Consider the following 54,556-nt stretch of genomic DNA (forward strand, 5'->3'; position numbering starts at 1 on the left):
GGAGGCGGCCGGCCGCGCCAGGTCCGCCAGCACCACGGCCAGCCCGCCCAGCGTCAGTGCCATCGCCGTCGCATCTCCCGCCCGGGGCATGGCCCTGGCGAGGGCCAGGGCGGCCACGCCGGCGGCCAGCAGCAGGGGGCCGTACACCCAGTCCGCAGGCCCCGGGGAGCCGAGCATTCCCAGGCCGGCTCCGCACAGGAGCGCAGGGGCCGCCCGGTCCCAGGCCGGGAGCCGGTCCGCGGTACGGCGCAGCCCCCAGAAGGCGAGGGCGAGGCCCCCGATGAGGGCGCCGGGCAGGGCCTGGGTGCCGTGGGGGAAGCCGAGGAGCAGCCCGGGGCTCCGCAGGTACGCCGCGGGGTCCAGCAAGACGTAGATGAGCTTCGCCCCCAGCAGGCTGCCCAGGGCAAGGTTGAACACCAGCTCCCGGCCCGTCTGCCCGGCGGCCAGGTAGGCCGCCAGCGCGCCGGCCGACCAGAAGAGCGCCCGGGTGGGCAGTACCGCCGGACCCAGGCTCAGGGCCTCCGGCAGCAGGCTGCCGGGTCCGGGCAGGCCTGCTGTCCGGGGAGGGCCGGCCTGCGCCTCGGACAGGTACCCCTGCATCGCACGCAGGGTGAGCGGCCCGGCCACCCGCGCGGTCACCGCGCCCTCCGGGCTGATGAAGAGGCTGGTGGGCAGCGACGCCACCTGGTACCGGTCGCTTGCCGCCCCCGTCGGGTCCAGCGCCACCGGGAACGTGTAACCGTGCTCTCTCAGGTACGCCAGCGCGGCTTCCGGGCTGCGCTCCTGCGCGGTCACGTTCACTGTCAGGATGGCCGCTCCGTCGGGCAGCGACTCGGCGAGCCGCTGGATCTCGGGCATCTCCGCCCGGCATGGGCCGCACCAGGAGGCCCAGAAGTTGAGGAAGACGGCGCGGCCGCGCAGGTCGGCCAGGCTGACCGGCCGGCCCGACGGATCGGCGAGCGCGAGCGCAGGGGCGGCATGGCCGACGTAGGGGTGCTCGGGTCCGACCGGGGTGCTGCCCTGCGGCCGGAAGGCGCCGCCCAGCAGCACCGCGGCCCAGATCAGCAGCACGGCGGCACCGGCCGCTCTCTGCATACGGGTCACCTCCGGGTCCCCCGCCGGGGATCTTCACCCCTTACGACGGACCGGCTACAGATTCAGGTATGTGCACGATATTTGAGGAGAGCCCTCGTGAATATAAAACTGGTTCCTTGAAATCATTGAAGGTAACCGTTGACAGGATGTCGGCGCCCGGATATCATCAAAGTCAAGGAAGGTCCTTAAATATCTTAAGGGGTCTCCTCAACCTTGCGGGTGAGGCGACCCCGGAGAGGTGAGGTGAAGGGGTTTGCAGACGTGGCGGATTCCCAGCAGGTGCCCTGTGTGCAGCGGAGAGCTGACCGTGACCCGGCTGCACTGCAGGCACTGTGACACCACGCTGGAGGGGCGGTTCGAGACCACGCGGTTCGCCCGGCTCACGCCGGAGCAGCTGGACTTCGTGGCGGTTTTCCTGAAGAGCCGCGGCAACATCAAGGAGGTGGAGCGCGAGCTTTCCATCTCGTACCCGACGGTGCGGGCCCGGCTGGACTCGGTGCTGGCCGCCCTGGGATTCCAGGTCGACCGCAGCGCGGCCGAGGAGGAGAACCGGATCAAGCAGGCCCGCCGCAAGGAGCTGCTCGACCGGCTGAACCGCGGCGAGATTACCGCTGAGGAAGCGGTGGCCGCCCTGAAGAGCCTGTAGGGGGTGGCTGAGGTGGACGAGGAACGGCAGTTGATTCTGCAGATGCTGGCCGACGGCAAGATCAGCGTGGCCGAGGCGGACATGCTGCTCAAGGCCCTGGCGGAGGCCGAGGCGGCCGCGGCGGCGCCCCCGCCTCCCCGGCAGGAGCCGCGCCCCCGGCTCAGGGACCTGGTGAGGCAGGCCCTGCAGGAGGCCGACCGGGCCCTGGACCGTGCGGTCAAGACGGTGGAGGAGCGGGTGGCCGAGCAGGAGCAGCGCGAGCCGTACCGGCAGATCCGCACGCTGGCCGTCTGGCTGGACAGGAACGCACAGGGCCCGGCCGGCGCCGTCGACCGGGACGCCAAGCAGGCGGCTGACGAGGCTGACAGGGCCGGCAACACAGCGGCTGATGAGGTGGACGGGACCCTCAACACGGTGGCTGACGAGGTGGACAGGACCGTCAAGGCGGTGATCGATGAGGCAGACAGGGCCGTCCGGACGGTGACCGGTGCAGTGGACAGGGCCGTCAAGGCGGTGGCGGATGAGGTGGACAGCGCCGCCGGCGACGCGGACAGGGCAGTCAACGAGGCTGCGGACACGATCGACAGGACCGCCGACGACATGGCCGACATGGTCGACAGGGCCGCCAACGGGGTGACCGAAAAGGTGGACCGGGCCGTCAACCGGGTAGCTGAACGGATCGACAGGATCGCGAACCGGGTGGCGGAGCAGGTGGAGACCGCCGTGGAGCGGGCGGGAGGCAAGGTTGCCGGCAAGATCACCGTGACGCTGTTCGGCGACCCCGCCGAGAAGATGAGGAGGGTGGACTGATGTCTCAGGAAGAACGGCTCTTGATCCTGCAGATGGTGGCCGACAAGAAGATCACCGCTGCCGAGGGCGCTGAGCTGCTGCGGGCGCTGGAAGGACAGCGGGAGGAGGAGCCGCCCGCCGAGACGGCAGCGCCGCCGCGCCCGCAGCGCCGCAGCGGGCCCTCGGCCGGCCTGGGCTCCGGCCTCTCGAGCCTGATCGAGGAGGTCGTCGAGCGGGTCACCGGCGTGCTCAGCGATTTCACCGGCCAGCAGTACGAGTTTCCCACCGAGATCACCGGTGTCTTCACGGCGGATCAGGTGCCGCTGCGCATCTTCACCGGCAACGGCCACGTGGAGCTGCGGGGCTGGGATGAGCCGGGCTACAAGGCCCAGATCGTCGCGAAGGCGCGGGCCGCGACCGAGGCCGAGGCGCAGCGGCGGGCCCAGGAGGCCTACCGCGTGACCGCCACGGAGTCCGGCTTCCTCCTGGAGACCGACCGGCGTTTCGACTGGTCCGACCTCGGTGTGCACCTGACCCTGTTCCTGCCCAAGGACCGGATCTACCACCTGGAGACCCGCACGGGCAACGGCCACATCCGGGTCGAGGGGATTACGCTGACCGAGGGCAACGCCAAGAGCGGCAACGGCCGCATCACCATCCTGGGCGTCACGGCCGACCGGCTCTACCTGAAGTCCGGCAACGGTTCGGTCGACGTGGACGGCGACGTGGCGGACCTGGAGGCGACCACCGGCAACGGCTCGCTGCGCGTCATCCCGATGGGCCGCCGCTCCGAGAAGATGCAGCTGAAGACCGGAAACGGGTCGGCCTCCATCGACACGGGGCGGCTGAGCCGGGACGTGGGCTTCTTCGTGGATGCCCACACCGGCATGGGCAGCGTCTCCATCGCGCGGCCCGACCTGGTCTACGAGCTGGACGAGCGGAACATCGGCTTCAAGCACGTGATCGCCCACAGCGAGGGCTTCGACACCGCCGCTCAGAAGGTCTCCATCCGCGTGCGCACAGGGCTCGGCTCCATCTCCGTCGAATAGGCCAGGAGCGCCGTACAGTTCATGACATGACGAAAGGGTTCGCCGCGGCGTCGGGCCGCGGCGAACCCGGTTGAGGAGGGTCGACGGGGTGCGTCTGCTGATTCGCTGGGCTCTGAATGCGCTCACGCTGCTGGGGATCGCGTATGTGGCGCCGGAGCTGGGGATCCTGAAGGGCTTCTACGTCGCAGGGTTCGAGGCGGCGGCGGTGGCGGTGCTCCTGCTCTCGCTGCTCAACCTGACCGTGCGGCCGCTTCTGCGGATGCTCACCCTGCCGATCACGTGCCTCACCTTCGGCCTGTTCACCCTGGTGATCAACGCCCTGATGATGATGCTCACGGCTGAGCTGGTGGCCGGCTTCCACGTGGGCGGCTTCCGCAACGCCCTCGTGGTCTCGGTGCTCTACGCGGTCATCAGCGCGGTGCTGAACGGCCTGGTGCAGGGCGGCGAGAAGGACTGACGGCCCGGCGTTGCTCCGCTGATGTACCCTTACTCGCTCTGGGGCCAGCCCAGCGGCGCTGCCCCCATGCCCTTCCCCCAGGGGCCCATCCAGGGGGTCATCCAGGGGCCCATCATCTTGCCGTACCCGTCCTTGCCGGAGTCATCCGTGCCGAATCCGCCCATCCCGGCTCCCTTGCCCGGCCAGCCCTTGCCAGGCCAGCCCATGCCGGGGAATCCCACGCCCGGGAATCCCATGCCGGGGAATCCCATGCCGGGGAAGCCCATTCCGGGCCACATGCCCGGGAACCACTTGCCGTAGCCGCCCACGCCCGCCGTCCCGTCCCGTGCGGGCTCGCGCGCTTCCATGGCTTCCACCCACTGTACCGCCTGCGCCGGCGGCACCCCGGTGCCCACCAGTGCGCCCATCAGGGCGACCCTGCGCAGCGTCTGCTCTTTGGAGGCTCCTTCCTTCCCGAGCTCACGCAGCCCGCGTGCCACGATCGGTTCGACCGCACGCATGAACCGATAAGGCATGTTCACACACCTCCGCTCCCATCCTATGCCAGCGCAGGAGGCGGTGACATAAACCGCAGGGGCGCGGCGGGAGCCGTTTCGGTGTATGATTGGGGTGTGAAACTGCCGGGGAGGGGCACGCATGAGACTGACTGCGGCCTGGCGCACTGTCGTGCAGGTCGGATACGACCTCTTTCTGAAGCTGAACCCCCGCAAGATCGCTGCGCACGCGGTCATCCTGGACGAGTCCGGCCGGGTCCTGCTCCTCCGGTCGCGCTACGCCGGCGCGTGGCTGTTGCCCGGTGGCGGCCTCAGGCTGCGGGAGCACCTGGACGAGGGGCTCCGCCGGGAGTGCCGTGAGGAACTGGGCGTGGACGTGGTGGTGGAGGGGCTGAGCGGCATCTACTACGACGACCGCTCGGCCGCGTACGTCGCCGTCTTCCGCTGCCGCCTTCCCGGCGAACCGATCCGCCTCTCCCACGAGCACGCCGAGTACACCTGGGCCGAGCCCGACCTGCTGCCGCCCGGGCAGCGGGAGATGATCAGGGACGCGCGCCGGTTCGCCGGCACGACCGTCGTCGCGCGGCTGCCCTGAGGCGGGTCAGGCGAAGACGACGGCCAGCTCCCGGGCGGCCGCCCAGAGGTAGATCATCAGGCAGAGCCCGCCGATGACCAGGGCGGCGGCCCAGAGCATGCGCCGGCGGCGCTGCCGAAGCTCCTCCAGCTCGGCGGAGAGGCGACGCAGCTCGGCGTCCTCGGCCGCGGCGGCGTCGGTCGCCGGGACCGGCTCCGCCTCCGCATCCACAGCCTGGCTCCACTCCTCCGCGAGCTCGAGGGGCCGCAGCAGGTGCCGCGGGCTGAAGCCGGCGGCCAGGAAGTAGGCGGTGACCCCGAGGCCGGCGGCCATGAGGCCCAGCATGACGGCCGACAGCCAGATCGCCCCGTCCGGAATCGCGTCGAGGCTCTCCAGGGCGGCAGGATTTGCCTGCTCCTGCACGAAGAAGGTGAGCCCGAGGGCAATGCCGTTGTTGAGCAGGTGCATGACCATCCCCGGCAGGATCGAGCCGGAGCGCTGCACCGCCAGCGCCCACAGCATGCCCAGCAGGGCGAGGGGGACCAGCCGCACCAGGCTGAGGTGGAGCGCCCCGAAGAGCAGTCCGGTCAGGAGAACCGCGGCGGTGGGTCCCAGAGGGCGCAGCGCCCCCAGGACGTAGCCGCGGAAGGAGAGTTCCTCGCAGATGGCCGGCAGCAGCGCCCCCACCAGGAGCGCGAGCCAGGAGCTGGCATCCAGCAGGATCTGGTAGGTCTGGACCATCTCGCCCCCCAGCTGCCGCACCAGCAGCACCAGTACAGCCCCCATCAGCTGGGCGGCCAGCCAGCCCACCGTGCCCAGCAGCACCGACCGGGCCCACCCCCGCAAGGTCAGCATGCGCAGGCGCAGGAACGGCCGGATCGGGCGCCTCTCCACCCGCAGGGTGAAGAGGAGCGGCAGCGCCACGAAGATGCCGAGCTGGGAGATCACCACCCCGGTCAGGCCGAGGGTGTACTGGAGGGCTCCGCCTGCCACGATGAGCAGGACCAGCGCCGCCAGGTAGAAGCTGAGGACCCGGACCAGGGCATCCAACTGACTTGTACGCACGTTGTTCTGAGCCTCCGCCCGTTTGGATGGGTATGTGAACTCGCTGAAGGGATGGCGCAGCGCACCTGCGTCAAACCCTGTAGAACCTCCCGAGAGGTGTGTGTGGCCATTGACTCCCCGTGACGAAACCCTGGCCCTCGCCGCACAGCATGGGGATATGGAGGCCTTCGCGGCCCTTGTGGATCGGCACAAGGGCCGGGTTTACCGCACCCTTTACCAGGTGGTGGGCGATGCGAACGAGGCCCAGGACCTGGCCCAGGAGGTCTTCGTGAAGGTCTTCCGCTCCCTCTCGAGCTATCGGGGCGACGCGGCCTTCACCACCTGGCTCCACCGCATCTGCCTCAACCTGGCCTTCGACTGGCTCAGGGCCCGCAAGCGCCGGCCGCTGACGGTGCCGCTCGAGCCCCCGCCCGGTTGCGAGGAGCAGCGGCCTACCGACCTGCCCAGCAACGAGGAGGGGCCGGAGGAGCGGACCCTGCGGGAAGAGCGCCGGGAGCGCCTGCGGGAAGCGATCGGACGGCTCTCGCCGGACTACCGGGAGGTCGTGCTGCTCTATCACTTCCACCACCTCAGCTACCAGCAGATCGCAGACCGGCTCGGGATCCCGGTTCGGACCGTGGAGACACGCCTGTACCGGGCCAGGGCGAACCTGAAACGGCTGCTCACGAGCATGGAGGGAGGTGACCGCGGTGAACTGCAGCGACCTGCACCGGCTGCTGGAAGCCTACTGGGCTCGGGCGCTCGCTGAGGATGAGCGCCGCGCCTGCGAAGCGCACCTGGCCGTCTGTGACGACTGCCGGTTCCTGGCGGAGAGCCGGGACCTGCTGGCGGATCTGAACGACCCGGAGCTGGAGCGGATGGTGCTCATGGAGCCGCCGCCGCTGCCGGACGACTTCACCGCCCGGGTGATGGAGCGGGTGGCGGCAGAACAGCCGCGGCCCTTCAGCCTGCTCTGGCCCTGGCTGCGCACCAGGTGGTCGGTGCACCAGTACGCCAGCGTGGCCTATGCGCTCTGCGCCACCATACTGGTGGTTTCGCTGGGAAACGGCCTTCTCCTCTGGAGCCAGTCCACCGACCGGCTGGCGGTCTGGATGGCCAGGGGGCAGGCCTACTGGGCGGCCGCAGAGGCATACGCCGCTCCCTTCTCGCAGTGGCTGCACAGCCTGTGGTACGCGCTGGCGGCCTTCCTCTACTAGTCTGGGGGGACTGAGATGAGTTGCACCTACCACGCGGATCGTGAGGTCCGGGGCATCTGCGCCAGCTGCGGTCGGCCGATCTGCGCCGAGTGCAAGGTCGAGCTGAACGGTCAGCCCTTCTGCAAGAACTGCCTGGCTGCCCGCATGCAGCAGCCCGCGCGCGACATCAACGGCTTCGTGCGCTTCGTGCTCTCCATCGCCCCGGGCGTCGGCCACCTGTATATGGGACTCTTCAACCGGGGGATGCAGTTCTTCATGGGCACGCTCATCGGCGGCATGGTCCTCGGTATGGTCTTCCCCAGCCTGCTGGGCCTCTACATCCCCGCGGCCATCTTCTTCAGCGTTTTCGATGCCCGCGAGATCCACCTGCGCCTCAGCCAGGGGCTCGAGGTGGAGGACCGCGGCTTTGTGGATATCAGGGCCGTGCCGATACAGTGGAGCCAGCGCCAGTTGGGCATCGCCCTGATCGTCCTCGGTGCGCTGGCCCTGTGGCGGGTGCTGACCATCGACCTCCTGCAGATGCTGGGGCTCTACCACGTGCACCGGTTCATCAACGGTCTCACGCTGGGCGCCCTGGCCCTGGGCTCAGGCGTCTGGCTGCTGCTCAGGCAGCCCGGGAACCGCCGCTGAACCCGCCGCTTCCAGGGAGCTCGCTCCGTCCTGCTAACGTTGAACTCATATATTCGTATTAGGAGGCGTAGAAACGGTGGCGGAACATGGGATTGCGCTCGGCATCGACCTGGGCGGCACGTCGGTCAAGGTCGGCGTGGTCAACCGGGCCGGCGAGATCCTGAGCAGGGGCGTCCGGCCCACCGAGGTGGAGAAGGGCCCGTCCGGCGTTGCCGAAAACATCGCCCTGGCCGTGGAGGACGCCCTGCAAGCCGCGGGGATGCAGCTGAGCGGACTTGACGGCGTCGGCGTGGGCACGCCGGGGATCTGCGACGCGGCCCGGGGCGTGGTGGTCAGCTCCGGGAACCTGAACTGGAAGAACGTGCCGCTGGCGGACCTGCTGCAGCGGCGCCTCGGCGTGCCCGTGCGTCTGGAAAACGACGCCAACTGCGCCGGCCTCGGCGAGCAGTGGTGCGGCGCCGCGCGCGGCCACGACCACGTGATCCTCTACACCCTCGGCACCGGCGTGGGCGGCGCGCTGATCCTCGGCGGGCGCATCTACGGCGGCGCCACCGGCTGGGCCGGCGAACTGGGCCACATCCGCGTGGCTCCCGGCGGCCCCGCCTGCACCTGCGGCCTGCAGGGTTGCCTCGAGGCCGTGTCCTCCGCAACCGCCATGGCGCGGGAGGGCCGGGAGGCCGTGGCGGCCGGGCGTTCGCCCGCCATGGCCCGGCTGGCCGCCGAGCAGGGGGGAAGGCTGGACGCCCGGGTGGTGATCACGGCCGCGCGGGAGGGCGATCCGGCGGCGCAGCAGATCCTCCGGCAGGCAGGCGAGTACCTCGGCATCGTCTCGGCGATGTTGGTGAGCGCGCTCAACCCCGAGCTGATCGTGGTGGGCGGCGGCGCCTCCCACGCCGGCGACTTCCTGCTGGAGCCGATGCGCAGGGTGATCGCCGAACAGGCCATGCCCGGGCCGGCCAGCATCGTCCGCGTGGTGCAGGCCTCGTTGGGCAACGACGCAGGGCTGATCGGCGCGGCGACGCTGATCTGGCGCTGGGCGGTACAGAATCGGGGCAGGTCGTGAGGCCTGCCCCTTTCTGTTTGCGGTTATCCGGCCTTTCCGCGGGCGCTACGCTTCGCCGGACGGCGTACCGGGCGCTGCGCCCGGGGCGATCCAGCGCCCGCAGAACGGGCAGCGCACGCGGGCGGCGCGCGGGTAGCTCCCGAGCCCCTTGCCGCAGCAGGAGACGGCGTGGAGGGGGAGAGACTCCAGCGGCGGGAGGGACGCCTCGGCCTGCCGGCGCTGCCGCTCGCGGCGCCGTTCGTCGAGCGTCCTGATGTCCGCCTCGACCAGGTCCAGGAACTCCCGGAGGCTGAGCGCACGGAGTTCGTGCTCGGACAGGTGATGCGTCGGATGGTCGCCCACGGCCGGGTCACCTCCCGCGTGGAGCACCTCGGAAAACGCCCTCCCATTCCGAAGGTTTGGCCACCGATTGCCCGATTCCTGCCGGGAATACTAAGGTCTGTAGGAGGGAGGCCATGAGGATCATCGCAGACCTGTGCACCTTCGTGCAGCCCCGGAAGGGGGCGGATGGGGTGGCGGCGCTCGCCGCCGCGGCCATGGTGCGCAGCCTCGAGGCCGTGGCCGTGGTTGCGCGGGCGCCGGCCCGCCCCGCTTTCACGGCGGCGGTCCGGGACGTCGACCGGCGGGCGCCGGCGATTCGCGTGCTGGCCGGGGTCTCCTGCCACGTCATCACGTCCGCCGGCGACCTGAACGTCCCCAGGGAGGCCTATGCCGGCTTCGACCTCGTGGTGGCCGGGGCGCGCCCGGCCGCCCGCTTCGGTCTCCTGGCCGGCTTCCGGCGGGGCATGCCCGCAGCGGACGCGATCGTCTCGGCCGTGTACCGGCACGAGATCGACATCCTGACCGACGTGCATGCGGACCTGGACCCGGCCGAGCTGGCGCGGGCCTGCCGCGAGCGCGGGGTCGCGCTGGAACTCAGGGCCCGCGGCCCCCTGCCGCCGGCGGACTTCGTGCGGCGGGCCGCCAGCCTCGGGGCCCGGTTCGTCATCACCTCCGGCGCCCGGGTTCCGGCCGAGATGGGCGACTGTACGGCCGCTGTCCGCCTCGCCCGGGAGGCTGGCGTCGCGCCGGAGCAGGTGGTGAACGCAGAGCAGGGGGGGCTGTGGGACTGGCTGGAGGCGCAGCGGCGCCGCCGCAGGCTGGTGGCGGCCGGCGGGTGGGCCGGCTGGGCCCGGCAGGGCGGCGCCGGCGCGGTTCAGCGCCGGCGGGTGGAGGAGCGGCAGCCCAGCGACTGGGCCGACTGGTCGGAGCAGGGGGGCGAGGTGCACTGAACGCGCCCGCATGACAGGAGATGGGCCCCGCGGAGGCGAAATGCTGGGTCGGTGATAGCCCAGGGGGTGACGGGATGGATCAGCCCATTCGCCTGGTGATCGTGACCGGAATGTCCGGCGCGGGCAAGACCCAGGCCCTGAAGTTCCTCGAGGATCTGGGCTTCTTCTGCGTCGACAACCTGCCCCCGTCGCTTCTGCCCAAACTGGTGGAGCTGTTCGGCCACTCCGACGGCAAGGTGAACCGGCTCGCCCTGGGGCTCGACATACGCGGGGGCCGGTTCTTCAGCGAGATCGTGGACGCTCTGCGAGAGACCGCGCGCATCGGCGTGGCCTACCAGATCCTGTTCATGGACGCCTCCGACGAGGTCCTGGTGCGGCGTTACAAGGAGAGCCGCCGCCGCCATCCGCTCGCGCAGCAGGGCAGGCTGCTGGAGGCCATCCGCAAGGAGCGGAAGGTCCTCCAGGAGCTGCGCGGCCTGGCGAGCCGCATCATCGACACCACCAGCCTGAAGCCCTCCGACTTGCGCCGGGAGCTGCAGGAGGCGTTCGGCCAGGAGGGGGAGGCTCCAGCGTTCCACGTGAACGTGGTCTCTTTCGGGTTCAAGCACGGGGCGGTGCTGGATGCCGACCTGCTCTTCGACGTGCGCTTTCTGCCGAACCCGCACTACGTGGCCGATCTGAGGCCGCTCACCGGCGAGGACGAGGCGGTTCAGGAGTACGTGATGAAGTGGGCCCCCACGCAGGAGTTTTTCCAGCGGCTGACCGACCTGATCGGTTTCCTTCTCCCGCAGTATGTGGCGGAGGGCAAGAGCCAGCTGACGATCGCCATCGGCTGTACGGGCGGCCAGCACCGCTCGGTCTGCCTCGCCCGCAAGCTGGCGGACTGGATCCGCGACAGGGGCTACTCGGTCTCGGTGGAGCACCGCGACGTGGTGCACGGCGGTGAAGCGCGGGACAGCGGGGAGGCGCGGGACGCCGGCGACGGCGCGCAGGACGGTGAACAGCCATGATGCGCGTCCTCCGCTGGTTCGCGCCGGGGCTCAACATCAAGCGGTGGCTCCTGGTTGCCGTCATCGGCGTGGCACTGGTGGTCGTGGGCCTGTCGCTGGCGCTCCGGATCAACCTCTACGCGCTCGTGGGTCGGTGGCTGGTGGAGAACATTGCGGTCAGCGCGGCCGTGTTTAGGAAGGGGCCGGCTGTCGTCGGGGCCGTGGTCGGCGTGCTGGGGTTGGTCCTCACCTGGGTCGGCGTCAGCAGGCTGGTGCACTCCGTGCTCTCCACGCTGACGGCCCGGGAGGAGGGCGTGGCGGACGCGTTCTTCGAGCGAAGGCTGCTGCTGCGCGGCCCGCGGCTGGTCGCCGTCGGCGGCGGGACGGGCATCCCCACCCTCCTGCGGGGCATGAAGGAGTACACGGCCAACATCTCCGCCGTGGTGACGGTGGCGGACGACGGCGGATCGTCCGGCCGTCTGCGCACGGAGTTCGGCATCCTGCCGCCGGGCGACATCCGCAACTGCCTGGTGGCCCTGGCAGACACCGAGCCGCTGATGGAGCGGCTTTTCCAGTACCGGTTCACGGGCGGCGAGGGGCTCACCGGCCACCCGTTCGGCAACCTCTTCATCCTGGCGATGAGCCAGACCACCGGCGACTTCTACCACGCGGTGCGGGCCTCCAGCCAGGTGCTGGCCGTGCGCGGCCGGGTGCTGCCCTCCACGCTGGACCACGTCGTCCTGCGGGCCGAGCTGGCCGACGGCCGCATGGTCTCCGGCGAGTCGGCCATCGGCAAGGCCGGAAGCCCCATCCGGCGGGTTTTCCTGGACCCGGTGGAGGCGGGCGGGTCCGTCACCGCCCTGGGCGACGTCATCACGGCCATCGAGGAGGCCGAGGTCATCGTGCTCGGCCCCGGCAGCCTGTACACCTCCATCATCCCCAACCTGCTGGTCCCGGGCGTGGCCGACGCGATCCGCCGTTCGCGGGCCCTGAAGATCTACGTGTGCAACATCATGACCGAGCCGGGCGAGACTGACGGCTACGCCGTGTCGCATCACCTCCGGGCGCTGATCGACCACGGCGGCTATGGCATCGTCGATGTCTGCCTCGCCAACAACCGGACGGTGCCGCCCCAGGTGCGCGCCCGCTACCAGGAGCAGGGGGCCGCGGCGGTCGCCATCGACCCGGCGGCGTATAAGCTTGGCGTCCAGGTGGTGGCGCGCGACCTCCTCCGGGTGGAGGGCGACTACGTCCGCCATCATCCGGAGAAGCTGGCGCAGGCGATCGGGCAGCTCTTCCTGACCCGCCGGCCGCACCAGGAGCGCACCCCCTGGGAGTTCTTCCTGTTTCGACAGCGGCTGCGGGAGCGGTCGATTGAGGAGGGGAGAAGGTAGATGGCGGTTTATCAAGCTCCGGGGTGCTGGCCGGGCGAGGCCGAGGGGCGCATCCTGTGGGTCGGGTCACAGGAGAAGCCGGAGCGGAGAAGCAGCGCGGACCGGCCGGCCGAGATCGCCAGGCTGCGGGATGCCCTGCGCCGCGGGCTCGCCGACATCGAGGCGTGGATCGAGCGGCAGCCCACCCTGGGCGGGCGCGTGCTGCTGCAGTCCTGCCGCGACGCGCTGCAGGACCCCGCCTTCACGCAGCGGGTCACCATGCTGATCGACCAGCACGGCCTTTCTGCGCCCGCCGCACTGGACGAGGCGGCGGGGCTCGTCGCCGGGATCATGGCCCGCAGCGAGGAGCTGGCCGAACGGGCCCGGCTCCTGCCGATGGCGGCCCGCTGGCTGGCGCGCCGCCTGTCGGGCGCGGCGTATCCCCCGGGCGTGATCCTGGCGGCGCAGGAGTTCTCACCCCTGGAGCTGCTGGACCGCACGTGTCCCGCCGTGATGGCGGCCGGCGAGCCGGCGGTGGTGGGCGACGCCCCGCTGCTCTGGGGCGTTGCGGCGGCCTCCCCCGATTGGGACGGGCGCCGCGCCCGGATCAGCGGGACCCGGCTGATCATCGGAGAGGAGGCGGAGGCGGCCATGCGCTACGAGGCGGAGCGCCGGGCGGTGGTTGAGGTGGCCCGCCGCATGAAGGCGGACGGGCTGGTGCGGCTGACCGCCGGCAACGTCTCGTGCCGCATCGCGGGCGCCGGGCTCTTCGCCATCACGCCCAGCGGCATGGACTACGACCGGCTCGAGCCGGCAGACATCTGCATCCTGGACCTGGACGGCAACGTCGTCGAGGGCCACCGCCGCCCCTCCACGGAGGCGCCGCTGCACCGGATGACCTACCGGATGCGCCCCGATGTCGGCGGCATCGTGCACACGCACTCGATCTACGCCTCCGCCTTCGCCTGCACCGGCCAGGAGCTGCCCGTGATCTCCACCGAGCTGGCTGCCCTGGTGGGCGGCACGGTCCGCTGCGCGCCGTACGCCGAGAGCGGCACCGAGGCCTTCGCGGACGTCGCCGTGGCCACGCTGGGCGAGGAGGACGTCGCGGTGCTCTTCCAGAACCACGGCGTCATGGCGGTGGGGCCCACGCTGGAGCGGGCGTACGCGGTGGCCGTCGGGGTCGAGGAGGCGGCGCAGATCCTCCACATCGCCCGCCAGCTGGGCGAGCCCATCATCCTGCCCGAGGAGGAGCGACGCCGGCTGTTCCGCGCGCGGCGGACCCGCTACGGGCAGTCCGGGGAGGCCTGAGCGGTGGCAGACGAGCAGTCCTTCTCCGCGGCCGTCAAGGCGGAGCTCTCCCCTCCGGTCCCCGACCAGCCCTGCTGCCGGCGGATGGAGCTGGGCGGGCTGGTGCGGGCTATCGGGCGGGTGGAGCTGCACGGCGGCGGCAGGGTGGCACTCAGCCTCTCCACCGACTCGGCGCCCGTCTCGCGCAAGGTCATCCGGCTGCTGCGCGCCGTCTCACACGTCGAGTACAAGGTCATGGTGATGCGCCGCCGGAAGCTGCGCAAGAACCTGGTCTACCGCATCTACATCCCGCCGCAGCCCGGTGTCGGGGAGCTCCTGCAGATCGCGGGCTTCATCGACGAGCGGGGCAACCTGACGGAGTGGGCCGAGCCGCTCGAGTTGGCCAACGACCACTGCCGCAGGGCCTACCTGCGGGGCACGTTCCTGGGCAGCGGCTGGATTGCTTCGCCGGAGAAGCAGCACCACCTGGAGCTCAGCACGACGGCGACGGAAGCTGCCGACGCCCTGGGGCAGATGCTGTTCAGCTACGGCATCGCGGCGCGCCTGGCGGCCCGCCGGGATGCGCTCATCCTGTATGTGAAAGAGGCCGACCAGATCATCCGCTTCCTCGGGGTGATCGGCGCGCACCAGGCCCTCCTGCGCTACGAGGAGGTCCGGGTGCTGAAGGAGATGAAGAACCGGGTCAACCGGCAGGTGAACGCCGAAATGGCCAACGTCGCGAAGCAGGCCGACGCGGCGGCCAGGCAGGTCGAGGCCATCGAGCGGCTGCGTGCGGCGGGCGCCCTGTCCAGCCTGCCCGCGCCCCTGCGGGAGCTGGCAGCCTTGCGGCTCGCCTATCCCGACGCGAGCCTGAAGGAGCTGGGCGAACTCTGCCGGCCGCCGGTCAGCAAGTCGGGCGCAGCCCACCGGATGCGCCAGCTCATGGCGCTTTCTGACTCTCTGATGTAAACCGCAATACGTAGTCTATCCTTCTTGCGAACGACCCTCGTCATGGTACAATAGGAATGATTCACAAGCTCGATTTTGCGGCGAGTCGCCTCCATGTGACCAGCCAGCCCTATCCCCGGAAAAGCAGGTGATCAGGTGAGTTCGCAACCGCTCGCCGAAAATCTCAAGCCGCTGGACGTCTTCTCAGCCATCGCCGACGATCTGCGCCAGGTGGAGTCCGCCATCGAAGCGGCTCTGTCGACGCGCGAGACGATGCTCGCCGATGTGTCGACCCACCTCCTCAGGGCAGGGGGCAAGCGCATCCGGCCGGCGCTGGTGATCCTGGCCAGCCGGTTCCCCGGCGTCGAACTAAGCCGGGTCATCGACGTGGCGGTTGCGGTGGAGCTCATCCACATGGCCACGCTGGTGCACGACGACGTGGTGGACAACGCCACCCTGCGCCGGGGACGGCCGACGGTGAACGCCGTCTGGAACAACCAGGTGTCTGTGCTGACCGGCGACTACCTCTTTGCCAAGTCGTTCACGCTGCTGGCCGACACGGGCAACAACCGGGTCGTCCGCCTCATGTCCGAAGTGGTGCGCGAGATGAGCCAGGGCGAACTGGCGCAGATCGCGTCGTACTTCGATGTGAACCAGACCGAGGAGGATTACTTCAAGCGCATCGCCCAGAAGACGGGCTACCTGATCGCCGAGGCCTGCCGCCTGGGTGCCATCATGGCCGGCGCCAGCGAGGAGCAGGTGCGCTCGGTCTACGAATACGGCATGGGCGTTGGGCTGAGCTTCCAGATCGCCGACGACCTCCTGGACTACTTCGGCGACGAGGGCACGGTGGGCAAGCCGGTCTGCGGTGACCTGAAGATCGGCATCCTGACGCTGCCGGTGATCCACGCCCTGCGCCACTCGCCCGAACGGGACAAGCTGCGGGAGATCATCGCCACGCGGGCGATCGGGGATGCGGAGGTCGAGCGGGTGAAGCAGATCCTGGAGGCCGCGGGCTCCTTCGAGTATGCCCGCCGGAAGGCGCGGGAGCACATCGAAGCGGCCGTGCGCGCTCTGGACGGGGTGCCCACCCTCACCACCCGGCCCGCGCTCAAGACCCTCGCCGACTTCGTCGTCAACCGGAAGTTCTGAGTTCCGGTTGCCATCCTGATGGTCAGGAGGCTGTGGAATGCGACGGACCAACATTCCCGATGCTGCGATCAGGCGCCTTCCGGTCTACCTCCGGGTTGTCAGCGAGCTCGCCGAGGCGGACGTCCCCATCATCTCGTCGGCCGAGATGGCCGAACGGACGGGGCTCTCGCCGGAGCAGATCCGCAAGGACCTCGCCTACTTCGGAGCCTTCGGCACCCGTGGGGTCGGCTACGACACCGCCCTGCTCGCCCGCCGCATCGCCCGTATCCTGGGCCTGCACCGCGGGGTGAAGGCGGCGCTGGTCGGTGCGGGCCACCTGGGCCACGCGCTGGCCCGGTACTCCATCTCCCAGCACAAGGACATCCAGATCACAGCGATCTTCGACACCGACCCGGAGAAGATCGGCACCGACGTGATGGGCGTGCCGATCCAGCCCGTGTCGGAACTTGTGGAGACCTGTCGCGCGAAGGGCGTGAAGATCGGCATCGTCGCCGTCCCGGCCTCGGCCGCCCAGACGACGGCCGAGCTGCTGAAGGAGGGCGGCGTCGAGGCCATCCTGAACTTCGCCCCGGCCAAGCTGAAAGTGGAGGACGTGTTCGTCCAGAACATCGATCTGACCATCGAACTGCAGAGCCTCGCCTACTACACCTCGGCCAGCGAGGGTGACCCGGGCGACGGACAGTAGGCATGGAAGTGCGGCGTTCCCCCCGGGGGACGCCGCTGAACTTTTCCGGGGGCCTGTTCGTCCAATAGTGGGATCGACCGCCGCATGTTATCATAGAGCAAGAAGCAGGGTTCCTGCCGCGAGGGGGTGGCCGCTGTAGACTTCAACCAATTCGCCAACTACCTGGCAAGCCTCGGACTGCGCTCCCCCTGGGATTTCCTCCGTACCATCCTCGACATCTCCCTGGTCGCGTACATCTTTTACAAACTCTTCTCCCTGATCCGCGGCACCAGGGCAGTCCCGCTCATCAACGGCGTGATCACGCTGGTGGTCGCGCTCCAGGTTGCCGAGGCCCTTCGGCTTTATACCATTCAATTTATACTTGAAAACGTCTTCATCGCCGCATCCGTGGCGCTGCCGATCATCTTCCAGCCCGAACTGCGGCGCGCCCTTGAGCATCTCGGCCGGGGCCGGTTGCTCAAGGCCAGCCTGCGGTCGGACGAGGAGCAGGAGGAGGAGCTGCAGCGCACCATCGACCAGGTCGTCCGTGCGGCGGAGATCCTCGGGCGCACCAAGACAGGCGCCCTGATCGTCATTGCGCGGGGGACAGGCCTCAACGAGTACATCGATTCGGGCATCAAGCTGGACGCCGTCGTCTCCGCCGAACTGCTGGTCAACATCTTCGTCCAGAAAACCCCCCTGCACGACGGTGCGGCCATCATCCAGAACAACCGGGTGGCGGCCGCGGCGTGCTGGCTTCCCCTCGCGGAATCCACCGTGCTCTCCCACGACCTGGGCACGCGACACCGCTCCGGCGTCGGCATCACCGAGCAGACCGACTGCGTGGTGGTGATCGTCTCCGAGGAGACCGGGATCATCTCGCTGGCCGTCCAGGGCGGGCTCACCCGGAACCTCGACGCCAAGGCCCTGCGGGAGATGCTGGTCAAGCTGATGGACCGCGGCAAGAGGCCGGCCGGCGTGCGGCGGCTCTTTGACTGGGGGTCCTCATCATGATCAACCGGCTGCTCTCCCTCCTGAAGCAGGACTTCTGGTGGAAGGCCCTGGCGGTTGTGCTCGCGCTGCTGCTCTGGGTCATGGTGGTGCAGGACTACAACAAGGTGACCTCGGTGACGTTCGACGTGCCGCTCGAGGTGATCTCTCACCCCGAGTACGAGCTGTACGAGGGCCGGGAGGATCTGGAGACCCAGGTGGAGGTCCGGGTGACCGGGCCGAACCTCCTCGTGTCGTCGCTGAAGGCCACCGACCTGCACGCCTGGGTGGACTACCGCACCGTGCAGCAGCCCGGGCGGACGCAGGAGGTACGGGTGCAGGTCTCGGGGCCCGAGCGGTTCCGGGGGCAGGTCGAGTACCGGCCCAGCCCCTCCACGGTGAGCGTCACCCTGGTGGAGAACCGGACCCTCACGATACCGGTGGTGGTCACCCCCGACAGCGGGATCGTCACGGTCGGGCAGCGGGAGTTCCGCTACACCGCCGCGCCGGTGACTGAGCGGATTCCCGTGTCGGGCCGCGCCGATTACCTGGGCCTGGTGCGCACGGCCGTCGTGGCGCTGCAGGGGGCTGACCTGGAGCCGCCGCTGGAGGACGGCCGGCTCGCGCAGGCGGCCGCGCGGCTGCAGAAGCCGGTGCGCCTGGTGGATGCCGTGATGCAGCCGGTCGAGAAGATCCCGGAGCACTTCGCCGAGGTTGAGATCACCTGGGAAGAGCTGCCGCCGGGCAAGCGCGTGGCCGTGCAGCCGCAGACGACGGGCTCCGTGCCCGCCGGGTTTGAGCTGGTCGGCGTGAGCGCGGCGCCAGAGTCGGTCACGATCCGGTCGGCGAACCTGGACGGCAGCCTGCCATCGGTCTCCGTCGTGTATACCGAGCCGGTCGACTTGACCGGGCAGACGCAGAACTTCACCACGGTGGCCCGCCTGGTGGCCCCTGCAGGGACGAGCCTGGCGCAGACCTCGGTCGAGGTGACCGTCCTCATCCGGGAGGTCAACGCCGAGAAGGTCTTCGGCGCCGTTCCCATCGTGGTGCAGAACGCGCCTGAGGGGGCCGGGGTCACCCTCAGCGATCCCACCGTGGAGGTGCGGCTGACGGGGCGGTACAGCCTGGTCCACCCGCTGGACGCGAGCGCCGTGGCCGCCTACGTGGACGCGGGCGGGCTCGGGCCCGGCACGCACCGGGTGCCGGTGAAGGTGCTCTATCCGCCCGAGATCGTCGAGTCGGCCATCGACCCGGCGGTCGTCGAGGTCACCATATCGTTCGAAACCGAGTAGAAAGGGGCGGGCTGCATGCCCAGGATGTTCGGAACCGATGGTGTGCGCGGTGTGGCCAACACGCCGGACCTCTCGCCTGAGCTTGCCTTTGCCCTCGGCCGGGCCGCTGCGGCGGTGGCCAGGGAGCGGACGGGCCGCCGGCCCGTCGCGGTGGTCGGCCGCGACACCCGGCGATCCGGCCCGATGCTGGCCGCAGCGATCTCCGCCGGGGTGTGCTCGGCGGGCGGCGACGTCGTGGACCTGGGCGTGGTGACGACGCCCGGCGTCGCCTTCGTCACGACCCACCTCGGCGCAGACTTCGGCGTGATGATCTCCGCCTCGCACAATCCGGCCCCCGACAACGGCATCAAGTTCTTCTCGGCCGACGGGTTCAAGCTGCCCGACGCCGCCGAGGACGAGCTCGAGGCGCTGGTGCGGGCCTCGACCGACGCCCTGCCGCGCCCCACAGGCGCCGAGCTGGGCACCATCCGCACCAGCGAGGCTGCGGTCGAGGCCTACGTGCAGCACCTGGTCTCCACGGGCAGCCCGTTGAGCGGCATGCGGGTGGTGGTGGACTGCGGCCACGGCGCCGCCTACCGCCTGGCTCCCGAGGTGCTGCGCCGGCTCGGGGCGGAGGTGATCGCCCTCAACACCGCGCCGGACGGCATGAACATCAATGACGGCTGCGGCTCCACCCACCCCGAGGCCCTGCAGCAGGCCGTGCTGGCGCACGGGGCGCAGGCCGGCATCGCTCACGACGGCGACGCGGACCGCTGCATCGCGGTGGACGAGCGGGGCGAGCTGGTGGACGGCGACCAGATCATGGCCGTCTGCGCCCTGGACCTGAAGGCGCGCGGGCAGCTTCCCGCAGACACGCTGGTGGCCACGGTGATGTCCAACATGGGCCTCGAGCTGCTCCTCCGGGAGCACGGCGTGCGCCTGCTGCGGACGAAGGTGGGCGACAGGTACGTGTTGGAGGAGATGCAAAAGGGCGGCTACGCGCTGGGCGGCGAGCAGTCCGGCCATGTGATCTTCCGGGAGCTCTCCACCACCGGCGACGGCATCCTGACCGCCGTGCAGCTGCTCTCGGTGTGCGTGCGCGCCCGGCAGCCCCTCTCGGCGCTGGCCGGCCGGATGCAGCGCCTGCCCCAGTGGCTGGAGAACGTGCGCGTGGGCCGCAAGGAGGGCTGGGAGTCGAACCCCGCCATCCGGGCCGCCATCGCACAGGCCGAGGCCGCCCTGGAGGGCCAGGGGCGCGTGCTGGTGCGCGCCTCGGGCACCGAGCCGCTGATCCGGGTGATGCTGGAGGGCGCCGACATGGCGCAGCTGCGCAGCCTCGCCGCGGCGATCGGGGAGGTGATCCGCGCTGAGCTCCAGTAAGGGCAAACGGACGCGCAAGCTCCCGGCGGGCGCCCGCACGCAGCGGGGCGCCCGCGGCCGCGCGCGCCGCCGCGGCAACGCGGGGCGCAGCATCCTGACGAGCCCGCTCACGCCGGTTCTACTGGGGGTCGTCCTCATCCTGGCGGTCGGCTACTGGGCGAAGCAGAAGGGCGACGAGCCGGCGATGGCGCCCGGTGACACGACTGCGGGCCAGTCGGCCGGGGCCCCGGCCGGCGGCGCCGGCGAATCCGGTTCGGGCGAGGCGGGCGGTCAGCCGCTGTACGCGTCCGGCGAGACCGTCGGTGAGGAGCCCTCCGGCGAGGGCGGTCCCGGCGACGGCGGCGAGCAGGCGGACGGTGAGCCACCGGACGGCGAGGTGGTCGACGGTGAGCAGGTCGACGGTGAAGTGGTCGACGGTGAAGTGGTCGACGGTGAGCAGGTTAACGGTGAGCAGGCCCAGCAATGGGAGACCGCGGCCAGCCGGTCGGCGATCGACCGCTCCGGCGGCGCCGCCGATACGATGCTGATGACCATCTACTACCTGGATGACCAGACGGGCGGCGAGACCCTGCAGCCCGTCGAGATCAAGGTCCCGGCCACGATCACCCCGGTGGCCGAGGCGCTGCGGCACCTCCTGCACCCGCCCGTGGAGCTCGGGCTCTACGGCGAGTTCCCGCCCGGCACCACCGCCGCTCTGCCCAACCTGGCGGACGGCGTCGTCACGGTGGAGCTCTCCCCCGAGGTGGAGGCGGTCCGGGGCCAGGCCGCGACCCATGCCGTGATCGCCAGCTTGGTCTACACCCTCACCGAGATTCCCGGGGTCGACGCCGTGCAGCTGTGGGTGAACGGGCGGCCCGCCGAGCTGGACGGGTTCGTCTGGTCAGTGCCGCTCAGCCGGGCCGACTTGGAGAACTGGAACCTTTTCCGGGTCGAGCCGGTCATATCCTATAGCGGAGCGTAGGTTGAGGTCAGGGCCGGGCCTTCCAGGGGCTCGACCTTGACGGTTTTCCTACGTCATCCGTATATTGGAGGAGGACAGAAAGGGGGGAAATCGGGTCTTCTGTTGCCCCGGATCGACAACTGCATAGCGACACGGTGTACCAACAGAGCGCCAGGACTTGCGGCCTGCGGGGCCGCAAGTTGACGAGGTGGGGGATCTCGGAGTATTCGGCGGGTGACCCCCGGTTGCTCACGACCGACAACGGCTCTACAAAGGCTGGAAGCGATTCCAGAGACAAAGGGGCCAGGTGAGGCTGAGGACGGGCAGTGGCCGTCCCGAGCATCCTATTGACTTTTCGCCGTGTCAACTTGACAGCCTGCGGTCGTCCCGACCGAGCGGGCTGGGTGGACACGGCCCTTTTGTTTGCAACAGAGGAGGCAAAACACCATGTGCGGCATCGTAGGCTACATCGGAGAGCAGAACGCCCTGCCCATACTGATCGACGGACTGAAGCGGCTGGAGTACCGCGGTTATGACTCTGCCGGAGTGGCTGTAATCGCAGAGGGCGAGACCTGGGTGGAGAAGAGCGCCGGCCGGCTGAGCGAGCTGGAGGCCCGCATCGCAGGCCACCCGGCCGCGGGCCGGGTCGGCATTGGCCACACCCGCTGGGCGACCCACGGCCGTCCCTCTGACATGAACGCCCATCCGCACACCGACGCGTCGGGCCGGTTCGCCGTGGTGCACAACGGCATCATCGAGAACTACGCCCAGCTGCGGGAGGAGCTGCAGCGGCAGGGACACGTCTTCCGCTCCGAGACCGATACCGAGGTGATCCCGCACCTGATCGCCGCCCACTACGCGGGCGACATCGTCGAGGCGGTGCGGCGCGTGGTCCCGCTCCTGCGGGGGGCGTTCGCCCTGGCGGTGGTCTGCCAGCAGGAGCCCGAGAAGATCGTGGCCGTCAAGGCGGCCTCGCCGCTGGTGATCGGGCTGGGCGAGGGCGAGACCCTGCTGGCGTCGGACATCCCGGCCCTGCTGCCGTACACCCGGCAGGTGATCGTGATGGAGGAGGGCTGGCTCGCCGTGCTCACCCGGGAGGGCGTCAGCATCTCCACAGTGGAAGGGAAGCCCGTGCTGCCCCGGATCACGCACGTGGACTGGGACCCCGGCCAGGCGGAACGGGGCGGGTACGCCCACTTCATGCTGAAGGAGATCCACGAGCAGCCCCGGGCGATGCGCGACACGCTCTCCGGCCGGCTGGATCCGGCAGGGGGCCGGGTGCTGCTGCACGAGGTCGGGCTGACGCCCGACGAGGTCAAGGCCCTCAGCAAGGTGGCCATCGTGGCCTGCGGCACGGCTGCGAACGCCGGCCTGGTGGGCAAGTACCTGATTGAGCGGCTGGCGCAGATCCCCGTTGAGTGGGACCTGGCGTCGGAATACCGCTACCGGGAGCCGATGATCGACGAGCGCACGCTCTTCGTGGCGGTCTCGCAGTCCGGCGAAACCGCCGACACGCTTGCAGCGATGCGCGAAGCCCGGAGCCGCGGTGCGCGGATCTTGGCGGTGACCAACGTGGTGGGCTCCACGGTGGCCCGCGAGGCGGACTGGGTGCTCTACACCTGGGCGGGGCCCGAGATCGCCGTCGCTTCCACCAAGGCCTACACCACGCAGTTGGTGGCCCTCACCCTGCTGGCCATCTGGCTTGGGCAGCATAACGGCCGCATCGACCCGGCGGAGGCCAGGGCGCTGGTTGACGCCCTGCGCCGCCTGCCCGATCAGGCGGACCGGGTCCTGGCGCTGGAGGAGGCGGTGAAGGCGGCCGGCGAGGAGCTGGCCAGGCACAACGACGCCTTCTTCATCGGCCGGAACCTGGACTACGCCGTGGCGATGGAGGGGCAGTTGAAGCTGAAGGAGATCAGCTATATCCACGCCGAGGCGTACGCTGCGGGCGAGCTGAAACACGGCACGCTGGCGCTGATCACCGACGGAGTGCCGGTGGTGGCGCTGAACACGCAGCCGGATCTGGTGGAGAAGACGATTTCCAACATCCAGGAGACCCGGGCGCGCGGGGCCTTCGTGCTGGGCCTGGCACAGGAGGGGGACGAGGAGACGCCGCGCTACTGCGACCGGATCTTCTACCTGCCCCGCACGCACCGCTATCTGATGCCCGCACTGGCCGTGCTGCCGCTGCAGCTGCTGGCGTATTACGCGGCCACGGCCCGGGGAACCGACGTCGACAAGCCCCGGAACCTGGCCAAGTCCGTGACGGTGGAGTAGGTGCCCCTGGCAGGGGGTGTGTATCCGAGAAAAAGGCGGTGGCCCGCATCGCGGCCACCGCCTTTTTCTATCGTGCGCTGTTTCTGAGCCCCACCTATGATCAGAATAGGCGGAACATTCGGTAACGCGTGTGTAACGGCTGATTGCTAATTCTGATAAACACCCGGTTAAATTCCGACAGAACCCAGGGTGAATTCCGGTCGGCAAGTGGACAAGCGGCGTATGTGGTGTGAACACACCTTGACCTGATTGCTCGCGGTCTCCGACTTGTCCTCTGAGGAGGTGATCGGGGTGAAGAAGTGGCAGACGCCGATTCTGGTCGACTTGGAGGACGTGGCCGCTGACTGCGGCATCTGCGCCACCAGCGGAACCACCAATAACAACAATAAGATTCAGTAGATCTTCCTACCTCATATTACACGTAGCGGGAGATCTGACCTCAGCCGGGTATGCCGATTGGTCGCCTGACCTGTACTGCGACAGGCGGGTGACCGGGGGCCAGCGATGGCCCGTCTGACCGCTGGGCAATCAGGTCAAGTTTTTGCTTGTGTTATCGACCAAGATCCGAAAGGAGCGAGTCGCGATGGCAACCCCGTTCCGGCCCTCGTGGATTACGGTTCTCCAGGAGGAAGACGACGTCGTTACGGTGCTGAACGCGCAGACCGGGCACGTGATGATCACCAATCCGGTGGGGGGGCGGATCCTGGAGCTCTGCGACGGCCAGAAAGCGGTGCCCGACCTGATCCAGGAGCTGGCAGCGGAGTACCCGGATGCTCCCGCCGAAGTGGTCGACCGGGAGGTCAGGGCGTTCCTCGCGCAGGCAGCGGAGAAGGGAGTCATCGACTATGCTTGAGATGGAGTTGCCTGTGCTCCAGCCGGATCACCACAGACCCACCGTCTACTGGTACACCACCTATCGCTGCAACCTGGCGTGCAAGCACTGCAGCGTGCATTCTTCGCCCTACGTGGACACCGCCGGCGACCTCTCCCCTGAAGAGGCGCTCCGGGCGATCGACAATATCGCCCAGCTGCGTCCCGGTACGGTGATCCTCACTGGGGGTGACCCGTTCACCCGCCCCGATGCTCTGGCCATCCAGCAGAAACTCTTCGACCTGCGAATTCGCACGGGAATTGAAACGAACGCCATCCTCATCGACCGTGAGGTGGCGCGGTTTCTCCGTCGGAACGCGGACGCCGGTGCGCAGATCGCCCTCGGAATAAGTGTCGACGGGGGCAGCGCCGAGACCCACGACTTCCAGCGCGGCCCCGGAGCCTTTGCCGGGATGCTGCGCGGTGTCGAGGCCGTGGTCGCGGAAGGGCTCCCGGTCCAGTTCAGTTCAATCGTAAACCGGGTCAATATCGACACGATTCCGGACCTGTTTGTGCTGGCGCGGCAGTACAAGGCGTGGCTCCTCACCTTCGGCTTCGTCAACCCGATCGGGCGGGCGCTGGAGTACCTCGACGACCTCCAGCTGACGCCCGAACTCCTGGAGCGCGCGCTCGAGACGATCCTGGACAGCATGGACCGGTATCCGGAGGTGTACACCGTCATCAAGATCCCTCCGGCTCTGATTCCGCCCCGGTTCTACCCGCGCGTCAAGCGACACCTGGATCAGGCCTCGGGAGAGAGGTTCGACCTCTCCACCAGCTGCAACTTCCCGCTGTTCGGAATCCTTCCCGACGGATCGATCACCGTCTGCTCGGTCACCCGAACCAAACTCAAGGCGTACTTCGGCAACGTGAAGAGCGACTCGCTCGTCGACGTGTGGCGGCGCCAGCGGTTCGAGGCCATGCGACAGGCGTATCTGGAGGCCGACTGGCTCACTGGAATCTGCGGCGACTGCATCTTCAAGAAGGCCTGCAAGGGCTCGTGCCGAGCCTGGGCCTATGCCGAATACGGGGAGTTCTCAGGTCCCCACCCGCTCTGCAGGGCGCTTGAGGAGAACGGGCTCTTCCCGCAGATCTACCGCCTGTCCTACCGGGACCGCCTGCTCGCGTCCGTCCGGGCGGGAGGAGGTGCGACTTGAGCGTGAGCGCGCTCGAGGTGTACCTCTACGGCCGGGCTTCGCGCGCCGCCGAGGCACTGCAGTCGGAGCTGGTCAGGGTGGCGGCGGAGGGCGTGCACCCCGCGGCCGGGCTCACCCTGGACCCCGAACTCGCCGGGGCGTTGGTGCGGGAGCGCCTCGTTGTGCGCCTGAACGGGCGCCTGGTGCCAGGGCCCGGACTGGTCTGGATCAGCGCCGGGCTGCGGGAGGAGTTGCTGCAGGTCCTGCAGCCCGTTCAGGAGCGCTACCTCAAGATCTTGGAGGCCGGCATCCCCTTGCTGCAGGAGTCCGCTGCCGCGGACGGATCCGGACCGTGGGAGGCCCTGGAACACGTCGTCGTCGCCGGGCTGCTCATCGACATGGGCGTGCGGCGGCACCTGATCGGTCAAGGACTGGTCCGGCAACAGCCGCGCAGCTGCTGGCTGTGGGCCTTTGAGGGGACGACGCTCGGCCGGCACAAGTTCGGGGTTCGCCTCTGGCATGATCGGGAGCTGCCCTTCGGTATCGGGCAGCTGTGGTATGGGTACAGCCGCCCGCACCCGAAGTTCTCGAAGGCAGATCTGTCAGCGCTGGCAGCCGTTCTCGAAACCGGCACTGCCTGTGACGCCGAGGCGAATGTGCTCCGGCTCCGCGCCCGCGGGCTGATCCGGCGGGACGGCGAGACGCACGTCCCGGCGGTTCCGGTTCTGGTCTGCGCGGATGACCGGCGGCTGTGGGGGGAGATCGACCGCCTGGCGGCTGAAGTGGTGCGGGAGGCGATCTCTCCCGCACAGACGGCGCTGGGGGTGCTGGCCAAACACCTGCCCATGGTGCCCCGAGACTCCTTCGTGCAGGCCTCGATGCGGCTGCTCATGGAGCACGTGCTCGATGCCGCGGTCGACGGCGGCCTGCTCCGCCCGCTTCCCGTGGAGGCGCCGCCTCACTACGGGTTCTGGCTGTGGCGGGAGGATGCGTCGAGGCGGTTCACCGAGAGCCTGGGCAACTGGATGGAAGTGGGCTCCGCATGACACAGCCGCAACCGATTGCCGTCATCACCGGCGGGGCAAGCGGCATCGGCCTTGCGTCCGTGCGCCGCCTGAAGGAGGCCGGTTACTTCGCGGTCGTCCTCGACATCCAGCCGCCGCCGCCGGAGTCCGCGGATCTGTTCATCCGCTGTGACGTCGGCGATCAGGTTCAGGTCCGCTCGGCTGCGGAGGCGATCGGTGCGCTCCCGGGCCGCCTCTGCGCCCTGGTCAACTCCGCCGGCATCGGCGAGCCGGGCGGCGGTCTGGAAGAACTGGACCCAGAAGTGCTGTGGCGCGTCATCTGCGTCAATCTTCAGGGGCCTCTGCTCACGATGAAACACCTGGTTCCGCTGATGAAAGCGGGCGGCGGTGGCGCCATCGTCAACGTGAGCTCGATTGCCGGGCTCATGGGCTCGCCCGGCTACCCTGCTTACGCGGCGTCCAAGGGAGGGCTCATCGCGCTGACCATCAGCATGGCGCGGGAGCTTGCCCGGCATCAGATCCGCGTCAACGCAGTCTGCCCGGGCTCCGTTCCGTCGACAGGCTTTGTCCGCCAGCAGCTGGGCCGAGACTTCACGCCGGCGGAGCGTCTGGCGCTCCTGAAGAAGGTGCCGATGGGGCGGAGCCTACGGCCGGAGGAGGTGGCCCGGACGATCGCGTTTCTGTGTTCCAGCGACTCCGTGCCCATCACCGGGGATGTCCTGGTCATCGACGGAGGGGAACGGTTTTCCAGCTGAGGGAAGGCCGGTTGAAAGGGGCGAGAAACAGCAACATGCAGATCTCTGCGGTTGAGGCTGTGGACGTGCGGAAGACGTACGGCCAGACCGAGGCGCTGCGCGGGGTCTCGTTCACCGCCGAGGCCGGAAGGGTCACCGCGATCCTCGGCCCGAACGGCGCAGGCAAAACGACATGCCTGCGGATTCTCTCCACGTCACTGATGCCGACGGCCGGAAGTGCGCGCGTACTGGGCTGCGACCTGATCCGCGAGGTCCGCCAGATCCGTCGCCGGATCGCGGTGGTTCCCCAGGGTGCGTTTCCCGATTCCATGCTGACCGGATGGGAGCTGGTGTACGGCTACCTCGTCGCCCGCGGGATTCCGCGCAAGGTCGCCGCGGAGCGGGCGGAGCGATACCTGAGGCGGCTGGGGCTGTGGGATGTGCGGAAGCGGACGACTGACACCTACTCCGGGGGCATGCGGCGACGGGTGATGATCGGGATGGCCCTGGCGAGTGAAGCTCCGCTGATCTTCCTGGACGAGCCCTCCACGGGGCTGGATCCCGAAGCCAAGCGGGAGGTCTGGGAGCTCCTTCACGAGGTCCGGGGAGGGACCAGCCTGGTGCTCACGACCCACCTGATGGATGAGGTGGAGGCGCTGGCCGACTGGGTCGTCATCCTGTCTCAGGGCGAGATCATCGCCCAGGGCACGGTGGAGGACCTGTGTGCACAGGCACCCGGGCGGGAGAAGCTCCTCTGCCCCCGGGACATCCCGCGGGAGCAGCTGCTTCCCCTCGGGTATGTGCAGGAACAGGGAAACCGGTGGGCGCTGTTCCCGCGCGACACCACCGCGCTGCACCGGGCTGTGGACCTCGTTCGGGGTCAGGGCGCAGAGGTCAGCATCCAGCGGGCTTCGCTGGAAGACGGCTACCTCGCCGTCCTGAACCGCTGTGCGGTCCGGACGGAAGGTGCGGTCCAGGAGGGGATCTAGATGTCTCAGACGCTCGGAATCCTCTACATGCAGACCAGGGTCTCCTTCCGCAACTGGTGGTCCTACGTCGTCGTCAGCCTCATCCCGATCTCGTACTACCTGGTCTTTTCGCTGATCGGCGGCGGCAGCCTGGGGGATCACGTCCTGCTGGGCTACGTGATCTCGCTGACATCGAACATAGGCGTGGTTGCCCTTCCCCAGGCGGTGGTGCTCAACAAGCTGAGCCGGTTTGAGGAGATGATGGTCGCCTCGCCCATCTCCCCGCTGGCGTACATGCTTGGTTTCGCACTGGCGCGGCTGGTGTTCACCCTTCCCGGGATCGGCGTCGTTCTGGCGCTCCTGTTGACGACCAGCCGCGTCCAGCCCCTGCACGTGTTCCCACTGCTCGGCATGGTGGCGGTCACATGGCTGGTGGCCAGCATGATCGGCTTCACCCTGGGCACGTACATCCAGCGCGTCCAGTCGGTCGGCCCCATCTCCAACTTGGTAGGCTACGCCCTGATGCTGATCCCACCGGTCCTGTACCCTGCCTCCCTGATCGCTGACCCTTGGAGGCCCTTTGCCCTCCTGGTGCCGACCAGCAGCGCAGCCTATCTGATGCGCGGCCTGCTCGGACTGGATGCCACCCTGCCCCATGAGATCTGGATCGCCGTCGGCGTGCTGGTCTTCTACCTGACCGGCGGCGTGTGGATGGTCGCCAGGAAGTCCCGCTGGCGGGAGCGCTAGGCCATGCGTCCGTCCGCTTATCCGTGGTCAAGGGCGGTGTGGACCTCCGCCGTTGCGCTGGCCACCGCCGCGGGCTCGCTGATGCTGGGACCGCAGCCGGATGCAGGGGAGGTGCCCGGAGCGGTCACCGGCGCCATGGTGATCAGCCTCGCCACCCTGCCCCTGCTGGTGAAGGGGAGGATCCCCGAGCGCTGGCTGCCCGGCGGGCGCCTGTGGATCACCGCAGCCAAGTGGAGCCGCCTGATCCTGCTGCCCCTGCTCCTGATGGCGCTGATGGCGCCTCCCGGAACCGTGCGGGACGTGGCGGGCGTTCACCGATGGCTCCTCCCGAGCCCTGGTGCCTGGCCGTCATTGGGTCTGACCGCGCTCGGCGTGGGCCTCTGGTGCCTCATGCAGTGGCGGTTCAGACCGCCCAGGCTCTTCCGCATGCTGGGCAGGTCACGCCGGGTCAGCCTGGTGCTGACGGAGTCGGCGCAGCACATCCTGCACAACGGGGTGCCCGAGGAGTTCTACTACCGACTGCTCCTGCAGTCCTGGCTCGTACAGCACCTCCCGTGGCCGCTTCTCGGCGTCCTCGCATCGGCGCTGCTGTTTGGTCTGGTGCATCTCCTCTGGGCGGGTCCGCGACCGCGGCTGCACGCCCTGCTGGATGCTGTGCTGGTGCAGGCTCCGCTGGGGCTGATGCTCGGGTGTGCATGGCTCAGCTCGACCTGGTTGCCGGGCGTGGCCGCCTTGCACGCGGCGATCGACACCGTCGTGACCCTCGACCAGGGCGCGGCGCAGGCGCTGGCCCGGCGTGCGCGCCGGAAAGCACAGGGGCCCAAGGAGGTGCGTGTATGACAGCGACATCGGTGCCGACCCTGCTGCTCTATCCGCCGGTGACGGATCCGACCTCGGGCTATCACAGCCTGTCGTATCTCGAGGCGTATGCCCGCAAGCACGGCCACCGCGACATTCGCATCATCGATACCAACATCGAGGCACTGGACTTCCTGGCGCAGCCACACCAGGTGGAGAAGCTGATCGACCACGCCCGGTCCATCCGGGAGCAGCTGGGTGCCAGAGACCAGCTGACCGGTGAGGAGCAGATTGCGTACTTCCACAGCTGGATGGCGCAGTTCCTGGAGGCCGATGCCCCGTCCCGGGCCATGGCGGTTCTGCGGGACCCGGAGCGGTTCTACGACTACGCGCAGTATGAGCGTGCGGTCCAGCACCTGTTGTTCTGGTTCAGGTGCCTATCCCTGTACGGGTTCCCCGGCCAGTTCGAGGACGGGTTCGCGGCCGGCGGCCGGGTGTGGATCAACCCGTACGCCCTGTGTGACCTGACCGACTGGCAGGTGCTCGAGCGGATGGCCAGGCCGTTCGCCCCTTACCTGGAAGAGCGGCTCTCGCCCATCGTGAAGGGGTCGACGTATCGTTGCATCGGCATAAACGTCTCCTATACCCACCAGATGCCCTATGCCCTCTGGCTGGGCCACTGGCTGCGCGCCCAGGCACCTGATGCCTTCCTGATCATGGGCGGCACGGCGGTGTCGGATTACTGGAAGTACATGCTCGACCGCGACCGGTACTGGGACCTCTTTGCGGATGTCGACGCCACGGTCGTCGGGGAAGGGGAATCCGCCTTCGTGCACATCCTTGACTCGCTGGCTGAAGGCTGCGTACCCGGGCCGGCGCCGAACGTTCTCCTGAACCCGCGGCACGCCGCCGGGGAACCGCCGCCGGCCGCCATGCCCATCCGGTACGAGCCCCTGAATGAGCTTCCCACGCCGGAGTTCCGCAGCCTGCCCATGGCCAAGTACCTTTCGCCCGAGCCTTTCGTCTACTATTCACCCTCCCGCGGCTGCTACTGGAACAGGTGCACGTTCTGCGACTATGGCCTGAACTTCGACAGCCCCACATCCCCCTGGCGAACCAGCCCGGTCGCCCGCATCATGGAGGACCTGCGGGCGCTCTCCAGGGAGGCGAAGTTCATCTACTTCTCGGTGGACGTGCTGGCGCCGGCCACCCTCCTGGAGTTGGCCAGGCAGATTGTGAACGAGGGGTTGGACATCCGCTGGGGAGCCGAGATCCGGCTGGAGAAGTACTGGTCTCCGGAGCGTTGCGCCCTGTTGAAGCAGAGCGGCTGCGTGGCGGTCTCCGTGGGCTTTGAGTCTGGCTCCCGGCGGATTCTGGAGTTGATCGACAAGGGCACGGTGCCCGAGCAGGTGGCCGTCACCATCCGCAACTTCGCCGAGGCGGGCATCGGTGTGCAGATGATGGGCTTCACCGGATTTCCGGGGGAGACGTTCGACGAGGCGATGGAGTCCGTTCGCTTTCTCCGGGAGCATCACCGGTACTGGACACTCGCCGGACTGGGCGGGTTTGTCCTGACGCCCGGCGCGATTGTGGCCAGGCATCCTGAACGCTTCGGCATCTCCGCCGCGCGCCCGTTCGTCGGCGACGACATCGCTGCGAGCCTGTACTACGAGGAGCCGGCCCAAAGTGCGCTCAGCGAGGCGCAGCGGAACGAGCTGGAGGCGGCCAAGCGCAGTCTGACCCGAGCGCAGTTCGACCGCCCGTTCCTGGGCGGCATCGACACCCCGCACACCATGATGTACCACGACCGCTACGGAACCAGCCTCTTCGACAGGATCGCGCAGCCGTCTGCGGAGGAGCTGGCCCCGGACACCCCTCTGGTTCTGAACGGCAAGCTCGTGACCGAAGTATGCGGCTTTGCGCCCGACCGCCTCCTGCGCAGCACGAAGGAGTATGTTGCCGAAGCGATGAGGCGCGGCGTGGCCCTGACGCACCGGCAGCTCATCAGACACCTGCGCAGCAGGACCGTCGCGAAGGAGCCGCACAGGCGTCACTTCTTCCTGCGGCACGACGGAGGGTTCATGCCCCTTCCCACCCCCTTGCTCGGCTTGTTGGAAGCTGTCGATAGGTTCGGGACCCTCGGCGGGGTGAGGCGCTCTCTGGGAGAGGAGCGGTGGAGCACGTACAAGCCCCTGCTGGTCTATGCGCTGCGCCTGCACCTCGTGACCGCCGGGCGGCCGGCGGGCGAAGCGGCAACCAGCACGGCCACCGCTGAACCCACAGCAACCTCCACCGCATAGCCCGGGTCTCCGTTGAAAGCAGGAGGCATCCCGCTGCGCTGCGGGATGCCTCCTGCCTGCGATGCCAGTCTCAGTCCGCCTGCTGCGGCGGGGTCTTCTCGGGAATCAGCAGCGAGGCCGCGATCGCCGTGGCGATGGTGCCGAGCACCACCGTCAGGGAGATCCAGGTCTCCACGTGGTAGCCAAAGGGAATGGCCAGCATCTTGCCGCCGATGAAGAGGAGGACGAGGGCCAGGCCGACGCTCAGGTAGCGGAACTTGTCGAGGATGCCGGCCAAGAGGAAGTACAGCGCCCGCAGGCCCAGGATGGCGAAGATGTTCGACGTGAGCACGATGAAGAAGTCCTGGCTGATACCCATCACCGCGGGAATCGAGTCCACCGCGAAGAGCAGGTCCGTGGCCTCTACCATGACGATGGACATGCCCAGCAGGGTGAGCTGCCAGCGGCCGGATTTCCTGGTGATGATGGCGTGGCCGTCATACCCGGCATAGACGGGCAGAACGCGGGAGACCAGCTTGTAGATCCGGTTCTCCTCCAGCGACTTCGCGCCCTCGTCGTCGCTGTGCCGGAGCATCTTGAACCCGGTGACCAGCAGGAAGACGCCAAAGACCGGCAGCAGCCAGGTGAAGCGCTCCACCGCCTCGACGCCCAGGAAGATCAGGATGGAGCGCATGACGACGGCGCCGATGACGCCCCAGGCCAGCGCCCGGTGCTGCAGGCCGCCGCGGATGCCGAAGAAGCCGAAGATGGTCGCGATGACGAAAAGATTGTCGACGCTGAGCGCCTTCTCCATGGTGTAACCCGCGATATACTGCATCCACAGTTCAGTGCCATAGCGGAAGTAGACATAGCCGCTGAAGAGCAGCGCAAGTATGATCCAGGCCAGGGACGTCACCGCGGCCTCTTTCAGGCCGATTTCATGGTCGTCCTTGTGGAGCACAAAGAGGTCAAGCCAGGTCGCGAAGACGACGAACAGGAAGAACAGGGCCAACTCCAAGGCATGCACCGCAATCCGTCCCCTCTACTTAGCTTGAAGTATGTCGTAGTCAGGGTCCCCCCGGGTCCGCTGAACTACCCCTACAATAGAACAAGGGGCATGGCAGACCTCGTTCCGGGTGGAACAAGGTCTTGCCATGCCCCCAACTTACGCTGGTGGCCGGGACAGCCGGGGGTTCTTCACCCGCAATGACCGACTGCCCCACCTGAACTCGTCAGGCTGGCTACTCCCCTTGTACAGGGCCACTAGACTACTTGTAGTGTAGTATACCCGCACCCGCGGCTCCGTGTAAAGAGGTGAAGGGGAAAGCGCGTGGCCGTCGTCTTACCCAGCGAGACGGTCACACAGAAAGGGTGTGCGCAGTATGGAGTCTCGTCACGGAGAGCGCGACGTCCTCTGGGGGCTGGTGCTGGTCACGGCAGGGGCGCTGCTCTTGCTGGGAAGCCTGGATATCGTGGTCTTCCCCTGGCACGTACTCACCGGCCCGGTGGTGCTGGGAATTCCCGGGCTGATCTTCGCCCAGGTCTTCCTGGGCAACCGCGACCAGTGGTGGGCGATTATCCCCAGCGGTGTGCTTCTGACCCTGGCTTCCATCGCCTTCATCGACGGCCTGCTCCCGCGGCTGGACACCGGCTGGCTCTTCTTCCTCGGCCTGGCCATCACCTTCGGCCTGGTGTGGCGCGAGACCGGCCACGCCCAGCAGTGGGCCCGGGTGGTGGCCGTGATCTGCCTGGGCTTCGCCGGCCTCACGCTGTTCGGCTCGCTCCTGCGGTTCCTGATCCCGCTCGCCCTCCTGGGGGCCGGTATCTACCTGCTCGCCGGGCGTGGAAGGATGCAGTAGCGGGATCGGTCTATTGACAAGAGTCTGTCTTGGCGGGTATCATGTGACCGTGCGCAAGACCACGCTGAAAGGAGGTGCCGGCATGTTGCTCTACACCAACCTCGAGATTGCAACCATCGCGAGCGGCAACGCTAGTGTCGTTCCCGCCGCCGCGGGCGGGCTCGCCCATGCGCGCAACAGCCGGCACGTCCCCGCACGGTCTGCCTGAAGCCACTGCCGGGCCTGACCGCGGGGCGTTGCCCTGCGGTTTTTTGTCTTGTTCGCCAAGACGAAGGAGGCCTGGTTTCTCGTGGCACGCTATCAGAACGCTGCAGACATCCTGCCCGCCGAGCTGCTGGCCGAGGTCCAGCGCTACGCGGCCGGCGAGCAACTCTATATCCCGCGCCCGAACGAGCGGCTGCCATGGGGCGCCCGCAGCGGTGCGCGCGCGGAGCTGGCCCGGCGCAACGAGCGCATCCGGCAGCGCCGCGCCGAGGGCGCGAGCATCGAGCAGCTCATGCAGGAGTTCCACCTGAGCTACGACTCCATTCGGAAGATCATCGGCGGAAAGAACGGTTCCAGCCGTTCGCGGGGCTGATTCCCCCCGCCGGTTCGCGTACGCTGAAAATGCGGTTGGCCAACCCGCAATGACAGGACGGGAAGGGGGGTGATGGCCCTGGTCAGCGCCAAGGTCGTCATCCCCGGCGGCCGGTAGGTTGCCGGCCCCTCGGGGATGGCCGGCGAGAAGGCAGGCGTGAAGCCTGCCTTTTCGCATATCACCGGGTCGCGGAGCGGAGACTATCCCTCCGGAGGTGTCCGTGCCGTGACGATCAAACAGGGAACCTCGCAGGAGACGCAGCGCTCGCTCTACAAACGGATGGTGAGCAAGGCCGAACCCAGGCCGCCCAGGCTGCGGAACGCCGTCCGGGCGTTCGTCTCCGGGGGGCTGGTCTGCCTGCTCGGCGAGGCGATGACGGACTTCTGGGAACGAACCCTGCACATCTCGCACAAGCAGGCCGCCGACCCGACGGTGGCCACCCTCATCTTCCTGTCCGCGCTGCTGACCGGCCTGGGGTACTTCGACAAGCTGGCCCGGTTCGCCGGCGCCGGCCTCTCGGTGCCCGTGACCGGATTCGCTAACGCCATGACCGCGTCGGCCCTGGAGTTCAAGCGGGAGGGCCTCGTGTTCGGCATCGGGGGCCGCATGTTCCAGCTGGCCGGCGCCGTGATCGTCTACGGCGTCACGACCGCGTTTTTCGTTGGCATCGTCGCCGGCATCGCCCGGCTGATGCGGTGAGGGATCCACCGTGGCGAAGAAGCGCATCGGCCTGCACACCGTGCGGCTGGAGCAGCCGCCCGTGATCATCGGGGCCGCGGCGGTGGCGGGGCCCATGGAGGCCCAGGGGCCGCTCGGTCACGAGTACGACCAGACCTATCCGGACCTGACCATCGGCCAGTCCTCGTTCGAGAGGGCTGAGCGACAGATGATGATCGACGCCTGCAACCTGGCGCTGCAGCGGGCGGGCATCACGAAAAAGCCGCCCGCGGTGGACTACTTCCTGGCGGGGGACCTGCTCAACCAGATCATCACCGCCACCTTCAGCGGGCTGCAGCTGGCGGTGCCGATGTACGGGCTCTACGGCGCCTGCTCGACCTTCAGCGAGGCGCTGGCCGTCGGGGCGAAGCTGATCGACGGCGGGTACGCCGACCGCGTGCTCTGCGCCGTGTCGAGCCACAACGCCACGGTGGAGCGGCAGTACCGGTACCCGACCGAGTACGGCAGCCAGCGGAAGCCCTACGCGCAGTTCACGGTCACGGGGGCGGGAGCCGTCGTGCTGGCGGTATCGGGCGACGGGCCGCGCATCACCTACTGCACCACCGGCAAGGTCGTCGACTACGGCATCGCCGACCCGTTCAACCAGGGGGCGGCCATGGCGCCCGCCGCCGTGGAGACGATCCACGCGCACCTGACGGAGACCGGCCGCACCGTCGACTTTTACGACCTGATCGTGACCGGTGACCTGGCCCGGTTCGGGCGGGACATGGCGATCAAGCTGGCGGCGGAGCGAAACCTGACCCTGGGGAAGAACTACAACGACTGCGGGGCGATGATCTACGACCACACCCGGCAGGACGTGCACTCCGGGGGCAGCGGGTGCGCCAGTTCGGCCATCGTGACCTGCGGCCACCTGCTGAAGGAGATGGCGCGCGGCAAGCTGAAGCGGATTCTCGTCGTGGCCACCGGCGCCCTGCTCTCGCCGACCACCTTCCAGCAGGGAGAGAACATCCCGGCGATCGCACACGCAGTCGCACTGGAGGCGTAACGCGGATGATGTACTTGAAGGCCTTTCTGGTCGGCGGGCTGATCTGCCTGATCGCACAGCTGATCCTGGACAACACCAAGTTCAGCCCTGGCCACGTCCTCTCGGGTCTCACGGTGGCCGGAGGCGTGCTGGGCGGGCTGGGCCTCTACGACCGGCTGGTGGCGTTCGCCGGCGCCGGGGCCTCCGTGCCCATCTCCAGCTTCGGCAACTCGCTGGTGAAGGGCGCACTGCAGGAGGTGGAGACCCACGGGCTGGTGGGCGTGCTCACCGGGATGTTCGAGGTGACCAGCGCGGGCATCGCGGCGGCCATCGTCTTCGCCTTCCTGGCCGCCGTGACGTTCAACCCGAAGAGCTGACGGATAACCGCCTTCGGCGCGGCACCTGGATTCCCCAGCCTCTCGCCGCATAGAGTTGAGGGAAGGGAGGGGGGAACCCGGCGTGTTTGGTTTCCGGAACGACGACGGGGCGTCGATGCTCTACCGGCACGTGGCCGAATGGGCGCGGCAGGCGCGGGCCCGCATCGCCGCCATGGAGGCGGGCGGGTGGCCCGCGGGCGCGCTGGCGGAGTGGCAGGAGCGGTTCGCCCGGCTCCAGGCCGATGCCGAGGCGATGCGCACCGCTCCGGTTGCGCTGATGGCAGAGGCGTATGCGGCGCTGGACGGCCTTGCGCAGGCGCTGACCGCAGGCGAACCCGCGGCCGTGGCCGCCGGTGGCGAGCCGCAGCGCCTCTCTCCGGTTCCGCCCGGGGAGCACCGGCTGCCGCCGCTGCCTTACCCCTACGACGCGCTGGAGCCGTACATCGACGCCGAGACGATGCGCCTGCACCACGACCGGCACCACCGCGCGTACGTGGAGGGGCTGAACCGGGCGGAGCGGGCCCTCGCCGAGGCGCGCGCCTCGGGCGACTTCGGCCTGGTGAAGCACTGGGAGCGGGAGCTCGCCTTCAACGGGGCGGGCCACTATCTGCACACGCTCTTCTGGGAGTCCATGGCGCCCGCGGGCGGGGGCGGGCCGGACCGGGCGGTGCTGGCGCAGATGCAGCAGGACTTCGGGGGCTTCGACCGCTTCCGGGAGCAGTTCAGCAGGGCGGCGGAGAGCGTGGAGGGCGGGGGCTGGGCCATCTGGGTCTGGTCGCCCCGGGCAAACCGCACCGAGATCCTCACGGCGGAGAAGCACCAGAACCTGAGCCAGTGGGACGTGGTGCCCCTGCTGCCGCTGGACGTCTGGGAGCACGCCTACTACCTCAAGTACCGCAACGACCGTGCGGCCTACGTGGAGAACTGGTGGAACGTGGTCAACTGGCCTGCGGTGGCCGAGCGGCTCCGCCAGGCGAGCCGCCTGCGCTGGGAGCCGGCGTGAGGGCGGCGCAGAACGGGGGCCGTCCCCGGAGCGGGCTGCGCCTCCGGGGACGGCCCCCGCCTTGCCTTGCGCGTGTTACGGCCGTCCTCTTGTCCGCATGCGATTTCGGCTCTCCTGCCACTCCTTCAGGAGCTGCTTCGCCTGCTGCTTCGTCAGCCGGCCGTTCTTCACGGCCTCCTCGAGCCTGGCCTTCACCTCGGCCTCCGAGGCGTGCGGCGAGAGGCCGTGGCGCCGGAGCGCCCGCCACTCCTTGAGCCGGGCCGCCTCCTCGGCGGTGATCTGGCCCGAGGCCTGCGCCCGCTCGATCAGCTGGTCGATCTCGGCGTTCAGCTGCTCCATCCGGGTCCGCCGCAGCGTCCGGATGTCGTTCAGCAGCTGCTCCATACCCGGCGAGAGTTTCGGCTTCTCCTTCTCCGGCCGGGTCTCGGCGGCCAGCGCCGAGCCGCTCAGCAGCAGGAGCGTCCAGAGCGAAACCAGTACCAGTGCCACCCAACGCTTCGTCCGATTCATACCACTCAAACCTCCCCCGGATCGTCTACCGCGCGCCGCCGTCCTGAGCGGCGCCCTTGCCCGCTGTCTCCGCGAACTCGCCTTCGTTGCCGCCCGCGCGGTAGTCCCGCGCGGCCTGTTCGTGGCTCCAGGCCTCGCCCGGGCGCATCTCCTGCAGCTGCCGGCGGGTCTCCGACCCGACGCCCGGCGGCTTCCTTCCGCGCTCCGGGCCGTGATGCTTCTCCGCGTTCATCGCCACCCCCCCTTTGGGCGCTAGTCTTTCCCACGGGTGGCCCTTCGATGAACTTGTGTCCCAATGCCCTTTTCTGTATAATCACCAGGGTAAGAGAACCTCTGTGCGGGAAGGAGACGCAGCATGAACAGTTACCCCAACCTTTGGCCGTACCAGGAAGCCAGACGCATCATCGAGCGCTGGCCCGACAAACCGCGCTACATCCTGGAGACGGGCTTCGGCGCGTCCGGCCACCCGCACATGGGAACTATCGGCGAAGTGGTCCGCACCTTTTACGTGGCCAAGGCGCTGAAGGACATGGGCCGCGAGTCGGAGATCATCGTCTTCTCCGACGACATGGACGGGCTGCGCAAGATCCCGACCAACATCGATGCGCCGTGGCTCCAGGAGCACTTGGGCAAGCCGGTGACGCGCATCCCCGACCCCTACGGCACGCACCAGTCCTTCGGCCACCACATGAACGCCGAGCTGGTGGAGATGATGGCGAAGACGGGCATCGAAGCCCGCTTCCGCTCCGCGTCCGACTGCTACGCCGACGGGACCTTTGACGAGGGCATCCGCCACATGTTCCGCAACATGCAGGGCATCATGGACCTGGTGCTGCCGACGATGCGGCCGGAGAACCGCGAGGGCTGGTTCCCGTGGCTGCCCATCTGCGAGAAGTGCGGCAAGATCTACACCACCCGGGTCGAGCGGTACGACCCCGAGCAGGCCACGGTGACCTACTCCTGCACCGGGTCCTTCCGCGACGTCCACGGCTGCGGCCACCGCGGCACCCAGAGCGCCCTGGGCGGCCGGGGCAAGTTCTTCTGGAAAGCGGACTGGGCCCTGCGCTGGTACGTGTTCGGCGTCAACTTCGAGATGCACGGAAAGGACCTGATCGACTCGGCCAAGCTCTCCAGCGCCATCGTGAAGCTGCTGGGCGGGCAGCCGCCGGTCACGATGGTCTACGAGCTCTTCCTCACCGAGGAGGGGCGGAAGATCTCCAAGTCGACGGGTGCCGGGATCTCGATGGAGAACTGGGGCCGCTGGGGCACGCAGGACTCGCTGAACCTCCTGATGTTCAAGAACCCGCGGCAGCAGAAGCGGCTCGGCCCGGAGTCGGTCATCCAGTACACGGACGAGACCCTGACCATGACGCCCGACGACCCGCAGTACCCGTTCATCTACTACCACGGCGACCGCCCGGACCTGGGCGGGCTCCGCTACTCCGACATCATCAATCTGGTCAACGCCATCTCGGTTACCGACCAGGACCAGCTGTTGGAGTACCTGGGCCGCTCCTTCGGCCACGAGCGCATCAGGGCCAACGAGCCCTTCGTGCGAGAGCTGCTGGAGAAGGCGATCCACTACTACGAGGACTTCATCCTGCCCACGCGCCGCGTCCCCGAACTGACCGACGCCGAGTGGGCCATGGTCGACGAGTTCGAGGCGATGATGATGCAGGCGCCGGACGCCGACACGATCCAGACGGGCGTCTTCGACATCGCCAAGGCGCACGGCATGGCGCCAAAGAACTTCTTCAAGATCCTCTACGGTGTGCTGCTCGGGGCGGAGAGCGGCCCGCGCATCGGCGGCTTCGTCGAGCTGGTCGGCAGGGAGCGCATCCGCGAGCTCATCCGGGCCGCCCGGGAGAAGGCAAGGGCATAGTGCTGAACGCGCAGGAAGGCCGCCCGTGCGGGCGGCCTTCCCTTGCGCGTCAGGAGGTTATGAGACCTTGCTCATCTGAAGCAGCAGATCCAGCGGTCCGGCGGCCGGGAAGGTCTTCCGCTCGGCCCCGGAGACCTTCGTCAGCACGTACGCCTGGCGCTGGTTCGCGATGTGCCGGAGGAACTCCTCCAGATGGGCCCGAGAGCAGAACTTGAAGGCGAATGCATCAGCCGCAGGATGCTGAAGGCGCTTCTCCGGAACCAGGATGTAGGCCAAGTGCTCGTCCTCGAACTGCTCCAGGCAGTGTTTGCACATGAACACCCGGGCTCACCTCCACATTCCTTCAGGTAAACATTAGTACATGCCTGGCCGACTGTCCAGACTCCTCCTCCGGGACGGCGCCGGCCGAACCTACACAATGACCTACATCGGGCAACGACAGTAGTACGAAAGGATAGATTTGGTGACAAAGGTCTTAAGAAAGTATCCGTGAGGTGCTGAATGTGATAGAATGTTAGCAGCCATACTGTGCGTGTTAGGAGGGGAACGCGTTGTCTGCTGATCTCATGTCATCGCCGCAGGAGGAGACCTCCACTCGCCGTGAGATCATCAACCTGCTGCGGGTTGTTGGACCCATGACGGTCGGAGAGCTCGGTGAGCGCCTTCACATCACTCACGTGGCGGTCAGGCGGCATCTGACCTCCCTGGAGCGGGACGGGCTGGTGACCTCGGTGCAGCAGCGGCTGCCGATGGGCCGGCCGACGCGGGTCTACTCGCTGACCGAGGCGGCCGACAGCCTGTTCCCAAAGAAATACGGCGCGCTCACCCTGGAGCTGCTGGATTTCCTGAACGAGACGGACCCCTCCCTCGTGGAGACTTTCTTCGCCCATCGGGGAAAGGCGATGGTGCAGCGCTTCGCCGATGAGGTCGCCGGTGAGACGCTGGCCGAGCGGGTGGAGCGGCTGACCGCCATCCAGCAGGCCAACGGCTACCTGGCCGAGTTCGAGCCGGGCGACGGCGTCATGTTCCTGAAGGAGTACAACTGCCCGGTGCACCAGGTCTCACGCCGGTACCCGCACGCCTGCGCCCACGAGCTGGAGTTCTTCAAGGCCGTGCTGGGCACCGAGGACATCGAGCGGGTGGAGTGCATCGCCAGGGGCGGCCAGTGCTGCCGCTACCGCATTCGCCCCTGAACTGCGGCCCTGACAGGGCGCCGACCTTCCCGGAGGCCGGCGCCCTTTCGCATTGGCGGCCCGCCGGGTGCGCCGCGCACCGGCAGGGGTGCGGCGCCCGGCGGCGAATCTGTCTGTACAGCAGAAATCTTCCTGGCCCTTTCTGGCCAGGGGCCGGGCCGGGGGCAGGTGATGCGATGAAGGCCCGATCCCTCCTATTCGACCTGTGGGGCGACTATATACAGCATGTGGGGGGCGAGGCCTGGGGTTCCACCCTGGCCGCCTTCGTTGCGCCCTTCGGCGTGAGCGAGCCCGCGCTCCGGCAGGCGCTCTCGCGCATGGCCCGCCAGGGGTGGCTCGAGGTGCGGAAGGTGGGGGGGCGGACGTGTTACGCCCTGTCCCAGGCCGGCCGCCAGCGCATCGTCGAGGCCTCGCGGCGGGTGTACGACGGGCGGGACACAGACTGGGACGGCCGCTGGCGCGTGCTGGTCTACTCGATCCCCGAGGCGATGCGGCAGCGGCGCAACGACCTGCGCAGGGAACTGATCTGGACGGGGTTCGCCCACCTCTCGCACGGCGCCTGGCTCTCGCCGAACCCCCTGGAGGATTCGGTGCAGGCGCTGCTGCGCCGCTACGGCATCGAGGACTACGCCACGCTCTTCGTGGCGGAGTCCGTCGGGAACCTGGAGCCTGCCGAGCTCGTCCGGCGCTGCTGGGACCTGGAGGCGATCCAGGCCAGCTACGACCGCTTCATCGCCCGCTGGGCGCCCCGGCTTGCCTCGGCGGAGGTCAGGCTCCAGAGCGACGAGGAGCGGTTCGTCGAGGAGATCAGCCTGGTTCACGACTACCGCAAGTTCCTGTTCGTCGATCCGGGTCTGCCCCTCCAGCTGCTGCCGAGCCCCTGGCGCGGCCACGACGCCCGGAATCTGTTCCAGACCTACTACCAGACGCTCAGGCCGGGGGCGCTGCGGTATCTGGAGCGGCATTTCGAACCAACAGGGTGAGGGGGAGCGGCGTGTACAAGTTGGTGGTGCTGTACCGGAAGCCCGAGATTCCGCTGGCAGAGTTTGACCGGCGCTACGGGGAACACCTGGAACTGGTCTCCCGGGTGCCGGGGCTGAGGCGCGTCGAGGTCGCGCGGTTTGTGGAGGCGCCGTGGGGTGCGCCGGACCTGTTCCAGCTGGCCGAACTCTACTTCGACGACCGGAAGGCCCTGGATGCCGCCCTCCACTCGCCGGAGATGGCGGCCGCCGGCCAGCAGCTGCGGTCCTTCGCAAAGGGGCTGTTCACGATGTACTACGCCGAGGTCACAGCCGGCGAGGAAAGAGGAGGAGAAGAGCATGACGTATGAGAACATCCTGGTCTTCCGCGAGGGGGCCGTGGGCCGGGTTCAGCTGAACCGTCCGCAGGCGCTCAACGCCCTGAACTCGGCCCTGATGACGGAGCTGGTGGACGCCTTCCGGGAGTTTGACCGCGACCCTGAGATCCGCTGTCTGCTGCTGCACGGCAACGAGCGGGCCTTCGGTGCGGGCGCCGACATCAAGGAGATGGCGGACATGGGCGCCATCGACATGTACTCCCGCGACCACATCTCGCTCTGGGACGAGGTCGCGCGCATCAGGACGCCGATCGTGGCCGCCGTCAGCGGGTACTGCCTCGGCGGGGCGCTGGAGCTGGCGATGATCTGCGACATCATCGTGGCCTCCGAGACGGCGAAGTTCGGCCAGCCGGAGATCAACATCGGCGTGCTGCCCGGCGCCGGCGGCACCCAGCGGCTGACGCGCGCCGTGGGCAAGTCCCTGGCGATGGAGATGGTGCTGACGGGCCGCATGCTCTCCGCCGACGAGGCGAGGGCGGCGGGGCTGGTCAGCCGGGTGGTGCCGGTGGAGGCCTACCTGAGCGAGGCGCAGCGGCTGGCGGCGGAGATCGCCTCCAAGTCGCCCGTGGCCCTGCGCCTGGCCAAGGAGGCGGTGCTCCAGTCCTTCGAGAGCGGCCTGGCGGGCGGACTGGCCTACGAGCGGCGCCTCTTCGCCCTGGCCTTCGCCTCGGAGGACCAGAAGGAAGGCATGCAGGCGTTTGCCGCCAAGCGGCAGCCGGAGTGGAAGGGGAGGTAGTCCAGTGGGCGAGCCGGTGCTCTACACGGTGAGTGAGGGCGTCTGCACGATCACGCTGAACCGGCCAGAGCGGCTCAACGCCTTCAACGTGGAGCAGCACGAGGGGTTCATCGGCGCGCTGAAGGAGGCCGCCCGGGATCCCGCGGTTCGCTGCGTGGTCATCACCGGCGCCGGCCGCGGCTTCTGCGCGGGGCAGGACCTGGCGGACATCGGAAACCAGCCCATCGGCCAGATCGTCCGCCGCTACTACAACACCTGGATCGGCCTGATCCGCTCTCTGGAGAAGCCCGTGCTTGCCGCCGTGAACGGCGTGGCTGCGGGGGCGGGCGTCAGTCTGGCGCTGGCCTGCGACCTGGTGCTCATGGCCGAGAGCGCCTCGCTGGTGCAGGCGTTCGTCAACATCGGCCTGGTGCCGGACTCCGGAGCCTCCTACTTCCTCCCGCGCCTCATCGGCTACCACAAGGCGATGGAGCTGGCCCTGTTCGGCGACAAGGTGAGCGCCGCGGAGGCGCAAGCACTGGGGCTCTGCAACCGGGTCGTGCCCGACGAGGGCTTCCAGGCCGCCGTGGCCGATTGGGCAGGCCGCCTCGCCCGGGGTCCGCGCTCCATGGGCTGGATCAAGCGGCTGATCGGTCGGGGGCTCGAGCGCCCGCTCGACGAGGTGCTGGAGCTGGAGGCCCACCTCCAGGAGGCGGCGGCGGCCAGCGCCGACGCCCGGGAGGGAATCCGGGCCTTCAGCGAGCGCCGGGCCCCCAACTTCACGGGGAGGTAGCAGCCGTGCGGCGGATAGGCGTGGTCGGGGCCGGAACCATGGGCACCGGCATCGCTCAGGTGGCGGCTCAGGCGAAGTTCGACGTGCTGCTCTACGACGTTGATCCCGCGGCGCTGACGCGCGCCCTCCGGCGTGTGGAGGCCGACCTGGAGCGCCACGTGGCGCGGGGCCGGCTGACGCGGGAGGAGGCGGCCGAGGCCGTGGCCCGCATCACCACCACGACGGCCCTGGGCGACTTCGCCCGGGCGGAATTCGTCATCGAGGCCGCACCGGAGGAGCTGGAGCTCAAGCGCGGGCTGTTCGAGCGGCTGGACCGGCTCTGCCGCACCGAGGTGGTGCTCGCGACCAACACCTCGTCGCTCTCGGTTACGCAGATCGGCGCCCTGGCCGGCCGCCCGGAGCGGGTGGTGGGGATGCACTTCTTCAACCCGGTTCCCGCCATGCGCCTGGTGGAGGTGGTGGCGGGCGACGCCTCCGGCGAGGCGGCGCTGCAGGCCGCCGAGGAGCTGGCCCGGGCCCTGGGCAAGGAGCCGGTGCGGGTGAAGGACACCCCGGGGTTCATCGTCAACCGCGTCGCCAGGCCGTACTCGGGCGAGGCGCTGCGCCTCCTGGGCGAGCAGGTGGCCACCGTCGCGCAGATCGACCGGATCGCCCGGCTGGCCTGCGGCTTCCGCATGGGGCCGTTCGAGCTGATGGACCTGGTCGGGCTCGACATCAACTTCGCGGTGCACCGGTCGGTCTTCGAGCAGTACTTCGGCGAGCCCCGGTTCCGGCCGCACCCGCTGCAGGAGCGCATGGTCAAGGCCGGCCGGCTGGGCCGCAAGACCGGGGTGGGGTGGTACTGCTACGAGGACGGGACGACCGTGGGCGGTCCCGAGCCGGCGCGGTACGCGGCGGCGCCGACTCCCCGGGTGCCCGAGGTGAACAGGGTGGCCGTTCTGGGCGACCCCGACCTCGCGGACCTGACGGCCTCGGCAGGCTACCGCCTGGTGGACTGCTGCGCCGACGCCGACCTGATCGTGCTGGCCGGGCCGGAGCTGCTGGAGGGGCGGCAGCCGGACCCGCGGGTGGTGGTGCTGGTCGAGGCCTCCACCCGGTCGACCACGGAGATGGCGGGCCGCATGGTCAACCCGGCGCGCCTCGTGGGCTACGGGGGCATCCCCCGGGTGAGCCGGCGGCAGCTCGTGGAGGTGGCGCCGGGACTCCGCACGGACCCGTCCGCCACGGACCTGGCCGTCCGCTTCTTCCACTCCCTGGGCCGCGACACCGAGGTGGTGGCCGACGGCCCCGGGCTGGTGGCGGCCAGGCTCCTGGCCTGCCTCGTCAACGAGGCGGCCTTCGCGCTCCAGGAGGGCGTGGCGACGGCCGCGGGCATCGACGCCGCCATGCGCCTGGGCGTGAACTACCCGAAGGGCCCGCTGGAGTGGGCGGACGAGATCGGCCCTGACCGGGTGCTCGCGGTGCTGGAGGGGCTCCAGCAGCAGACGGGCGAGGAGCGCTACCGCGCCGCGCCCTACCTGCGGAAGCGGGTGCAGGCCGGGCTCGGGATGCGCGCATAGGCAGACGGACGCGCAAAGCGGGGGTCCCGCGCCGGCTGTGCGCCGGGGCGGGACCCCCATCGCCGCGATCGGGACCTGGCTCAGGCCCGCTTCATGATGACGCCTTCCAGGGTGTTGGCCACGGTCTCCACCTGGTCCGTGGCCTCTTCCAGCGTCTCGTAGATCTCCTTCATCGTCACGAACCGGATCGGGTCGGACGCGGCCTGGTCGTACAGCTCGGAAAGCGCCAGCCGGAGCTCGTCGTCGCCGTGGTTCTCCAGCGTGTTGATCTGCCGGATGCGCTCGCCGATGTCGAAGAGCTTGCCGCCGGCCAGCAGGTCGATGGCCGCGACCAGTTCGGTGGCCTGTGCCCGCAGGATCTGGGCGAAGGCCCGGAAGTGCTTGTCGCTGTTCTGTACACGGTAGATGCCGATGCGTGCGGCTGCCGCCTCCATCGCGTCGACGACGGAGTCGATGGCCACGCCCAGCGCCGCCAGGTCCCCCCGCTCCAGAGGGGTGGCGAAGGTCTTGTTGATCCGCTCAAAAAGGCTATGGGTGAGCTCGTCACCCTTTGACTCCAGGTCCTTGATCGCCGGCCCCAGTTCGGAAAACAGCGCGGGGTCCTCCAGCAGCCTGCCCAGCATGGCGGCTGCCTGCGCGGCGTTCTCCGTGGCCTGCCGGAGCAGCTCGTAGAACTGCTGGCTCCTGATGTTCCCAAACAGCATCATCGGCCGGTCCCCCTTCTCTGTCTGGTCGGGACGCCTCCATTATACTACCTTCCAAGCCGCTGGAAGAGCCAGAACAGCAGGGTCAGGCCCAGGCTGAGCAGGAGGCTGGTGGCCACCGGGAAGTAGAAGGTGAAGTTTCCCCGACGGACGACGATGTCTCCGGGCAGCCGCCCCAGGCCGGGCAGGAAGCGCTCGATCAGGGCCACCGCTCCGCCCACGACCAGCAGCAGCGCCCCGATGGTCATCAGCGTGCGTCCCATTCACACAGACTCCCTTCAGTGCTCGTACTGCGTATAGCGGATGTCTGCCAGGTCCCCGACGACCCGGCCCAGGATCCAGGTCTCGACGGCCAGCAGGGCCATGAGGGCCGGGAGGAAGGCGGGGCGGGCGACGAGGTAGATCAGGTAGGCTGCGAGGATGGTGACCAGGGAGATCCCCGTGTTGGCCAGCAGGGCCAGCAGGGAGTTGTAGTTGCCCTTCATCGCCTGCTGGGGGTCGGTCCAGTCGAGGTGGGGCCGCATCACGTCGATCAGCAGCCCGGTGTAGCCGGAGAGGGCGCCGGTGAGGAGGCCGCCCACCACGACCACGGCCAGGTTGCGCGGGGTGGCCAGCCCGAGCCAGGCCATGCCCGTGGCGAGCACCACGATGTTGAACAGGATGAAGAGCATGCAGTGCAGCAGCTTGGCGTGGATCTGCAGCCGGGGCGGCACGGGCAGCGAACGGCTGATCCAGAACCAGCGCCCCTCGCGGCTGATGGCCGAGGTCGGGATCGACGAGGCGGAGTTGACGAAAAGCAGGATGCCCAGCAGCACCACCGGCGTCCAGGGCGCGTTGGCGAAGCGGGAGAAGTCCAGCTCCTGGAAGGGTCCGCCGGCGCTAGCCAGCGGGATGAAGGCGAAGATGGGGATCAGCAGGGGTGCGACCACGCCGGACATCAGGAAGGAGGGGGTCCGGTTGAGCAGCCGGATCTCCCTGAGCAGGAGTGCGCCGAGCGGGGTGCGCACCTGCCCCGACTTCTGGGCGAGGTCGGACCGGCTCACCCGGCGGCCGGACGATGCGCTCTCGTCGCCCCCCAGGAGCCCGCCGAAGAAGAGCCGCTCCGCGCCGACGACGAGAAGGGCGAGGGCAGCCGCAACGGTGCCGGTGAAGAGGAGGAAGGCCGGGATGCCGAGCGCGGGGCTGCCCGCCTGCAGGGCCTGCGTTCCCCACACCGAAGTGACCGCCCAGCGGGAGAAGCCCTGCACCAGCGGCTGCTGCTGCTCGATGATCCGCTGGATGTCGGCCGCACCCACGCTACCCTGCTGGAAGCGGTTCGCGAACTGCATGACGAGCGCGAAGCCGATGCCGATCAGCGCGCCGAATACCCGGAAGAGGTCCCGGTTGCGGCGCAGGTTGGTGACGCGCATCAGCACGAGGCTGAAGAGCGCCGACAGCACGAGGGGCACCACCGGCAGCATGAGGAAGATGAGCACCGCAAACGGAATGTAGAGCGGGCCCACGTCGGCCAGCGCGCCATAGACTGCCAGTGCGGGCACCACCACCGGGGCCATGGTGAGGTACTCGCCCATGATGATCGTGGCCAGCTTCGCCAGGGCGATCTCGCCGGGCCGCAGGGGGAGCGGGATCAGGTGCTTCAGATCCTTGCTGAAGTAGAAGACGGAGATGACGTAGAACACGCCGAAGACCAGGCAGAGCAGCTGGCCCGCCGTGAGGGCGACGGTGAGCGTGAGCTCGGGCCGCCCGAACAGCTTCAGGCCCTGATACAGACCGATGTACCCCACCGTCATCATGGTCAGGAACGGGATGAAGGCAAGGACGAGCAGCGGGATCAGGAGGAGTCCCAAGCGGGACCGGGTGCCGGACATGCGCTCGATGCCGCCCCGCAGGCTCTGGATCAGCTGCACCCGCAGCAGTGGCCAAACGTTCCTCATCGCTCGGTCAGCTCCAGGAAGATGGACTCGAGGGTCTCGCCGGTCTGGCCCTGGCGGAGCTCATCCAGCGTGCCGCACGCGATGATGCGGCCCCGGTCGATGATCGCCACCCGGTCGCAGAGGCGCTCCGCCACCTCCAGCACGTGTGTGGAGAAGAAGAGCGTCCGGTTGTTCCGGGTGTGCTCCACCATCAGCTCCTTCAGGCGGTGGGAGGAGCGGGGATCGAGGCCGACCATCGGCTCGTCCAGCACCCAGACGGGCGGGTTCCGCATCAGTGCCGAGATCAGCACCAGCTTCTGCTGCATGCCGTGGGAGTAGCTCTCGATGCGGTCGAAGAGCGCGCCCGTGAGCTCGAAGGTGTCCGCGAAGCGCTCGATGCGCTCCTGCCGCTCCCGGGGGGGAATCCCGCACACGTCGGCGATGAAGTTGAGGTACTCCAGGCCCGTCAGCTTGTCGTAGACCTCGGGCGTGTCCGGCACGTAGGCGATCTGGCGCTTGGCCTCCAGCGGCCGGGCCGCCACGTCGTGGCCGCCCACCCGGACCGTGCCGGAGTCGGGCCGGTGCAGCCCCACGATCATCTTGATCGTCGTGGTCTTGCCGGCGCCGTTGGGGCCAAGGAAGCCGAAGATCTCGCCCGGGCGCACCGTCAGGCTGAGGTTGTCCACGGCGATCTTCTTACCGTAGCTCTTGGAGACGTTGATCAGCTCGATCACGGGAATAATCCCTCCCAGCGAATGGGGGCATGAGTTCCGACTTCAACGGGGACCAGCCACTTCCTGCCGGGGGCGCAGGTGCTGTCCGTCTCTAAGACCCCCGGGCGGCGGTGAATGGTTCGGCGCAGTTGGCGGGCTTCGGCGTGCACCAGGGTTGAGGAACAGCCCGAATACACGTAAAATGGCATGTTAGAGTCCTGCGCGGCAGGCGGTGGCCAGGGCCGGGTGCAGGGAAGTGGCCACGCCCGCAGAAGTATCAAGCGCTGCAGGGACGATGGGCCAGAGGGGGGATCATGGGCGTGGACGCCTTTTCTTCAGCCTTGATCGCTGCGCTGGACAAGGTGCGCCCCGCGGTGGTGCACGTCTATGCCGTCACGCCCAGGACGGGGCAGATTGCCCTGGGCACCGGGGTGATCCTTGACCACTACCACGTGATCACCACCGCCCAGGTGGTGGCCCCCGGCGACGAGATCACGGTGAAGACCGCGGACGGCAAGCGCAGGCGGGCCGAGTGCGTCGGCCTCGACCCCCTGTACTTCCTGGCGATCCTGCGCCTGGAGGAGCGGCTGCCCGTGGACCCGCCGACCTTCGCACCCGACGGGACCACGCCGGTGGGGCTGTTCGTGGTCGCCGTGGGGTACGCGCTGGGGATGGAGCACACCGCCACCCACGGGATCATCAGCAGTTCGGACCGCACGGTCTACCGCCCCAAGGGGCGGGGCCGGGGCAATGTGCCGGTGGACGGGCTGTTGCTCACCAGCGCCGCCATCCACCCGGGGAACACGGGCGGGCCGCTGGTGGACCTGGAGGGCCGCGTGGTGGGCATCAACGGCATTCCCTGGCAGGGCGGCGTGTCGCTGGCGCTTCAGGCGGCGGTGGCGGCGCGGGTGGCCAGCCAGATCATCGACCACGGTTACGCGGTACACCCGTGGCTCGGCTTCTCGGGCGAGCCGGACGTGATCGACGACATCTGGGTCGAGATGCTGAACCTGCCCGGCAACCGCGGCCTGGTGGTGCAGCACGTGCAGCCCGACGGCCCGGGGCAGCGGGCCGGCGTGGAGGAGATGGACATGGTGATGGCGGTCGACGGCCGACAGCCCGTCACCAGCAGCGGCATGATCCGCAAAGTCCTGTCCAGCCACAGGTACGGCGACCGCGTGCCGCTGACGGTGCTGCGGCAGGGCGAGCTGATCGAGCTCTACCTGCCCGTCGAGGAGGTGCCTGGCCTCCAGACCATCGGGCTCGGGGACGACGAGGAGTCGCCCCTGCGCGAGGACGACGACGATTGAAGGCGGGGCCACCGCGTCAGCAGGTGGTCCCGTTCCCCTTGTTGGGTTCGCGCCCGGGTTCACCGAGCTTCCGCAATTGTGCGGATAGCCCTTTCTGTCTAAACCCAAGTACCGATTCCCTAGCACGACCGTCACAGTTATGATGAAGCCGGGGGGATCGGCATGACGAAGGCTGCCCGTACCCTGTTGCTGGGTCACTTCGGTTCGGGAAAGACCGAGGTGGCCGTTTATTTTTCTCTTTCGCTGTGCACAGGGCCAAAGCGCCCCATGCTGCTGGACCTGGATTTCATCACGCCCTACTACCGGGCGCGGGACGTGGCCGACGAACTGCGCGCCGCGGGCGTGGAGGTCGTGCTGCCGGAGGGCGACCTGTGGCGTTCAGACCTTCCGGTGGTGACCCCGCGCGCCGCCCAGGCGCTGATGGCGTACGAGGGCCCCGTCGTGGCCGACATCGGCGGTGACGAGGGCGCGCGCGTGGTGGGCAGCCTGCACGGGCGCCTGCAGGCCGGCTCGTACGAGGCGTACATGGTGGTCAACCCGTACCGGCCGGGAACGGGGTCGCCGGAGCAGGTGGCCCGGTACGCGCGCTGGCTGGAGGAGGTCGCGCGCATCCGGTTCACCGGGCTCATCAACAACGCCAACCTGGGCCCGCTCACCCGCCCCGAGCACGTGCTCGCTGGACTGGAGCAGGTGGAGGCCGCCGCGCGCCTGCTCGAACTGCCCGTTCGCTTCACCGCGGTCCGCGCCGACCTCGCGGCCGAGTTGCCGGGGCTGGACCTGCTCCCGCTTCAGCTGCGCATGCGTCCGCCCTGGGAGAGCTCGCTTGCCGTCCTCTAGCTTGCGGTTGGATGCCGGGTGAACAACGCATGGAGAAGGGGGTATTACGGTTGCGCACGATCCTGCTGGAACTGAACAAGGACCGCTGCAAGGGATGCGAACTCTGTACGGAGGCCTGCCCGCGAGAGGTGCTGGCCATGGGTTCGCAGATCAACGCCCTGGGGTACAGGGCGGCCGAGGCCATCGCCCCGCAGAAGTGCACCGGCTGCCGGGCCTGCGCGCTGGTCTGCCCTGAGGTCGTCTTCACCATCTACCAGACCGCCTAGGAGGGGATGCCCCATGGAACCCATGATGACGATGATGAAGGGCAACGAGGCCCTGGGCGAGGCAGCCATCCGGGCGGGGTGCCGCTTCTTCTTCGGCTATCCCATCACGCCCCAGTCGGAGCTGCCGGCTTACATGGCGCGCCGCATGCCCGAAGTGGGCGGCACGTTCCTGCAGGCCGAGTCCGAGCTGGCCGCGGTGAACATGCTCCTGGGCGCGTCGGCGGCCGGAGTGCGCGCCATGACCTCCTCGTCTTCGCCCGGCTTCTCGCTGAAGCAGGAGGGCATCTCGTACATGATCGGCTCGCAGCTCCCCTGCGTGGTGGTCAACATCATGCGCGGCGGGCCCGGCCTGGGCAATATCCAGCCGTCGCAGGCCGACTACTTCCAGGTGGTGAAGGGCGGCGGGCACGGTGACTACCGGATGATCACCCTGGCGCCCTCCACGGTGCAGGAGCTGGTTGACCTGACGATGCTGGCGTTCGACCTGGCTGACGCCTACCGCAACCCGGTGGCCCTGCTGGGCGACGGCCTCCTGGGCCAGACGATGGAGCCGGTCTCCTTCCCGCCCATGCGGGAGCCCGCCGACGACAAGGACTGGGCGCTGACCGGCGCCCGGGGGCGCGCCAAGCGCGTCATCACCTCGCTGGAGCTGAACCCCGAGGGGCTCGAGGCGCTCAACTTGAAGCTGCAGGCCAAGTTCGCCGCGATGGAGGCGAAGGAGACCCGGTGGGAGGAGTACCGCTGCGATGACGCCGAGCTGGTCGTGGTGGCCTACGGCACCTCCGCCCGCATCGCCCGGGCGGCCGTCGACGCCGCCCGCAGCACCGGCCTGAAGGTGGGCCTCTATCGGCCGATCACGGTCTGGCCGTTCCCGCACGAGGGGCTCGCCCGCCTGGCCGACCGCGGCGTGCGGCAGTTCCTGGATGTCGAGATGTCCAGCGGACAGATGGTGGAGGACGTGAAGCTCGCAGTGCTGGGCCGCGCGCGCGTCGACTTCTACGGGCGCCTGGGCGGCATGGTTCCCACTCCGCGGGAGATCCTCAGCGAGATCCAGAAGCTGATGGGAGGAGAGGCGTAATGAAACTGCTCGCCGGCATGCCCCAGGCGATGTCGCCTGTCGTTACCCACTACTGTCCGGGGTGCAGCCACGGCGTGCTGCACCGGATCGTCGCCGAGCTGATCGATGAGCTGAACCTGCGGGAGCGCACCGTCGGCGTGGCGTCCGTGGGCTGCTCCGTCCTGGCGTACAACTACTTCGAGACGGATTTCGTGCAGGCGCCACACGGCCGGGCCCCGGCGGTGGCCACGGGCATCAAGCGGGCCCGCCCGGAGCTCTTCGTCTTCACCTACCAGGGCGACGGCGACATGGCCGCCATCGGCACGTCGGAGATCATCCACGCCGCGGCCCGCGGCGAGAAGATCACGGCGATCATGTACAACAACACCATCTACGGGATGACCGGCGGCCAGATGTCGCCGACCACCCTGATGGGCGCGGTGACCGCGACCACGCCGTACGGGCGGCGGGAGGAGAACGGCCAGCCCTACCGCATGGCCGAACTGCTGGCGCAGATGCCCGGCTCGGCCTACGTCGCCCGGACCCACGTGGCGGACGTGGCCAACATCGTCAAGACCAAGCGGGCGATCAAGAAGGCCTTCGAGGCGCAGCTGAACGGTCTGGGCTTCTCCATGGTCGAGGTGCTGGGCAACTGCCCCACCAACTGGGGCGTGACGCCGGCCGAGGCGAACCGGTACGTCCTGGGCGACATGGTCGCCTACTTCCCGCTGGGCGAGTTCAAGGACGTGACGAAGGAGGTGCTGGCGGGTGTACGTCCATGAGATCCTGATCGCGGGCTTCGGCGGCCAGGGCGTGCTGACCGCCGGCCAGCTGCTCGCCTACGCCGGCAACCTGGAGCGGCAGCACGTCTCCTGGGTGCCGGCCTACGGCCCGGAGCAGCGGGGCGGTACCGCCAACTGTTCCGTGGTGATCTCCGACCAGCCGGTCGCCTGCCCGATGGTCTCCGAGCCCACGGCCTGCATCGTGATGAACCAGCCCTCGCTGGAGAAGTTCGAGCGCACGGTGAAGCCGGGGGGCACCCTCGTCGTCAACACCTCGCTCTGCACCACGCCGGCGACCCGCACGGACATCACCGTCGTGCCGGTGCCCGCCACGGACCTGGCGATCCAGCTGGGCAACGCCCGGTACGCCAACATGGTTGCGTTGGGCGCGCTGCTGGCCGTGGTCCCGCTGGTGCAGGTGGAGTCGATCCTGACCGTGCTCCCCAAGGTGATGGGCGAGGACAAGGCCCGCTTCGTGCCCGTGAACCGCGAGGCGCTCGCGGCCGGCATCATGGAGGCCCGTAAGGTGCTGACGGTCTAGCTGAAACAGGGTACGGGGGCGGAGGGCTGCTCACGAGCCCACCGCCCCCCGCAGGTGGTCGGCCAGCATGGCCACGAACTCCGAGTTGGTGGGCTTGCCCCGCACGTGGTGCACGGTGGCGCCGAAGAGACGCTGCAGGTCGTTGATGTCGGCCCGCCCCCATGCGACCTCGATGGCGTGGCGGATCGAGCGCTCCACCCGGTTGGGCTGCGTGCCGTGCAGCCGCGCAATGTGCGGGTACAGCTCCTTCGTCATCCCGCACGTGCTCTTGTTGCTGCTCAGGACGTATTGCACGGCGTCCTTCAGGAAGCGGTAGCCCTGCAGGTGGGCGGGCACCCCGCTGCGGCGCAGCAGTTCCGCGATGGTCCGGGGGCTTGGCGTCGCACGCCCCGCTGACCCGCCCTGCAGGCTGGCGGGATGACCGGAGACCAGCAGGGCGCGCTCCGCCACCAGCTCCGGCGGGCAGGGGCGGAGCAGGCAGTAGGTCGCGCCGTTCTCGTAGTAGTGCTGCACCAGGCGGTCCGAGGCGCACGAGAGCAGCAGGAGCACGTTGGGACGCTGGCCGGGTTCGAGCTGGGCCAGGACGCCCAGGCCGTCCAGATGGGGAAGCACGTCATCGAGAATCAGCAGGTCCGGGCGCAAGGACCGCACCAGCTCGACGGCCTCCAGGCCGTGGCGCGCCTCGCCCACGAGGGCGAACTCCGACATGCCGTCGAACTGGTCCATGAGGCGCTGGCGCTCCT

The 54,556-nt window shown here is 68.8% G+C and carries 62 protein-coding genes (2 of these 62 only partly in view); 49 read left to right on the forward strand and 13 right to left on the reverse strand.

Annotated features, from left to right (window positions below):
* A protein-coding gene (locus J2Z79_RS18860) for a redoxin domain-containing protein (RefSeq protein ID WP_209466161.1) crosses the window boundary here: on the reverse strand, positions 1–1,095 show its 5' portion. Its footprint begins 90 nt before the window's first position; 1,095 of the gene's 1,185 nt are visible here — the first part of the coding sequence; its start codon is at positions 1,093–1,095; its stop codon lies beyond the left edge, outside the window.
* Between the two features lie 286 nt (positions 1,096–1,381).
* Between J2Z79_RS18860 and J2Z79_RS07045 the strand changes: the two genes are divergently transcribed.
* The 4 genes from J2Z79_RS07045 to J2Z79_RS07060 all read left to right on the forward strand — a co-directional run bounded on the left by J2Z79_RS07045 (position 1,382) and on the right by J2Z79_RS07060 (position 4,036).
* Positions 1,382–1,741: a DUF2089 family protein gene (locus J2Z79_RS07045; protein WP_483439824.1), complete on the forward strand. Its 360-nt coding sequence runs from the start codon at positions 1,382–1,384 to the stop codon at positions 1,739–1,741.
* Positions 1,742–1,753: 12 nt separating this feature from the next.
* Complete coding sequence (locus J2Z79_RS07050; RefSeq protein WP_209466162.1) at positions 1,754–2,551, forward strand: SHOCT-like domain-containing protein; 798 nt, start codon at positions 1,754–1,756, stop codon at positions 2,549–2,551.
* Positions 2,551–3,579 carry a DUF4097 family beta strand repeat-containing protein gene (locus J2Z79_RS07055; protein ID WP_209466163.1) on the forward strand — a complete coding sequence of 343 codons (1,029 nt, stop codon included), beginning with the start codon at positions 2,551–2,553 and terminating at the stop codon, positions 3,577–3,579. The genes J2Z79_RS07050 and J2Z79_RS07055 overlap by 1 nt, the downstream gene beginning before the upstream one ends.
* An 88-nt stretch (positions 3,580–3,667) precedes the next feature.
* Positions 3,668–4,036, forward strand: a complete 369-nt coding sequence (locus J2Z79_RS07060; RefSeq protein ID WP_209466164.1) for a phage holin family protein — start codon at positions 3,668–3,670, stop codon at positions 4,034–4,036.
* Between the two features lie 29 nt (positions 4,037–4,065).
* Here the strand turns inward: J2Z79_RS07060 and J2Z79_RS07065 are convergent, their stop codons facing one another.
* Positions 4,066–4,551 carry a hypothetical protein gene (locus J2Z79_RS07065; protein ID WP_209466165.1) on the reverse strand — a complete coding sequence of 162 codons (486 nt, stop codon included), beginning with the start codon at positions 4,549–4,551 and terminating at the stop codon, positions 4,066–4,068.
* Positions 4,552–4,672: 121 nt separating this feature from the next.
* Here J2Z79_RS07065 and J2Z79_RS07070 point away from each other — a divergent pair, with 121 nt between their 5' ends.
* Positions 4,673–5,125 (forward strand): NUDIX domain-containing protein, encoded by a 453-nt coding sequence (locus J2Z79_RS07070; protein ID WP_209466166.1) that lies wholly within the window; start codon positions 4,673–4,675, stop codon positions 5,123–5,125.
* 6 nt (positions 5,126–5,131) lie between these two features.
* Here J2Z79_RS07070 and J2Z79_RS07075 read toward each other — a convergent pair whose 3' ends face one another.
* On the reverse strand, positions 5,132–6,169 hold the full coding sequence (locus J2Z79_RS07075; RefSeq protein ID WP_209466167.1) for a CPBP family glutamic-type intramembrane protease: 1,038 nt from the start codon (positions 6,167–6,169) through the stop codon (positions 5,132–5,134).
* Between the two features lie 157 nt (positions 6,170–6,326).
* Here J2Z79_RS07075 and J2Z79_RS07080 point away from each other — a divergent pair, with 157 nt between their 5' ends.
* The 4 genes from J2Z79_RS07080 (at position 6,327) to J2Z79_RS07095 (ending at position 9,058) form a co-directional block, all read left to right on the forward strand.
* A complete protein-coding gene (locus tag J2Z79_RS07080; RefSeq protein ID WP_245302382.1) occupies positions 6,327–6,917 on the forward strand; it encodes an RNA polymerase sigma factor in 591 nt (196 codons plus the stop codon).
* Positions 6,859–7,365: an anti-sigma factor family protein gene (locus J2Z79_RS07085; RefSeq protein WP_209466169.1), complete on the forward strand. Its 507-nt coding sequence runs from the start codon at positions 6,859–6,861 to the stop codon at positions 7,363–7,365. Before J2Z79_RS07080 ends, J2Z79_RS07085 begins: the two co-directional genes overlap by 59 nt.
* Before the next feature lie 15 nt (positions 7,366–7,380).
* Complete coding sequence (locus J2Z79_RS07090) at positions 7,381–7,995, forward strand: LIM domain-containing protein (protein ID WP_209466170.1); 615 nt, start codon at positions 7,381–7,383, stop codon at positions 7,993–7,995.
* A 76-nt stretch (positions 7,996–8,071) separates the two neighbouring features.
* Positions 8,072–9,058, forward strand: coding sequence for an ROK family protein (locus J2Z79_RS07095; protein ID WP_209466171.1), 987 nt, complete (start codon positions 8,072–8,074; stop codon positions 9,056–9,058).
* Between the two features lie 45 nt (positions 9,059–9,103).
* Here the strand turns inward: J2Z79_RS07095 and J2Z79_RS07100 are convergent, their stop codons facing one another.
* The gene (locus tag J2Z79_RS07100) at positions 9,104–9,427 is read right to left on the reverse strand and encodes a hypothetical protein (RefSeq protein WP_209466172.1); all 324 of its coding nucleotides are present in this window, start codon (positions 9,425–9,427) and stop codon (positions 9,104–9,106) included.
* 86 nt (positions 9,428–9,513) lie between these two features.
* Here J2Z79_RS07100 and J2Z79_RS07105 point away from each other — a divergent pair, with 86 nt between their 5' ends.
* The 20 genes from J2Z79_RS07105 (at position 9,514) to J2Z79_RS07200 (ending at position 32,181) form a co-directional block, all read left to right on the forward strand.
* The gene (locus J2Z79_RS07105; RefSeq protein WP_209466173.1) at positions 9,514–10,329 is read left to right on the forward strand and encodes a PHP domain-containing protein; all 816 of its coding nucleotides are present in this window, start codon (positions 9,514–9,516) and stop codon (positions 10,327–10,329) included.
* A 74-nt stretch (positions 10,330–10,403) separates the two neighbouring features.
* Positions 10,404–11,339, forward strand: coding sequence for an RNase adapter RapZ (gene rapZ / locus J2Z79_RS07110; protein ID WP_209466174.1), 936 nt, complete (start codon positions 10,404–10,406; stop codon positions 11,337–11,339).
* The gene (locus J2Z79_RS07115; protein ID WP_209466175.1) at positions 11,336–12,712 is read left to right on the forward strand and encodes a gluconeogenesis factor YvcK family protein; all 1,377 of its coding nucleotides are present in this window, start codon (positions 11,336–11,338) and stop codon (positions 12,710–12,712) included. The genes rapZ and J2Z79_RS07115 overlap by 4 nt, the downstream gene beginning before the upstream one ends.
* Positions 12,713–14,002 (forward strand): class II aldolase/adducin family protein, encoded by a 1,290-nt coding sequence (locus tag J2Z79_RS07120; RefSeq protein ID WP_209466176.1) that lies wholly within the window; start codon positions 12,713–12,715, stop codon positions 14,000–14,002. It begins immediately after the preceding gene.
* Between the two features lie 3 nt (positions 14,003–14,005).
* On the forward strand, positions 14,006–14,950 hold the full coding sequence (whiA, locus tag J2Z79_RS07125) for a DNA-binding protein WhiA (RefSeq protein ID WP_209466177.1): 945 nt from the start codon (positions 14,006–14,008) through the stop codon (positions 14,948–14,950).
* Between the two features lie 135 nt (positions 14,951–15,085).
* On the forward strand, positions 15,086–16,081 hold the full coding sequence (locus J2Z79_RS07130) for a polyprenyl synthetase family protein (protein ID WP_209466178.1): 996 nt from the start codon (positions 15,086–15,088) through the stop codon (positions 16,079–16,081).
* 37 nt (positions 16,082–16,118) lie between these two features.
* Positions 16,119–16,766 (forward strand): redox-sensing transcriptional repressor Rex, encoded by a 648-nt coding sequence (locus J2Z79_RS07135; protein WP_209466179.1) that lies wholly within the window; start codon positions 16,119–16,121, stop codon positions 16,764–16,766.
* Between the two features lie 126 nt (positions 16,767–16,892).
* Positions 16,893–17,759 (forward strand): diadenylate cyclase CdaA, encoded by an 867-nt coding sequence (cdaA, locus tag J2Z79_RS07140; RefSeq protein WP_342589436.1) that lies wholly within the window; start codon positions 16,893–16,895, stop codon positions 17,757–17,759.
* Entirely contained in the window at positions 17,756–19,027 is a 1,272-nt protein-coding gene (locus J2Z79_RS07145) for a CdaR family protein (protein ID WP_209466180.1), read from the forward strand. Before cdaA ends, J2Z79_RS07145 begins: the two co-directional genes overlap by 4 nt.
* 15 nt (positions 19,028–19,042) lie before the next feature.
* Positions 19,043–20,386: a phosphoglucosamine mutase gene (gene glmM / locus J2Z79_RS07150; protein WP_209466181.1), complete on the forward strand. Its 1,344-nt coding sequence runs from the start codon at positions 19,043–19,045 to the stop codon at positions 20,384–20,386.
* 184 nt (positions 20,387–20,570) lie between these two features.
* A complete protein-coding gene (locus J2Z79_RS07155) occupies positions 20,571–21,347 on the forward strand; it encodes a GerMN domain-containing protein (protein ID WP_209466182.1) in 777 nt (258 codons plus the stop codon).
* A 426-nt stretch (positions 21,348–21,773) separates the two neighbouring features.
* Entirely contained in the window at positions 21,774–23,603 is a 1,830-nt protein-coding gene (gene glmS, locus J2Z79_RS07160) for a glutamine--fructose-6-phosphate transaminase (isomerizing) (RefSeq protein ID WP_209466183.1), read from the forward strand.
* A 583-nt stretch (positions 23,604–24,186) separates the two neighbouring features.
* A complete protein-coding gene (locus J2Z79_RS07165) occupies positions 24,187–24,456 on the forward strand; it encodes a PqqD family protein (RefSeq protein WP_209466184.1) in 270 nt (89 codons plus the stop codon).
* Entirely contained in the window at positions 24,449–25,630 is a 1,182-nt protein-coding gene (locus J2Z79_RS07170) for a radical SAM/SPASM domain-containing protein (RefSeq protein WP_209466185.1), read from the forward strand. The genes J2Z79_RS07165 and J2Z79_RS07170 overlap by 8 nt, the downstream gene beginning before the upstream one ends.
* On the forward strand, positions 25,627–26,655 hold the full coding sequence (locus J2Z79_RS07175) for a hypothetical protein (RefSeq protein WP_209466186.1): 1,029 nt from the start codon (positions 25,627–25,629) through the stop codon (positions 26,653–26,655). The genes J2Z79_RS07170 and J2Z79_RS07175 overlap by 4 nt, the downstream gene beginning before the upstream one ends.
* Positions 26,652–27,389 carry an SDR family NAD(P)-dependent oxidoreductase gene (locus J2Z79_RS07180; RefSeq protein ID WP_209466187.1) on the forward strand — a complete coding sequence of 246 codons (738 nt, stop codon included), beginning with the start codon at positions 26,652–26,654 and terminating at the stop codon, positions 27,387–27,389. The genes J2Z79_RS07175 and J2Z79_RS07180 overlap by 4 nt, the downstream gene beginning before the upstream one ends.
* Before the next feature lie 35 nt (positions 27,390–27,424).
* Positions 27,425–28,357, forward strand: a complete 933-nt coding sequence (locus J2Z79_RS07185) for an ABC transporter ATP-binding protein (protein ID WP_209466188.1) — start codon at positions 27,425–27,427, stop codon at positions 28,355–28,357.
* Complete coding sequence (locus J2Z79_RS07190) at positions 28,358–29,083, forward strand: ABC transporter permease (protein WP_209466189.1); 726 nt, start codon at positions 28,358–28,360, stop codon at positions 29,081–29,083.
* Between the two features lie 3 nt (positions 29,084–29,086).
* The gene (locus tag J2Z79_RS07195; RefSeq protein WP_209466190.1) at positions 29,087–29,923 is read left to right on the forward strand and encodes a CPBP family intramembrane glutamic endopeptidase; all 837 of its coding nucleotides are present in this window, start codon (positions 29,087–29,089) and stop codon (positions 29,921–29,923) included.
* Positions 29,920–32,181, forward strand: coding sequence for a B12-binding domain-containing radical SAM protein (locus J2Z79_RS07200; RefSeq protein WP_209466191.1), 2,262 nt, complete (start codon positions 29,920–29,922; stop codon positions 32,179–32,181). The genes J2Z79_RS07195 and J2Z79_RS07200 overlap by 4 nt, the downstream gene beginning before the upstream one ends.
* 70 nt (positions 32,182–32,251) lie before the next feature.
* On the opposite strand, the gene J2Z79_RS07205 is transcribed toward J2Z79_RS07200, so the two are convergent.
* A complete protein-coding gene (locus tag J2Z79_RS07205; protein ID WP_209466192.1) occupies positions 32,252–33,187 on the reverse strand; it encodes a TerC family protein in 936 nt (311 codons plus the stop codon).
* Positions 33,188–33,542: 355 nt separating this feature from the next.
* On the opposite strand from J2Z79_RS07205, the gene J2Z79_RS07210 reads away from it, so the two are divergent.
* From J2Z79_RS07210 to J2Z79_RS07235, 7 genes are all read left to right on the forward strand, one after another.
* Entirely contained in the window at positions 33,543–34,019 is a 477-nt protein-coding gene (locus J2Z79_RS07210; RefSeq protein ID WP_209466193.1) for a hypothetical protein, read from the forward strand.
* Between the two features lie 82 nt (positions 34,020–34,101).
* Entirely contained in the window at positions 34,102–34,227 is a 126-nt protein-coding gene (locus tag J2Z79_RS18865; protein ID WP_280953631.1) for a hypothetical protein, read from the forward strand.
* Between the two features lie 81 nt (positions 34,228–34,308).
* Positions 34,309–34,596 carry a CD3324 family protein gene (locus tag J2Z79_RS07215; RefSeq protein WP_342589437.1) on the forward strand — a complete coding sequence of 96 codons (288 nt, stop codon included), beginning with the start codon at positions 34,309–34,311 and terminating at the stop codon, positions 34,594–34,596.
* Positions 34,597–34,821: 225 nt separating this feature from the next.
* Entirely contained in the window at positions 34,822–35,295 is a 474-nt protein-coding gene (gene spoVAC / locus J2Z79_RS07220; protein WP_209466195.1) for a stage V sporulation protein AC, read from the forward strand.
* A 10-nt stretch (positions 35,296–35,305) separates the two neighbouring features.
* Positions 35,306–36,322, forward strand: coding sequence for a stage V sporulation protein AD (gene spoVAD / locus J2Z79_RS07225; protein WP_209466196.1), 1,017 nt, complete (start codon positions 35,306–35,308; stop codon positions 36,320–36,322).
* A 5-nt stretch (positions 36,323–36,327) separates the two neighbouring features.
* Complete coding sequence (gene spoVAE, locus J2Z79_RS07230) at positions 36,328–36,678, forward strand: stage V sporulation protein AE (RefSeq protein WP_209466197.1); 351 nt, start codon at positions 36,328–36,330, stop codon at positions 36,676–36,678.
* 343 nt (positions 36,679–37,021) lie between these two features.
* Positions 37,022–37,681: a superoxide dismutase gene (locus tag J2Z79_RS07235; RefSeq protein ID WP_342589438.1), complete on the forward strand. Its 660-nt coding sequence runs from the start codon at positions 37,022–37,024 to the stop codon at positions 37,679–37,681.
* A gap of 75 nt (positions 37,682–37,756) precedes the next feature.
* Here J2Z79_RS07235 and J2Z79_RS07240 read toward each other — a convergent pair whose 3' ends face one another.
* Both J2Z79_RS07240 and J2Z79_RS07245 read right to left on the reverse strand, forming a co-directional pair.
* Complete coding sequence (locus J2Z79_RS07240) at positions 37,757–38,191, reverse strand: hypothetical protein (protein ID WP_209466198.1); 435 nt, start codon at positions 38,189–38,191, stop codon at positions 37,757–37,759.
* 25 nt (positions 38,192–38,216) lie between these two features.
* On the reverse strand, positions 38,217–38,423 hold the full coding sequence (locus J2Z79_RS07245) for a hypothetical protein (protein WP_209466199.1): 207 nt from the start codon (positions 38,421–38,423) through the stop codon (positions 38,217–38,219).
* Positions 38,424–38,546: 123 nt separating this feature from the next.
* Here J2Z79_RS07245 and lysS point away from each other — a divergent pair, with 123 nt between their 5' ends.
* Entirely contained in the window at positions 38,547–40,073 is a 1,527-nt protein-coding gene (lysS, locus tag J2Z79_RS07250) for a lysine--tRNA ligase (protein WP_209466200.1), read from the forward strand.
* Between the two features lie 57 nt (positions 40,074–40,130).
* Here the strand turns inward: lysS and J2Z79_RS07255 are convergent, their stop codons facing one another.
* Positions 40,131–40,394 carry a hypothetical protein gene (locus J2Z79_RS07255; protein WP_209466201.1) on the reverse strand — a complete coding sequence of 88 codons (264 nt, stop codon included), beginning with the start codon at positions 40,392–40,394 and terminating at the stop codon, positions 40,131–40,133.
* A gap of 230 nt (positions 40,395–40,624) precedes the next feature.
* On the opposite strand from J2Z79_RS07255, the gene J2Z79_RS07260 reads away from it, so the two are divergent.
* The 6 genes from J2Z79_RS07260 (at position 40,625) to J2Z79_RS07285 (ending at position 45,690) form a co-directional block, all read left to right on the forward strand.
* On the forward strand, positions 40,625–41,266 hold the full coding sequence (locus J2Z79_RS07260) for a helix-turn-helix transcriptional regulator (RefSeq protein ID WP_209466202.1): 642 nt from the start codon (positions 40,625–40,627) through the stop codon (positions 41,264–41,266).
* Between the two features lie 176 nt (positions 41,267–41,442).
* Positions 41,443–42,249: a PaaX family transcriptional regulator gene (locus tag J2Z79_RS07265; RefSeq protein WP_209466203.1), complete on the forward strand. Its 807-nt coding sequence runs from the start codon at positions 41,443–41,445 to the stop codon at positions 42,247–42,249.
* A gap of 11 nt (positions 42,250–42,260) precedes the next feature.
* Positions 42,261–42,596, forward strand: coding sequence for an EthD family reductase (locus J2Z79_RS07270; protein WP_209466204.1), 336 nt, complete (start codon positions 42,261–42,263; stop codon positions 42,594–42,596).
* The gene (locus J2Z79_RS07275; RefSeq protein ID WP_209466205.1) at positions 42,586–43,359 is read left to right on the forward strand and encodes an enoyl-CoA hydratase-related protein; all 774 of its coding nucleotides are present in this window, start codon (positions 42,586–42,588) and stop codon (positions 43,357–43,359) included. The genes J2Z79_RS07270 and J2Z79_RS07275 overlap by 11 nt, the downstream gene beginning before the upstream one ends.
* 4 nt (positions 43,360–43,363) lie before the next feature.
* The gene (locus J2Z79_RS07280) at positions 43,364–44,131 is read left to right on the forward strand and encodes an enoyl-CoA hydratase-related protein (RefSeq protein WP_209466206.1); all 768 of its coding nucleotides are present in this window, start codon (positions 43,364–43,366) and stop codon (positions 44,129–44,131) included.
* Between the two features lie 5 nt (positions 44,132–44,136).
* The gene (locus J2Z79_RS07285; protein WP_209466207.1) at positions 44,137–45,690 is read left to right on the forward strand and encodes a 3-hydroxyacyl-CoA dehydrogenase; all 1,554 of its coding nucleotides are present in this window, start codon (positions 44,137–44,139) and stop codon (positions 45,688–45,690) included.
* A gap of 80 nt (positions 45,691–45,770) precedes the next feature.
* Here the strand turns inward: J2Z79_RS07285 and J2Z79_RS07290 are convergent, their stop codons facing one another.
* From J2Z79_RS07290 to J2Z79_RS07305, 4 genes are read right to left on the reverse strand one after another with little or no spacing between them, the layout of a single operon-like run.
* Positions 45,771–46,397 (reverse strand): DUF47 domain-containing protein, encoded by a 627-nt coding sequence (locus tag J2Z79_RS07290; protein WP_209466208.1) that lies wholly within the window; start codon positions 46,395–46,397, stop codon positions 45,771–45,773.
* A 44-nt stretch (positions 46,398–46,441) separates the two neighbouring features.
* Entirely contained in the window at positions 46,442–46,657 is a 216-nt protein-coding gene (locus tag J2Z79_RS07295; protein WP_209466209.1) for a DUF2905 domain-containing protein, read from the reverse strand.
* Between the two features lie 15 nt (positions 46,658–46,672).
* Positions 46,673–48,328 carry a putative ABC transporter permease subunit gene (locus J2Z79_RS07300; RefSeq protein ID WP_209466210.1) on the reverse strand — a complete coding sequence of 552 codons (1,656 nt, stop codon included), beginning with the start codon at positions 48,326–48,328 and terminating at the stop codon, positions 46,673–46,675.
* Positions 48,325–49,041: an ABC transporter ATP-binding protein gene (locus tag J2Z79_RS07305; protein ID WP_209466211.1), complete on the reverse strand. Its 717-nt coding sequence runs from the start codon at positions 49,039–49,041 to the stop codon at positions 48,325–48,327. Before J2Z79_RS07305 ends, J2Z79_RS07300 begins: the two co-directional genes overlap by 4 nt.
* Before the next feature lie 299 nt (positions 49,042–49,340).
* On the opposite strand from J2Z79_RS07305, the gene J2Z79_RS07310 reads away from it, so the two are divergent.
* The 6 genes from J2Z79_RS07310 to J2Z79_RS07335 all read left to right on the forward strand — a co-directional run bounded on the left by J2Z79_RS07310 (position 49,341) and on the right by J2Z79_RS07335 (position 53,813).
* Positions 49,341–50,330 (forward strand): S1C family serine protease, encoded by a 990-nt coding sequence (locus J2Z79_RS07310; protein ID WP_209466212.1) that lies wholly within the window; start codon positions 49,341–49,343, stop codon positions 50,328–50,330.
* 267 nt (positions 50,331–50,597) lie between these two features.
* On the forward strand, positions 50,598–51,167 hold the full coding sequence (locus tag J2Z79_RS07315) for a hypothetical protein (protein WP_209466213.1): 570 nt from the start codon (positions 50,598–50,600) through the stop codon (positions 51,165–51,167).
* A 50-nt stretch (positions 51,168–51,217) separates the two neighbouring features.
* Positions 51,218–51,433 (forward strand): 4Fe-4S binding protein, encoded by a 216-nt coding sequence (locus J2Z79_RS07320; protein ID WP_245302385.1) that lies wholly within the window; start codon positions 51,218–51,220, stop codon positions 51,431–51,433.
* A 13-nt stretch (positions 51,434–51,446) separates the two neighbouring features.
* Positions 51,447–52,511 (forward strand): 3-methyl-2-oxobutanoate dehydrogenase subunit VorB, encoded by a 1,065-nt coding sequence (locus tag J2Z79_RS07325; RefSeq protein WP_209466215.1) that lies wholly within the window; start codon positions 51,447–51,449, stop codon positions 52,509–52,511.
* The gene (locus J2Z79_RS07330; protein WP_209466216.1) at positions 52,511–53,272 is read left to right on the forward strand and encodes a thiamine pyrophosphate-dependent enzyme; all 762 of its coding nucleotides are present in this window, start codon (positions 52,511–52,513) and stop codon (positions 53,270–53,272) included. The genes J2Z79_RS07325 and J2Z79_RS07330 overlap by 1 nt, the downstream gene beginning before the upstream one ends.
* The gene (locus J2Z79_RS07335; RefSeq protein WP_209466217.1) at positions 53,259–53,813 is read left to right on the forward strand and encodes a 2-oxoacid:ferredoxin oxidoreductase subunit gamma family protein; all 555 of its coding nucleotides are present in this window, start codon (positions 53,259–53,261) and stop codon (positions 53,811–53,813) included. The genes J2Z79_RS07330 and J2Z79_RS07335 overlap by 14 nt, the downstream gene beginning before the upstream one ends.
* Positions 53,814–53,843: 30 nt before the next feature.
* Here the strand turns inward: J2Z79_RS07335 and spo0A are convergent, their stop codons facing one another.
* A protein-coding gene (spo0A, locus tag J2Z79_RS07340; protein WP_209466218.1) for a sporulation transcription factor Spo0A crosses the window boundary here: on the reverse strand, positions 53,844–54,556 show its 3' portion. The gene runs 46 nt beyond the window's last position; 713 of the gene's 759 nt are visible here — the last part of the coding sequence; the start codon falls outside the window, past its right edge; its stop codon occupies positions 53,844–53,846.

Origin of the sequence: Symbiobacterium terraclitae, from assembly GCF_017874315.1 — a bacterium.
Lineage (GTDB): Bacteria > Bacillota > Sulfobacillia > Symbiobacteriales > Symbiobacteriaceae > Symbiobacterium > Symbiobacterium terraclitae.

Excerpts from the sequence above, each read along its gene's own strand:
- J2Z79_RS07055 (WP_209466163.1), top strand. The coding sequence starts at position 2,551 with ATGTCTCAGGAAGAACGGCTCTTGATCCTGCAGATGGTGGCCGACAAG.
- J2Z79_RS07065 (WP_209466165.1), bottom strand. The coding sequence starts at position 4,551 with ATGCCTTATCGGTTCATGCGTGCGGTCGAACCGATCGTGGCACGCGGG.
- J2Z79_RS07070 (WP_209466166.1), top strand. The coding sequence starts at position 4,673 with ATGAGACTGACTGCGGCCTGGCGCACTGTCGTGCAGGTCGGATACGAC.
- J2Z79_RS07080 (WP_245302382.1), top strand. The coding sequence starts at position 6,327 with ATGGAGGCCTTCGCGGCCCTTGTGGATCGGCACAAGGGCCGGGTTTAC.
- J2Z79_RS07090 (WP_209466170.1), top strand. The coding sequence starts at position 7,381 with ATGAGTTGCACCTACCACGCGGATCGTGAGGTCCGGGGCATCTGCGCC.
- J2Z79_RS07105 (WP_209466173.1), top strand. The coding sequence starts at position 9,514 with ATGAGGATCATCGCAGACCTGTGCACCTTCGTGCAGCCCCGGAAGGGG.
- rapZ (WP_209466174.1), top strand. The coding sequence starts at position 10,404 with ATGGATCAGCCCATTCGCCTGGTGATCGTGACCGGAATGTCCGGCGCG.
- J2Z79_RS07115 (WP_209466175.1), top strand. The coding sequence starts at position 11,336 with ATGATGCGCGTCCTCCGCTGGTTCGCGCCGGGGCTCAACATCAAGCGG.
- J2Z79_RS07120 (WP_209466176.1), top strand. The coding sequence starts at position 12,713 with ATGGCGGTTTATCAAGCTCCGGGGTGCTGGCCGGGCGAGGCCGAGGGG.
- J2Z79_RS07135 (WP_209466179.1), top strand. The coding sequence starts at position 16,119 with ATGCGACGGACCAACATTCCCGATGCTGCGATCAGGCGCCTTCCGGTC.
- J2Z79_RS07145 (WP_209466180.1), top strand. The coding sequence starts at position 17,756 with ATGATCAACCGGCTGCTCTCCCTCCTGAAGCAGGACTTCTGGTGGAAG.
- glmM (WP_209466181.1), top strand. The coding sequence starts at position 19,043 with ATGCCCAGGATGTTCGGAACCGATGGTGTGCGCGGTGTGGCCAACACG.
- J2Z79_RS07155 (WP_209466182.1), top strand. The coding sequence starts at position 20,571 with ATGGCGCCCGGTGACACGACTGCGGGCCAGTCGGCCGGGGCCCCGGCC.
- glmS (WP_209466183.1), top strand. The coding sequence starts at position 21,774 with ATGTGCGGCATCGTAGGCTACATCGGAGAGCAGAACGCCCTGCCCATA.
- J2Z79_RS07165 (WP_209466184.1), top strand. The coding sequence starts at position 24,187 with ATGGCAACCCCGTTCCGGCCCTCGTGGATTACGGTTCTCCAGGAGGAA.
- J2Z79_RS07170 (WP_209466185.1), top strand. The coding sequence starts at position 24,449 with ATGCTTGAGATGGAGTTGCCTGTGCTCCAGCCGGATCACCACAGACCC.
- J2Z79_RS07180 (WP_209466187.1), top strand. The coding sequence starts at position 26,652 with ATGACACAGCCGCAACCGATTGCCGTCATCACCGGCGGGGCAAGCGGC.
- J2Z79_RS07185 (WP_209466188.1), top strand. The coding sequence starts at position 27,425 with ATGCAGATCTCTGCGGTTGAGGCTGTGGACGTGCGGAAGACGTACGGC.
- J2Z79_RS07190 (WP_209466189.1), top strand. The coding sequence starts at position 28,358 with ATGTCTCAGACGCTCGGAATCCTCTACATGCAGACCAGGGTCTCCTTC.
- J2Z79_RS07195 (WP_209466190.1), top strand. The coding sequence starts at position 29,087 with ATGCGTCCGTCCGCTTATCCGTGGTCAAGGGCGGTGTGGACCTCCGCC.
- J2Z79_RS07200 (WP_209466191.1), top strand. The coding sequence starts at position 29,920 with ATGACAGCGACATCGGTGCCGACCCTGCTGCTCTATCCGCCGGTGACG.
- J2Z79_RS07210 (WP_209466193.1), top strand. The coding sequence starts at position 33,543 with ATGGAGTCTCGTCACGGAGAGCGCGACGTCCTCTGGGGGCTGGTGCTG.
- J2Z79_RS18865 (WP_280953631.1), top strand. The coding sequence starts at position 34,102 with ATGTTGCTCTACACCAACCTCGAGATTGCAACCATCGCGAGCGGCAAC.
- spoVAE (WP_209466197.1), top strand. The coding sequence starts at position 36,328 with ATGATGTACTTGAAGGCCTTTCTGGTCGGCGGGCTGATCTGCCTGATC.
- J2Z79_RS07240 (WP_209466198.1), bottom strand. The coding sequence starts at position 38,191 with ATGAATCGGACGAAGCGTTGGGTGGCACTGGTACTGGTTTCGCTCTGG.
- J2Z79_RS07245 (WP_209466199.1), bottom strand. The coding sequence starts at position 38,423 with ATGAACGCGGAGAAGCATCACGGCCCGGAGCGCGGAAGGAAGCCGCCG.
- lysS (WP_209466200.1), top strand. The coding sequence starts at position 38,547 with ATGAACAGTTACCCCAACCTTTGGCCGTACCAGGAAGCCAGACGCATC.
- J2Z79_RS07265 (WP_209466203.1), top strand. The coding sequence starts at position 41,443 with ATGAAGGCCCGATCCCTCCTATTCGACCTGTGGGGCGACTATATACAG.
- J2Z79_RS07275 (WP_209466205.1), top strand. The coding sequence starts at position 42,586 with ATGACGTATGAGAACATCCTGGTCTTCCGCGAGGGGGCCGTGGGCCGG.
- J2Z79_RS07290 (WP_209466208.1), bottom strand. The coding sequence starts at position 46,397 with ATGATGCTGTTTGGGAACATCAGGAGCCAGCAGTTCTACGAGCTGCTC.
- J2Z79_RS07295 (WP_209466209.1), bottom strand. The coding sequence starts at position 46,657 with ATGGGACGCACGCTGATGACCATCGGGGCGCTGCTGCTGGTCGTGGGC.
- J2Z79_RS07300 (WP_209466210.1), bottom strand. The coding sequence starts at position 48,328 with ATGAGGAACGTTTGGCCACTGCTGCGGGTGCAGCTGATCCAGAGCCTG.
- J2Z79_RS07315 (WP_209466213.1), top strand. The coding sequence starts at position 50,598 with ATGCTGCTGGACCTGGATTTCATCACGCCCTACTACCGGGCGCGGGAC.
- J2Z79_RS07325 (WP_209466215.1), top strand. The coding sequence starts at position 51,447 with ATGGAACCCATGATGACGATGATGAAGGGCAACGAGGCCCTGGGCGAG.
- J2Z79_RS07330 (WP_209466216.1), top strand. The coding sequence starts at position 52,511 with ATGAAACTGCTCGCCGGCATGCCCCAGGCGATGTCGCCTGTCGTTACC.